We start from the raw sequence: 42,673 nt of genomic DNA on the forward strand, positions 1-42,673 counted from the left end.
AAGTCCTCGTGTGCTCCCTTCTTGTGAACCGCCTAGTGCGGACCCGCATGCTAGGTGGTGTGGGGAGGGCGGGTTAGACACCCGCCCTTACCCGATTAGCCGTTCTTCTACAGCGCAATGACTCGTTCAAGGAATCCTTTAGCCCTCGATTCATCTATCTCGATACTCGGTTTCTCGATAAGCTCATTGATTGCTCTCCCTTCGAATTGTGTCACTCCCCTCGAATTTCGCCCTGCCCAATGGCACAAAATAATCGTTGCTTTGAGCAGGTCCCGTTGAAACATGGACACAAGAACTGTGTTTACAATTTTTCCTGGGTCTACGCCGACGAAGTAGAACATGAATACAGAGCGGTCTTCTGCAAGGAACTGAAGCATCTTGTCGAGGTTGTACGCCTTCGGATTCGAGTTCAGTATCATGATCTTTGTTTTAACATCGGTTTCTGTATCGTACGCCTCAAACTGCCGCTGATAGTCGCCGAGGGTGTTGTCTGTCCTGAATGCAGGAAGGCCATTCGCGCCTGACTTGAGCGCAGCAATCAAGCGTTGTCGCAGTCCCTCGTCGTCACCCGCGATGAGATATTCGATAATGCGACCACGAACGTTCACATTTTCGATCAGTGCTGCCAAAAGTATTTCGTTCTTGAACTTAGCAACTTTGGCGTCCAGTTCGGATTTCAGCGTTGAAGCATCCTGAGACGCAACAAAGCGAATAGCGCGACTCGGTGCTGAAAGAATACTGCCGCAGGCGGCATCGTCTACGCCGAATTTGATCCCAGACGGTGAGATGTTATTCGTTGCCTCGACAAGGCGGGGAAGGTTGTCCTCGAATCCGATGCCCGCATGAACCTCAAAGAGACGTGCGATGTTCTCGCCGCAATTCTCAATTCCCTCGAACTCTCGCATAATGTCGGAGCCGTTAAAACTCCCTCGGATGTTATTTTCCCGGAGTTCTTGGGAGCTGTGACTTATCTTCTTCAGGAACGTCGTGTTTGCGATAAGACAGAAGTTCTCTGCTGGTGTGACAAGACAGACGATAAACGGCCGGTCGTCATACTTGCGCAAGTTGGATAGCGATAGAACCGTATTCCCGAAATTCCTGGAAGACGACGAACTAAACCGGATTGCATATTCAGCGCGATAGTAGACAGATCGATCCCTTGTCAGGCCGAATGTATCCGCTACGATTTTGGCCAGCCGCGTCTTATCGTTGATGCCTTTATTCTCTCGGATCAATGCGATTAGCGCTGTGATGGGTTCACACATCGAAAAGACTCATCGTTTGCCCATTGGCTGATTTCGCCTGCGATGGGTTCTGCTCGCTTAGACTGTTTCTTTCCCAAAACACACCGTCAGAATACCCCTGTATAGTAGAGTCTGATTTGGCGGCCTGAATCCTCTTAAGCGCCCAGCAGCAATATTCTTTGTTCAGTTCGATGCCGCAGAATCGCCGTTCAAGTTTGGACGAGACAACCGCCGTTGTACCGCTTCCGAGAAACGGATCGAATACAAGATCGCCAGCCAAAGAGCTTGCAAGAACCAGTTTCGCTATGAGTTTCTCTGGCTTCTGGGTGGGGTGATCGGTATTTTCTGGCATAGACCAGAAGGGCACTGTTATGTCAGTCCATACATTTGACGGATGAGTAAGTCTGTAATTACCGCTGTTCGACTCCTCCCAATCCTTCGGTTTGCCATCCTCCTGCCGATATGGAGCAATGACCTTTCGCTTGAGCTTCACTGCATCTACATTGAAGATATAATCTTCGCCAACCGTGCAAAACCAGATGTCCTCTGTGTTGTTTTTCCAGTTCGCTTTAGCACCGCGACCTTTCTCGCGCTCCCATGTAATTCTGTTTTGAACATGAAGATACCGGTCAAGAACCGGAAAGATTAGCGTTGATGTTCGCCAATCACTACAAACGTATACAGAAGCTTTTGATGTTAGCAGTGGAAGCATGGCTGACAACATGTCTTCGAACCACACGGCATACTTCTCGGCTTCTTTGGCGCGAAACACATGCCCGTTGAAGTTTTTTGTCAGATTGTAAGGTGGATCAAGGATTAGCAAATCCACAAAGGAGCGGGGCAGCAACGGAACGGCCTCGCGAAAGTCCTGGTGGATAACGCGATCTGTTATGTCCTCCATGGCGGTAGGATTTGACAATTGCAAAAGATCCAAGGAGAAGGCAGTTGTTTCATCTTCTGTGCATGTCAGCGTTCTGTTTCGTGGTGCGCGTGTCTTCATAATCGGTTCTTCAATGCTATTGAGGGCTAATGCTAAGCCTCAGCGGCGCGCGCTTTTTGCGCGTCCGCTGGAGGCGCTTGTTGGGTTAAAAATCCGCATAAATAGAACCAACATTTATTCCACCAATAGTCTTTCCGCGATATTGATTAAGTAAACTGTGGCGACCGTCATCTATTTGTGGGGTTCGTATGCCTGATTCATTGGCCTTGTATGCTTCTATAAATGCTGCAAGATGATCCGATACCTTTGTGAACTCTCCGTCGATTGGGTTAAATTCATCTGTATTATATTTTTCCGTGATTTCTTCTGATGATGAGCTTTGCACGTTATCTTCAACACATATCTTGCTCTTGAACTCATCCGTAGTAAAATACTCTAACTCCTGAACCCAATGCTTCTCAACGAGCGGATATACTTCCTTCTCAACCATTTCTTGCTCAATTTCTCCGATGACATCCGGGAAATCATCAACCGCGCCTTTAACCGGAGAAATTATATCCCTTGTAACGGCCTCTGGTAGATCATGAAAAAGTCCCCCAAAAAAATTATTTCTAAGGCGTCTTTCGCAGCCATCAAGTTCCCTTGTCAGCAAATACGATATAGTTGCAACCATCAATGTGTGGCCTAGTACAGAGGTTGCAGGAATCCTTGGGGTATGACTCCATCGAATTTGAAAACGTAACTGCCCAACAAGATCAATAAAACCTGTAATAGGTTGCTTGCATACGATCTTTTTCATCCCATCAAGGTGCAGATACCTTTCAAGATCGTTCTGCATAAGCCTATCAATTTCATTAATTTGATAGCCATTGGGGTTCGCTTGTTTGATTATCAGGAACTCCCAATAGCTTGCATAAATATGCGATGCTGACAAAATATCTCTAGAGTGTTGGTCGATCACAGTATCATCAGCCAAATACTCACAAAGCTCCTTTTTCATACTTTCACTATCAATGCAGGGCTCAAGCTGTTTACATACCCAATCATTTAGGCGCACGAACACATCGGCATGCTTATCCTTTATTTTTCTGTAAACAGGTGATTTTATGTCGGACAACACAACTCGCCTGAGAAGTTCAAATATACCTCCGCGTATTATGTTGTTCCAATTTACATCTTTTCCAGAATCTTCCTCATAGCGAGCAAGACAATACGCAATCACCATTTTATGAGCATTCTTATCCATCTCAAGAAGATCGACAGGGCGAATCTTGTCGTTCCATCTTTGAATGGTAAATGCATCGAATAGCTTGAGAAGTAGTGCTTTTTTCATATACCGTTATCCATTTTTTATTCAAACCCAACAGTTAACTAGACAGAGTGTCGGTCGGGTGTGCTAGGCAGAATCTGTGCTAGCTGAAATAGGCAGATTCTGCCTAGCACACACGCGCAGGGTTTGAGCTGCGTGCCTCGCAGCGTACAATCCACGCATATGCCAACCGAATTTTGGACGCTAGCACATGGGGGCAGACGTCACAACGACGAAGGATTCAGTCAAGCGGTTCTGGGAGCGGTTTATTGATCGGGCACGTAAAAACGGTATGAAGGAGCCCGTGCTGCGCTGGTATGTGCTTCGTGCAGAGACTTATCTGAAAGCCTTTTCAGGAAGGCGCCTGAGCCAGCATACCCGACAAGATGTCGACGGGTATTTACAGCAGGCGGGGCGACTAGACAGAATGGTGGACTGGCAATTCCTCCAGATCGTCGACGCCGTAGAGAATCTGCTGGTCACGGCCCAGGCGCCTGTCGCTGCGGAGGTGGACTGGGCGTTCTGGCGTGATTCGGCGCGCGGCGAGTTGGGCTAGAATGCATCGTCATCCGCAAACGGACGCCAGCCGGCCAGTCAGCGGCGAGCGCGCGGCGATCCACTAACGAGAACCGAATCCGCATGCAATGGGAACCCGTGATCGGGCTGGAGATCCATACCCAGCTCGCGACCAACTCGAAGATCTTCTCCGGCGCTTCCACAGCCTTTGGCGCCGAGCCGAATACCCAGGCCTGCGCGGTGGACCTCGGCCTGCCCGGCGTGCTGCCGGTACTGAACCAGGGTGCTGTGCAGCGAGCGGTGCAGTTCGGGCGCGCCATCGCCGCCGAGATCGCGCCGCGTTCGGTGTTTGCGCGTAAGAACTACTTCTATCCTGATCTGCCCAAGGGCTACCAGATCAGCCAGTACGAGCTGCCGATCGTCGGCTGCGGTGAGATCGAGATCGTGCTCGATGACGGCGCGGTGAAGACCATCGGTGTCACCCGCGCGCACTTGGAGGAAGACGCCGGTAAGTCGCTGCACGAGACCTTCTCGGGTGCCGGTGGCGGTCTCACCGGGATCGACCTCAACCGTGCCGGCACCCCGCTGTTGGAGATCGTCTCCGAGCCGGATCTGCGCTCGGCCGAGGAGGCCGTGGCCTACGCGCGCAAGATCCATCAGCTGGTGCGGTGGATCGGCATCAGCGACGGCAACATGCAGGAGGGCTCGTTCCGGGTCGATGCCAATGTCTCGGTGCGCCGCCCCGGCGCCCCCTTCGGCACCCGTGCCGAGATCAAGAACATCAACTCCTTCCGCTTTCTGCAGCGGGCGATCCTGTTCGAGATCGAGCGCCAGATCGAGCTGCTCGAGGACGGTGGCAGTGTGGTCCAGGAGACCCGGCTCTATGATGCCGACAAGGATGAGACGCGCTCGATGCGCACCAAGGAGGAGGCTAACGACTACCGCTACTTCCCCGATCCGGACCTGTTGCCGGTCGAACTCGACGAGGCCTTTATCGAGGCCGCGACCGCCGATCTGCCCGAGCTGCCGGATGCGATGCGACAACGCTTCCGTGACGCCTACGGCATCAGCGACGCTGATGCCATTCAGCTCACCAGCAGCCGCGCCACCGCAGCCTACTTCGAGACGCTCGTCGACCTGACCGACGGCGATGCCAAGCTCGCTGCAAACTGGATCAACGGCAGCCTGGCCGCAGCGCTGAACAAGGCCGGGCTGGAGATCAGCGACAGCCCTCTCAGCAGCGAACAGCTTGCCGGGCTCATCAAGCGCATCCAGGACAACACTCTCTCCGGCAAGATCGCCAAACAGGTGTTCGAGGCGATCTGGGCCGGCGAAGGCGACGCCGATCAGGTGATCGAAGCCAAGGGGTTGAAGCAGATCACCGACAGCGGCGCCATCGAGCAGATGATCGACGCGATCATCGCCGCCAACCCGCAGCAGGTGGAACAATACCGGGCCGGCAAGGAGAAGGTGTTTGGCTTCTTCGTCGGTCAGGTGATGAAGCAGAGTCAGGGTAAGGCCAACCCGCAGCAGGTCAACGACCTACTCAAGGCGAAGCTTAAGGGCTGAACTAGACCCTCGGGAGGCGGCACCCATGCGGGGTCGCCTCCCGAGGGAACCAGCCAAGGGTCGGATCAGTGCCCGCCGCCCTTCAGCGACGCGACGATACCCTCGATGGTGTCCTTGGCATCGCCAAAGATCAGCGAGGTATTGTCTTTATAGAACAGCAGATTATCGACGCCTGAATAGCCCGGACGCATGGAGCGCTTAAGGAAGTAGACCTGGTGCGCCTTGCCGGCGTCGAGGATCGGCATGCCGTAGATCGGGCTGGTCTTGTCTTCCTTCGCGGCTGGGTTGACGACATCGTTGGCGCCGACCACCAGCACCACATCGGTGCTCGGGAAGGCCGGGTTGATCTCGTCCATCTCCAACACCTGATCATAGGGGATATCGGCCTCGGCCAGCAGGACGTTCATGTGACCGGGCATGCGGCCCGCGACCGGATGGATCGCGAACTTCACATCGACGCCGCGCGCCTGCAGCAGCTCCATCATCTCTTTCAGCGCGTGCTGGGCCTGGGCCACGGCCATGCCGTAACCCGGCACCACGATGACCTTGCTGGCATCTTCCATCCAATACACCGCGTCCTCGACCGAGGCCGACTTCACGCCCTTCTCGGCCGCCACCGCGCCGGCGCTGCCGCTACTGCTGCTGTCGGTGCCGAAGCCGCCAAACACCACATTGATGATGCTGCGGTTCATCGCCCGACACATGATGAAAGAGAGGATGGCGCCGGAGAAGCCAACCAGCGCCCCGACGATGATCAGCAGATGATTGTGCAGGGTGAAGCCGGTCGCGGCTGCGGCCCAGCCCGAGTAGCTGTTCAGCATCGAGATGATCACCGGCATATCGGCGCCACCGATCGGGATGATCAGGGTGCCGCCGAGGGCGAAGGCCAACAGCGTCATCAGCACCAGCGAGACCCAGCTACCGGTGCTGGCGAAGTGCACCGCCAGCGCAATGGTCGTGATGGCGATCAGCGCGTTCAGCGCGTGCTGCCCGAAGAACTTGATCGGCGCCCCGGACATGATCCCCTGCAGCTTGGCGAAGGCGATCACCGAGCCGGTGAAGGTGATGGCGCCGATGACGATCCCGGCCGAGAGTTCGCCCATGAGCACGGCATTCAGCGTGCCGGCCTGAGCGCGATTGATGAAGGTGCCGATCGCCACCAACACCGCCGCCATGCCGACGAAGCTATGCAGCGCGGCGACCAGCTGCGGCATCGCCGTCATCTGGATGCGCAGCGCGACGACAATGCCGATCACCGCGCCGATGATGCCAGCGAAGCCGATCAACCAATAGCCCTGCACCTCGGCCCCGGCGAGGGTCGCGCCGATCGCGATCGCCATGCCAAGCATCCCGAACAGGTTGCCGCGCCTTGCGGTGGCCGGATGGGTCAGCCCCTTGAGGGCGAAGATGAACAGGATCGCCGAGACCAGATAGGCCAGCGCCTGGGTGGTTGGGGAGAGTGGTAGTTCCATCGCGGATCAGCCCTTTTTCTTCTTCTTGAACATCGACAGCATGCGATGCGTCACCAGAAAACCGCCGAAGACATTGATGCTCGCCAGCAGCACCGCAAGAAAGCCGAAGAAGGAGGCCGCGATGCCGGCCTCCTCGAGCCCGGTGACCAGCAAGGCGCCGACCAGCACGATGCCGGAGATGGCATTGGTCAGGGCCACCAGCGGCGTGTGCAGCGAGGGTGTGACGCCCCAGACCACGTAATAGCCGATGAAGCAGGCGAGCACGAAGACATAGAGCGCGAGGATGGATTCAGGCATCCGGGGGACTCCGTTGATGAGTGAGTGGCAGCAGTTGGGTTGTGAGTGAGAGCCGCGCAGTGCGCCGAGCCGCGCTTCGCGCTCAAGCGCTCAACCTCTGCGTGGGGAGGCAATCGCTCAGCGTTCGACCAGCATGGCCGCAGTGATCTCGTCCTCGGTCAGGTCCTTGAGCACCGGACCCGCATCGGACGGATCGACCATGATCTCGAGTAGATTAGATAGGTTTTTGGCATAGAAGGCGCTGGCATCGGCCGGCACCATCGACGGATAGTTGGTGTGGCCGACGATGATCACCCCCTGGTGCTCGACCACCTCATCGGGCTTGGAGAGCTTGCAGTTGCCACCATTGGCCGCCGCCAGATCGACGATCACCGAGCCGGTGCGCATGCGCTCCACCACCTCGGCAGTGATCAGCTCCGGCGCCGGCCGACAGGGGATCAGCGCCGTGGTGATGATGATGTGGGCCTTGGCCAACTCATCGGCCAGCAGCTGTTGCTGCCGTTCCTTGGCCTCGGCGGAAAGCTCCTTCGCATAGCCGCCCTCGCCGGCGCCGCTCTCGCCAAGATCCAGCTCGATCGGCTTGGCACCGAGCGAGGCGATCTGCTCCTTGGTCTCCGGGCGCACATCGTAGGCGAGCACATCGGCGCCGAGCCGGCGCGCGGTGGCAATGGCCTGCAGGCCAGCAACGCCGGCGCCGAGGACAATGGCCCGCGCCGGCTTCGCCGAGCCCGCCGAGGTCATCATCATCGGCAAGAAGCGGCCGTAGTGCGACGCGGCCTCGATCACCGCGCGATAGCCGGCGATGTTGCTCTGCGATGAGAGCGCATCCATGGACTGCGCGCGTGAGATGCGCGGCATGCGTTCCATTGCCAGCACCCGCACCCCGTTCTCGACCATCCGCGCCAGCAGTGGGTCCTCGCCACAGCCCTCGACCAGGCTGATGTAGACGCTACCGGAGCGCACCGCGCGCGCTTCGTCTTCGGTCGGGCGGCGCACCTTCAGCAGGATATCGGCGGCAAAACAGTCCGCGCGCTCGACCAGTTGCACGCCGACCTCGGCATAGGCCGCATCGGGGTAGTGCGCGGCCACCCCGGCGCCTGATTCGAGCAGCACCTCGAACCCCTTGCCGATGAGCTTCTTGGCAATGTCAGGTGTGGTCGCGACACGCCGTTCGCCGGCGAGCGTCTCTGTTGGTATACCGAGCTTCATGACAGTCGCTTCCGGTCTCTCTCGATTCATGGGTTCAATGCGGAGACTCGCGTCCGCAGGCTCTGCCTCAGCGTTCTGCTTCGGCGCTCTGCATCAGCGCCCGGCGTGACCTGCGGAGCGCGACTCCGATGAAAGCGCGGCATTATCGACGCTTGGCAGCCTGATCACAATGACCCGATCATCAGCTCCCCGAATTGCGCAGACCACGAAGCACCTGAGCCGAGATCTCCTCAATCGACTGACTGGTGGTATCCAGCACCGGCACGCCGAGTCGGCCCAGCATCTCGTGCGCGAGCCGGATATCGTTGCGGCAGCGTGCCAGCGACGCGTACTCGCTCCCCGGCCGGCGCTCCTCGCGGATCAGATGCAGCCGGCGCGCCTCGATGGTGAGGCCAAACACCTTGTCCTTGACCGCGCAGACCTCGGGCGGCAGGGCCTCGCGCTCGAAGTCGTCCTCGGTGAGCGGATGATTGGCCGCGCGCAGCCCATAGTGGATGGCCAGATAGAGGCTGGTTGGAGTCTTGCCCGAGCGCGAGACGCCAACCAAGACTACATCGGCATGGCGGAAGTTATCTGGGCGCATGCCATCGTCATTGGCCATCGCGAAATTGATCGCCTCGATGCGCTTGGTGTACATGCTCGGCTTGGTGATCGCATGACTGCGCCCCGATTGGCGACTGGGCGAGACGCCGAGTTCTTCACTCAGCGGTTCGACGAACTGCTCAAACAGCTCCAGAAAAAAGCAGTCGCCCTGCTTGAGGATCTCCGCAATCCCTGCGTCGAGCATGGTCGAGAACACCAGCGGACGGGCGCCATCGCGCTCGGCGGCCTCGCGCATCCGTTGCGTGAGCGCTCGCGCCCGCGCTTCGGTATTGATATAGGGCATGTAGACCCGCTCGAAATCGACATTGTCAAATTGCGAGAGGAGGCTCTGACCGAGGGTTTCAGCGGTGATGCCGGTACTCTCGGAGACGAAGAAGGCGGTTCGCTTCATAGGCTGTGATGCAAATCAATGCGGCAGGGACGGTCAAAACCAGATAGTAGGCGATGGTGACCCGCGCCGTCGCGGGCCCGTTGCGGGATCAGGCCGTGCGTGCTCGGTCCAGGCGCAAGCCACGACTGACCGCGATCCTCTCGACGGCAGAAGACTATCCGGAGACCTCCCCTCATGGCGACCATCAGTAACGACCGAGACCTCCGTGACCTGCTGGAGAAGCTCCCCGTCGACCAGCAACGGATCATCGGACTGCGTTTCGCCCAGAGCCTCGTCCATCTCAGCCGCGATGAGCGCGTCAAGCGCGCGATCGAGACCGGACTGCGCGAGGACGCCTCGCCACCGGAACTCGAGGACGCCTACCGCGCGGCCAAGGCCTGGTCGACCAAGACCTATACCGACTGCGGCAAGGATACCGACTGGCTCGCCCAAGGCGACCATTTCGTCGCCGCCGCAGTCGCCGCCGCGCTGACCCCGGACAGCCTGCTCGACAACAAGACCAATCGCGCCTGGAAGGCCGCCATGCACGCGCGCATGGCCAACAACTGCGAGCTGGTCGAGGGCGATGGCAATGCCCATCTCGATGAGGTCAAGCGTCAGTACGAGATCGCCGACGAGTTCGTCGACAGCGTCGGCTGAGCCTGATCGGCCGAGTCACCGGCGCGCGGCGGTGGGCGGGACCGAACGTTCGCGCCCGCTGGTCGCTAGGGACGCGCCGCTCTGCTTAGACCTCTCTGGGCAGGCCGCTCACTGGCGAAGCACGGCGCCAGTGCGGGCATCCGCCACGCAGACGCTCGCGCTCAGCGTGGCGCGCTAGCCGGATGCGCCTCGGCGGCCAGGATTTCGTCATAGACCGACCACGCATCAGCCGCGCGCTCGGCCGAAATCTGCTCGATGGCGTGGCCTAGGTGGACGACGACGAAATCCCCGACCGCTAGCTCGGCGGGGTCCAGCATCAACAGACTGACCTCGCGCTCGACCCCCTTGGCCTCGCATCTTGCGCCAAAACCGTTGATCTCGCGTATTTGCATTGGGATGCCCATGCACATGGGGCGCGTCTCCGTCATGATATGGCAAGCCCTTGAGGCTAAGCCGTGGGCGCGACCCATCGCAAGCGGCTGACATCAATCCGCACGCCGATCGGCGCGTTCACCAACGCCATTGCCAACGCGGCGCGCTCAGCAACCGACCGGAGACACCGCCATGCCCGGCACAGGCACCCTGATCCTTGGTCTCGGCAACATCCTGCTCACCGACGAGGCGGTTGGTGCCGCCGTGTTACGTGCCCTGGAGCCGATGGCCGAGTCCGACCCCGACCTCAGGCTCTACGATGGTGGCACCCTGAGCTTCACCCTCGCCGGGCCGATCGGCGACGCGGCCCGTCTGATCGTCGTCGACGCCGCCGCGATGGGCGACCCGCCGGGCACCGTGCGGCTCTTCGAGGGCGAGGCCATGGACCAACAACTGAGCAAGCATGCCAAGAGCGTGCATGAAGTCAGTCTCGCGGACCTCTTCGATATCGCTCGCCTGACCGACACCCTCCCCGTCCAGCGCGCCTTGATCGGCATCGAGCCCCAGCAGGTCGACTGGGGCGACCAGCTCACGCCCCCGGTGGCTGCGGCGGTGCCCGAGGTGATTGACCAGATCCAGGCCTTACTGCGGCGCTGGCGCGGCAAACCGTGCTTTAGGTCAAACACGATCGGATAAGCAATGCCTAACATAAGTAACAACCGATGGAGGTTAGCCTGATGGCGGAGCTCGCCGACATTCCAATTCGCATCGAGCAGCCGGAAGCCGAGCCCCAGCAATTCGGCAATGCGTTGCCGATCCTGAACGAGATTCGCCATGCGCTCGAGCGGCTTGCCGAGCAGGGCGAGCCGACCCGCATCGACCTTGCCGCAATGCCATTCGGCCCGGGCGATGAAGAGCGACTGATGGCGCTTCTGGGGCAAGGCGAGGTCGAGGCCAACGTTGATGCGCTCGGGCCGACCCGCGTCTGGGAGACCCGCTTCCCCGGGGTTTGGGTGCTCGATTACGCCAATGTCGACGGCGAGCGCATCGCGCTGCAGATCGAGATCGACGAAATCCCACAGATGTTGCGCACGCAGCGCGCCGACATCATCGATTCATTGGCCGCCTTGGACGCCGCGCTGGCGTCGGCAACTGCGGCCGATCCGGCGGCTAAGTCCCGCCACTGACCGCTGAATTCCAGCAATGGCAGGAGAAACGATGGCCACATCGAAGACCTTGGGCGAGAGCCTGCGCCAGCACGGGGTGTCACGCCGTGGATTCCTCAAATTCTGCGCCGCGACGGCATCGATGATGGCCTTGCCGCCAAGCATGGCACCGGCCATCGCGAACGCGCTCGAACAGGCGCGCCGGCCTTCGGTGATCTGGCTCTCGTTCCAGGAATGCACCGGCTGCACCGAATCCCTGACCCGCAGCTCCTCGCCGACCCTCGAGAACCTGATTTTCGATGTCATCTCCCTCGACTATCACCATACGCTGCAGGCTGCGGCCGGCGAGGCTGCCGAGCATGCGCGCGAGCAGGCGATGGCGCTGAACGCCGGCGAGTATTTGGTCGTCGTCGATGGCTCGCTACCTGGCCCCAAGGCCAATCCCGGCTACTCGACCATCGCCGGCATCAGCAACTATCAGATGCTGATGGAGACCATCGAGGGTGCCGCCGCCGTGGTCGCGGTCGGCACTTGCGCCACCTTCGGCGGCCTGCCCAAGGCCGATCCGAATCCCACCGGCGCGGTTTCGGTGCAAGACCTGGTCAAGGACAAGCCGGTGATCAACGTTTCCGGCTGTCCGCCGGTGCCGATGGTGATCACCGGCGTGTTGGCGCAGTTCCTCACCTTCGGCACCATCCCCGAACTCGACGAATATGGGCGCCCACGCGCCTTCTTCGGCCAGTCGATCCATGACCGCTGCTATCGTCGGCCGTTCTACGACAAGGGCCTGTTCGCCGAATCCTTCGACGATGAAGGCGCCAAGGCTGGCTGGTGCCTCTATCGGCTCGGCTGCAAGGGGCCGATGACCTACAACGCCTGCGCGACCATGAAATGGAACGGCGGCACGAGCTGGCCGATCGAGGCGGGCTATCCCTGCCTTGGCTGCTCCGAGCCCGAGTTCTGGGATGCCGGCGGCTTCTACAAGCCGTTGTCGGTACCCACCGGGAGCCCGGGCGATGTGCTGGTCACGGCTGGCGCCGTCGGCGCTGCGGTCGGCGTTGGCGCTGGCTTGATGAGCCGGCAACAGGGCAAGCAGGCCGTCAAGCACCATGACAAGGTCACCGCCGATCAATTAGAGGAGAAGCTGTGATGACATCGATGGACTTCCTACTCTTTATCAAGGGCCCGATGTTCAGCATTGCCGTGGCCATCTTCGCGCTCGGCATCCTGGTTCGACTGTTCGAGATCCTCGCGCTCGGTCGCGCCCACAACTACGCGGCCGCCCGCAGCAACGAGATCATTCCGGGGCTGAAGACCATCTACCGCCGCTTCAACCCGGATCCGGGCACCTTCAAGCGCTCCACCTTCGATGTCCTTGTCGGCACCCTCTGGCATGTCGGCTTCGTCGTCGTGCTGCTGCTGTTCATCCCGCATGTCGAGCTGATCAAGAGCACCGTTGGCATCGGCTGGCCGGGGCTGCCGAACCCAGTCATCGACGCGATCACCGCGATCACCCTGCTCGCCCTGGTCGCGGTGCTGATCCACCGGTTCACGCAGCCCGTGAAGCGTTTCCTGAGCACGCCGGAAGACTATTTGATCTGGGCGGTCACCTTCCTGCCGGTCCTGACCGGCTACCTGGCCTATCACCGGCTGATCAACCCCTATCCGATGGCGCTGGGGCTGCATATCCTGAGCGCCGAGGTCTTCCTCATCGTGCTGCCCTTCACCAAGCTCACGCACATCTTCACCGCCTTCGTCGCGCGCTATTACAACGGCGCCATCTTCGGCCGCAAGGGGATTCAGTCATGACCCAGGGTGCCAACCAATTTTCCCTCGAGCGCGGGCTCAATGCCTGGCGCGAGGAGATCGATGCGCCGGTCGCGTCCTTCTTCTCGAGCTGCGTGCACTGTGGCCTCTGCGCCCAAGCCTGCCCATTCTTTGTCGAGACCGGTGATCCGAAGTACACCCCGATCCATAAGCTCGAGCCGATGCGACTGCTCTGGGAGCAGGAATACACCCTCTGGGGCAAGCTGAAGAAGCTCGCCAAGGATCGTATTGACGCCAAGCTCGGGCGTGAGTCCAAGCCGCTCATCACCGACGAGATGCTCGAGGAATGGGAGCCCCTGCTCTACGACTCCTGCACCATGTGCGGACGCTGCTCGATGGTGTGCCCGGTCGGCAACGATATCCATTACATGATCCGCAAGGCGCGCGAGGGCATGGTGGCCTCCGGCCATTCGCCCGAGGGGCTGGTGGCCGCCTCGGTGCGCGCGGTCAATACCGGCAGCCCGATGGGCCTGCAGTGGAAGACACTCGAAGTGCAGATCAAGCATGTCGAGACCGCCACCGGACTCGAGATCCCGATCGACAAGGAGGGCGCCGACTATCTGGTGCTGCTCTCATCGATGGAGATCATCAACTTCCCGGAATACCTCGAGGCCCTGACCAAGATCTTCGACCACGCGGAGGTCAGTTGGACCCTGAGCAAGGACTGTTTCGAGGCCACCAACGCCGGCATCCAGATCGGCTCCAAGGACATCGCCGCGACCCTGGTGCAGCGCGTCGTCGACGCCGCCGAGCAGTTGAAGGTGAAGAACGTGATCAGCCCCGAATGCGGTCATGCCTACACGGCGATCCGCTGGGAGGGGCCGAACGCGATCAAGCGCGCCTATCCGTTCAAGGTCTACCACATCATCGAGGTGCTGGATCAGCTACGCGCCGACGGGCGCATCAAGACCGAGGGCAAGGAGATGGACCGCCTCTCGATGCACGATCCCTGCAACCTGGCGCGCAAGAGCGGCGTGGTCCAGCAACAGCGCAGCCTGATGGATCTGGTCGCCGGCGACTTCGTCGATATGAAGGAGCACGGCGAGTATCAGTGGTGCTGTGGTGCTGGCGGCGGCGTCAGCTCCAACGAGCGTGCCGAACCCCTAAAGATGGCCGCGTTCAAGCGCAAGAAGGCGCAGATCGAGGAGGTCGAGCCCGAGCGCCTGGTGACTATGTGTGCCACCTGCCGCACCCAGCTCGAGGAAGGGCTCGAGGAGTTCAACATGGACATCCCCGTGGTCGGCCTCACCGAGATGATCGCCGACCACCTGGTCGAGAAAGAGAAGGCTGAACAATCATGAGCGAGCGCGTCGTTGTCGACCCCATCACCCGCATCGAGGGTCATCTGCGCATCGAGGCGGAGATGAACGGGCAGGAGATTGCCAAGGCCTACTCGTCCGGCACCATGGTGCGCGGGCTCGAGATCATCCTGCGCGGACGCGACCCGCGCGACGCCTGGGCCTATGCGCAGCGCATCTGTGGCGTCTGCACCCTGGTGCATGGCATCGCCTCGGTGCGCTCGGTCGAGGATGCGCTGAACTATCCGATCCCGCCCAACGCGCAGCTGATCCGCAATCTGATGATCGGTGCACAGTACATCCATGACCATGTGATGCACTTCTATCACCTGCATGCACTGGACTGGGTGGACGTCGTCTCGGCGTTGAGCGCCGACCCGGCCGCGACCTCACAGCTGGCGCAACAGATCAGCGCCAAGACCGCCGCCGATCTAGGCACCAGCAGTTGGGGCAAGTCCTCGCCGGGCTACTTCAGCGACATCCAGAAGCGGGTCAAGAGCTTCGTCGACGGCGGCCAGCTCGGTATCTTCGCCAACGGCTACTGGGGCCATCCAGCCTACAAGCTGCCGCCCGAAGCCAATCTGATGGCGGTCGCGCACTACCTCGAGGCCCTGGCCTGGCAGCGCGATGTAGCGCGGCTGCACGCCATCTTCGGCGGCAAGAACCCGCATCCGAACTTCATCGTCGGCGGCGTCGGCTCGCCGATCGATCTGAACTCGGACTCGGCGATCAACTCGAAGAAGCTGGCCCAGGTGCAGGACATCATCAAGTCCATGCAGGCCTTCGTCGAGCAGGTCTACATCCCGGATACCCTCGCCATCGCTGGTTTCTACAAGGACTGGGCACAGAAGGGCGAGGGTCTTGGCAACTTTCTCTGCTACGGCGATCTGCCCTACAGCGGATCGAGCACCGACAGCCGCGCTCTCTCGGACCTGCTGTTCCCGCGCGGCGCCATTCTCAACCGCGATCTCAGCACCATCCATCCGGTCGACCTGCACGCCGAGAGCGAGATTCAAGAATTCATCTCCCACGCTTGGTACGACTACAAGGACGGCAAGCAGGCCGGTCTGCATCCGTACCAGGGCGAGACCACGCTCGACTACGACAAGCGTGGCGGTCCCAAGCCACCATACCAGCAGCTCAATGTCGATGACGGCTATTCTTGGCTCAAATCACCGCGTTGGAACGGCCACTCGGTCGAGGTCGGACCACTCGCCCGCATGCTGCTGCTCTATGCCGACAGCAGCGCGCCGGCCCACGCCCAGGCCAAGGAGCTGATCGACTATTCGCTGAGCACGCTCGATCTGCCGGTCGAGGGGCTGTTCTCGACGCTCGGGCGCACCGCCGCGCGCACGCTAGAGTCGAAGATCGTCGCCGATGCGATGCAGACCTGGTACGACGCCCTGATCGCGAACATCCGTGCTGGCGATACCCAGACCTTCAACGAGGCGCTGTGGGAGCCCTCGAGCTGGCCCAAGCAGGCCCAGGGCGCCGGCATTATGGAGGCACCACGCGGCGCGCTCGGTCACTGGATCGTGATCGAAGATGAGAAGATCGCCAACTATCAGGCCGTGGTGCCCTCGACCTGGAACGCCGGTCCGCGCGACCCGTCCGGCGTACCGGGGGCCTACGAGGCGGCGCTGGCCGACAACACCCAGCTCCACGACCCCAAGCAGCCGATCGAGATCCTGCGCACTATCCACTCGTTCGATCCCTGCATCGCCTGCGCCGTGCACCTCTCGGACCCGGAGACCGGCGAGCAGATCGAGATTAAGGTTAGCTAGGATGGCCCGCCGTCAACGTCTAGCGGGGCGGGCGTTCTCGCGCCAGTCCTGCAGAGACTGCCGGCAACCAACGCGCACTCGATATCCGGCATGCACGCAAGGGGATGATCCAGTATCCTATCCTTGCCCCGTCGGCAAGCGGTTGCACGAACATCCGATCGTCCCCATTGATCGGCGAGGCAATCTAAAGCCCAAACGGGCGCGAACATTTCATCCTTGAGGCTTCGCAATGGATCTGGCGACCATTATCGGCATGCTCGGTGCGATCATCCTGGTCGCGGTCGCGGTCGGGCTCGGCGCGTCACCGATGATCTTTCTCAACCCGATCGGCCTCATCATCGTCGTCGGCGGCAGCTTGATGATCGTGCTCTCGCAGATGAGCTTCACCGAGGTCCGCCTGGCGATGAAAGCCGTGGTCCGGGCCTTCAAATCGACGCTGCCGGACATGATGAGCACCATCGACGAGATGCTCGAGGTCTCGAAGTTGGCCCGCAAGAGCGGACTCCTAGCCCTGGAGAACCACGAGGCCAGCTCGACCTTCCTCGCGCGCGGCTTGCAGATGCTGGCCGATGGCTATTCGCCGGACATGCTCAAGGAGGTGCTCGACAAGGAGCGCCTGATGACGCTGGACCGCAACCGCGCCGGCGCCCGCGCCTTCAGCCTACTCACCGACGTGGCCCCGGCGATGGGCATGGTCGGCACCCTGATCGGTCTCGTCGACATGCTCGCCAACATGGACGACCCCTCCAAGATTGGCCCCGCCATGGCGGTCGCCCTGCTGACGACCCTGTACGGGGTGTTGATCGCGCAAATCATCGCCAACCCCATCGCCGAAAAGCTGGAGCTGAGGACCCTGCAGCAAGAGCGCTTACAGTCGCTCTGGACCGATGCCCTGATGGCAATTCAACAGGGACGTAACCCCAGGGTCGTCGAGCAGGTGCTGCTCACCTATCTGCCCCAGGAACAGCGCGAGAAACGTCAGGAGGATCTGGCGGCGCAGGAAGCCGGCCAGGAAGCTGGAACCGCGTAAGCGCAAGACGCCAAATCCATGCCCACCGACGGCCAAAAAAAAAGCAAGGTACCACGCTGGATGGTGACCTTTGCCGACCTGATGACGCTCCTGCTGACCTTCTTCATCTTGCTGCTCTCCTTCGCCGAGATCGATGCCCAACGCTTCAAGCGCCTCGCCGGCGAACTCCAGAAAGCCTTCGGCGTGCAGCGAGAGATCCCAGCGAATGTCATCCCCATGGGCACCAGTCCGGTGTTGCAGCAGTTCTCGCCGGGGCGTCCGCAGCCGATCCCGGTCGACGAGATCCGCCAGCGCACGACCCTCGAGCGCCCAACGCTCGCCGCCGGCGATATTGACTCCCGCGTCGAAACCCGCCTCGATGCCATCGAGCAACAGATCATTCAGACCATTCGCGATGCCGCCCCCGAGAGCACTGTCGCCGTCGAACGCGAGGGGCTCGACATCATCATCCGCATCGACGAGCAGGGCAGTTTTCCCTCCGGCTCGGCACAAATCAGCCCATCGTTCAGGCAGCTCCTTGGAGTGCTGTCCGCTGAACTCACGGAGATTCCTGGATACATCGCCGTCGACGGCCACACCGACAATATCCCGATCAGGAGCGCTCGCTTCCAGAGTAACTGGGATCTCTCGGCCATGCGCGCCGCGACCGTGACCAACGTCCTGCTCGAAAACCAGGAACTCGACTCCAAGCGTTTCTTCGTCCTCGGCCATGCCGACACCCGACCGCTGGTGCCCAATGAGACGCTTGAGCAACGCGCGAAAAACCGCCGCGTCGAACTCTCGATCCGCGCCGGTGAAGCGATCGAACGAGAATTAGGCTTGCGAGCCCCGATCGAGGATCCGACCGAGCAAATCGTCCAAGACACCATCGACGCGGATGAGGAACCGATGGATCTTGATGCGCGCTTCGAGCAGGGGCTGGAGGCGATCGAGCCTATCGACCTCGAGGCCTTTTTCTTACCGGAACAAGCGCAGGAAGCGGACACGCGCGAGCCCGGCGAAGAGCCGGTCGATGTTGAGCTGCTGTTCGAGCAGGGGCTGAACGCGATCGAACCCGTTGACCTCGAGGTCTTTTTCCCACCGGCACCGATACCGGCACCAATCGAGCCCGATGAAACACCCATCGAGATCGAGGCGCTCGACGAGGAACAGTGATCGACACAGCCCGATCAGCATAGGCTCGACGCGATCCAACTCAGTCTCTTAAACGGGCCGCGCGGGAACCAGCCGCGCGGGCGTTTAAGCGCTCACCCGAGCCTTGGCTCGACAAGTCGCTGGATGACGATGCCAGCGAGACTGAGGCCGAACAGACCGGGTAGATAGCTGATGGTGCCGTTCACGGCGCGCGGTCGACCGCAGTCGCAGGGCTCGGGCGGCAGTGGCGGACGCGGTGGCTCGTCCGACCAGACGGCGGTGATCCCCCGCTCGTAACCTCGTCGACGCAAGTGTTGACGTACCTTGCGCGCCAGCGGGCAACCGCCGCTGTCCATCAGGTCACCCACGCGCAGACGGGTGGGGTCGAGCCGGCCGCCAGCGCCCATGCTGCTCACGATCGGGATCGCCGCATCCAAGGCCGCGCCGAGCAAGGCCAGTTTGCTGCTGAGACTGTCGATCGCATCGATGATCTGATCGAAGCCGCCCTCCCCGACGCGCATCGGGAGTTCATCGGCCGTCAGGAACGTCGGGATTTCGGTCACTCGGCAGGCCGGATTGATATCCAGGAGGCGCTGACGCATCACCGCGACCTTGGGCTGCCCCAGGGTGCTGTGCAGGGCACAGAGCTGACGATTGAGGTTGGACGCGGCCACGCAATCGCCATCGGCCAGGATCAGCTCGCCAACGCCAGCGCGCGCCAAGGCCTCGGCCGCGAACGCGCCGACGCCGCCAAGCCCAGCAACAAAGACGCGCGCCGCGCGCAGGCGCTCGACGCCCTGGTCGCCGATCAGGATGCGGGTACGGGCCGAGAGGGGATCATCACTCGCCGCCGACGCCATCCGCGCGGCCCTCATCGGGCTCGAGGCACAGCAGTCGACGGGCATTCGCCGTGGTCTGGGCGGCAAGCGCGGCGGGCGCCTCCTGACGCACCTCGGCGAGCGCGGTCAAGACCTCGGGAAGGTAGGCGGGGCTGTTGCGCTGATACTGATGCGAGGCAACGGTCAGGTCCGGCGCATCGGTCTCCAGCACGATAGCCTCGAGTGGTAGCTCGGCGGCCAAGCGCCGCAGCCGGGTCGAGCGCTCGAAGGTCAACATGCCGCCGAAGCCGAGGCAAAAGCCCAGCTCGATGTAGCGGTGCGCCTGCTGCAGGCTGCCGTTGAAGGCATGGGCGCTGCCGCCAACCACCGGCGTCTCGGTGAGCAACCGCAACATTTCCTCATGCGCCTTTCGCACATGCAAGAGCACTGGCAACCGTGCGTCACGGGCGATGGCAAGCTGAGCGCGGCAGAGGTCGATCTGACGCTCACGATCGGCGTCCTTGGCATGGAAATCGAGCCCGATCTCGCCGACCGCGACCGGTGTATCGGTATCGAGTCTGCGCTCGAGCGCGGCCAGATCGCCGTTGCGATGGCGTTCCAGATAGACCGGGTGGAGGCCGAGCGCTGGATAGAGCCCATCATCGCCCGCGCAAAGCCCGAGCAACCTGTCCCAGCCGCCGGCATCGATGCCGGGGACGACGATCGCCTCGACCCCAGCGGCGCGCGCGGCCGTCAGCACTGCGGCGCGATCGGCATCGAAGTCGGCGACATCGAGATGGCAATGGGTGTCGATGAGACGCATTGTTCAATAGGGTCCGGCGCTTCTCAGCGGTTTCCGCCATCAGGTTTCAGCGCCAAGGGTGGCGGACGTGATGGGATCACCACATCAAATCATCCGGCACCTTGTAATCGGCGTATTCATCGTCGCCATCCTCGGCGTCGGCGCGATTATGCACCAACACCAGCGTCGGCTCGGCTGCCTCCAGCCGCTCGGCAATGTCCACCGGCACCAGTTCGTAGAAGTCATCATGGCGCACGATGGCCAAGCGCCCGTCCACCAGGTCTCGATGCTGCGCGGCGGTGACGTAGAGCCGCTTCAGCGCCTGACCATCGGTGAAATTGTAGGCCCTGTCACCATTCGAGCGCGGGATACGGTTGTCGCGCACCAGTTGCCACAAGGCAATCTGCTCGGCCTTGCGCTTGGCCTCCTCATCGCGTTGGCGATTCAGGGCCTGATCACGCGCTCGCTTCTCGGCCGCGACCTGCTGCGCCTGCTTGCGCTGGGCCTCGTCCGGGGGTGCGGTCCCCGATCGTTTTTGCTTACGTTTCTTGGACTTGGTGTTCTTGAGCTGCTGTTCGCTCGCCAGCCCGGCCTTCACCAGTTGGTCCTGTAAGGAGCCTGCCATGCGTTCCACCCTCTCACGCTGCGGTGCCGGATTGTAACCCCTGAGCCCAGCTGACGCGCCATCGCGTCGGCGTTTCGCGTTTCCATGGGCTCCTCCATTGGCTCCCGGATGGGCGACTAGGGGCATGTTTGCACTGAACAGCACTCGGCCGACGGTATACAATCGCGCGCTGCGCCCAAGGCTTCCCGATCACAGGAGGCCCACCCGTTGCTTAGGAGCAAGCCATGAACCGCCCTTTTACCATCCGAGCCCTATTGATCTTGACCGCCTTGGCGGCCGCCACGCCAACGCTGGCCAGTGAGATCGGTTATGTCGACATGCAGCGCGTCTTGGAAGACAGCGATCTCGGCAAGGCCGCGCAGGCCAACCTGCAGGAACGCTTCGGCGACGAGCAGCAGGCCTTTGCGCAAGAGGAGGCCGAGATTCGCCAGCTGCAACAAACGCTCGAGCGCGATCGACCGCTCATGAGCACGGCTCAGGTCGAGAAGACCGAGCAGGAGATCCAGAGCCGGATCAAGCAATTCGAGGAAGATTTCGCCAAGATCCAGCAACAGCTAGCGCGCGCGCAGCAGCAGGAAGGTCAAAAGATCCTTCAGCCGGCGCGCGATGCCGTGATCAGTGTCGCCAAGCAGCGCAAGCTCGATGCGGTCTTCGAGGCCAATCAATCCGGCGTTGTCTATCTCGATGACGGTGGCGACATCACCGACGCTGTCATCAAAGCGATGAATGCCAACGCGAACTAGGTCGCGGCGAGCCGAAGCCAGCCAGGCCACCCGATCGCCATCCGATCGAACCTCGGTCAAGATTCGGGCATTTTGCTAACTCAGATCAGCTTTTTCCGCCCCGACCCAGGGCAGTCAATGACCGCTGGTTTACAATGTTCGCGAGGGCCACTCAGCGCATCGCTCGTCGCTGCGCCACGGTCCGACGAGTCACTGTTCACTACGACATCGGCGCCGCCATCGAGGTGCCGCCGTTCCGGAGGATCGCAAGCCGATGCTTGGAGAAATGCACGACGTGCTCCATGAGTTCCCCGAACTCGAAGGCAAGATCGACGAGATGCGTGCGAGCAACGCCGCCTTTGCCGAACTCATGGACGCCTATGATGAGCTGGACGCGAAGGTCCGCCAACTCGAGGAACTCGGCACCCCGGTTGCCGACGAAACCATCGAGGAGTTCAAGAAGCAGCGTTTGCTGCTCAAGGACAAACTCTACGATCTGCTCCGTACCTAATACCGCAATGCAAGCCATTGGCGTGAAACCTGCCCGTCGTTCGCACGCCGCTAGCCCGCTGATCTAGCCCGCGCTGCGGGCAGTCAATCCAACTGGCACGCCAAGAGCGACCCAACATCTCCCTGGGTCGCGGCGGCCTCGCCCTCCCTATTCGTCACCATCGGGATGCGGCAGCAACCAACCCCGAGCACAAGGCGCGAGCCACCCATGCGATCCTCCCAATCCTCGGCCGATCCGCTGGATCGGCCACGCAGCCGACGGTTACGACCGCTGCTGCGCCTGCTGGGCTTTACCAGACCCTATCTCGGACGGCTCCTGCTCGCCCTCGCCGCGCTGCTATTCGCCGCCGGCACGCTACTGGCCTTTGGCCAGGTGATTCGCAACGTGGTCGACACCGGGATCGCCAGTGGCTCATCGGCCGCGCTGGATCAGGCGCTGCTGTTCTTTTTACTGGTCGTGGTGCTCTTGAGTATCGCGGTCGGGCTGCGCAGCTGGCTGCTGAATTGGCTTGGCGAACGTGTAGTTGCCGATGTACGCCGCGCCGTCTTCAACCGCGCCCTGGCCCTGAACGTCGGCTTCTTCGAGACCACCCGCACCGGCGAGGTCATCTCCCGGCTGACCAGCGACACCGCACTGTTGCAGATCGTAGTCGGCTCCACCTTTGCCATGGGGCTGCGCAGCCTGCTGCTGGCGATCGGCAGTCTGGTGATGCTGGCCATCACCAGCCCAGAGCTGACGCTGCTGGTCGTGCTCGGGGTGCCCGTTGTGCTGGTGCCGGCCTGGTTCCTCGGCCATCGGGTACGCCGCTTCTCCAGGCTGAGCCAGGACAGGATTGGCGATGTCGGCGCCTATGTCGACGAGACCCTGCATGGCATCCGCACGGTCCAGGCCTTCTGCCATGAGCCGGTGGACCGGGCGCGCTATGGCGAGCGCGTCGAAGAGGCCTTCGGCACGGCGATGCGCCGCTCCGTGAACAGCGCGCTGCTGAGCACGGTGGTAACCTTGCTGACCTTCGGCGCCATCGGGCTCGTGCTCTGGTTCGGCGGGCGCGAGGTGCTGGCCGGGCGACTCACCGGGGGCGAACTCTCGGCGTTCTTGTTCTACGCGATCCTAGTCGCGGGCAATGTCGGCTCACTGTCGGACATCGCCGGCCAACTCCTGCGCGGCGCCGGCGCCGCCGAACGCTTGATGGAACTGCTCGAGACCGAGCCCTCGATCACCGCGCCCGCCGCGCCACGCCGCCTGCCCACCCCGGTGCAAGGCCGCGTCGAGGCCCAAGCGGTGACCTTTACCTATCCATCCCGCCCCGAGCATCCGGCCATTGCCGGCATCGATCTCGAGATCGCGCCGGGCGAGCAAATCGCCCTCGTCGGCCCATCCGGCGCGGGCAAGTCGACCCTGTTCCACCTGCTGCTGCGGTTCTACGACCCGGAGCAAGGCGCGCTGCGCCTCGATGGCATCGATCTGCGCGAACTCGAACCCACGGCCTTCCGGCGCCAGATCGTCATCGTGCCGCAGGATCCGGTGATCTTTGGCGCCGATGCACTCGAGAACATCCGTTATGGGCTGGAGGTGGATGACGCGGCGGTCGAGGCTGCGGCCCGCGCGGCGCACGCGCATGAGTTCATCCAGCGGCTGCCGAACGGCTATCGGACCTTCCTCGGCGAGCGCGGGGTGCGTCTCTCTGGCGGCGAGCGTCAACGCATCGCGATCGCGCGCGCCATCCTGCGCGACCCAGCGGTCTTGCTCCTGGATGAGGCCACCAGCGCGCTGGATGCCGAAAGCGAGCGCCTCGTGCAAGACGCGCTGGAACACCTGATGCACGGACGCACCAGCATCGTCATCGCCCATCGCTTGGCCACGGTGCGCAATGCCGACCGGATCCTGGTCCTCGACCAAGGGCGCATCGTCGCCAGTGGCCGCCATGAGACGCTGCTCGTCGAGGACGGCCTCTATGCCCGTCTCGCGGCCCTGCAGTTCCAGGATGGGAGTTAGTTGTCCGAGGTCTGACCCTTGATGTGCTGACGGATCTCCTGTGGTCGCGGCAGCCCGCGAATCCTCAGCTCCGGATCATCGCCGGCGGTATAGACCTTCAGATCGCCGGCCCCCAACAGGCGTTGGAACAGCGACTGCTCGACCCGAACCGTCCGCACCGAACTCATGTTGATCTCGATGTATTGCTTGCTCAGCAGCCCATGCGTCCAAACCAGCTCGTATTCGTTGATCTCGAGATGATCCATCAGGGACGCCAGCCACCAACGCAGCAGCTGGAAAAGACCGATGGCGATCAACCCGTAGCCCAGCCAGCGCGGCTCGAGCCCGTCGGGCAGTTGGAGCGACTGTGTGGGCTCCGGCAAGAGCGGGAGCGTGCCGGTCAGCGCGATCACCGCTCCACCCGCGATCATCAGCCACGCGATCAGGGCACCGAGCGGGTGCGAGCGCCAGACGGAAGGGTTGGCCTTGTACAGGACTTCAGGCATCGCATGACTCCTTGGGCGGACTAGGGAACGACATAACAGCGGACGACAAAGGCGGGCCAGCAGAGCGGCGTCACGAGCAATCGTACCAGTATTGCCCGAAGCCGAGAATGCGTCCGAGAGAGGACGCGGCGCTGGGATTAGCCGACGAGTGCCCTGAACGCATCGAGATCGAGCAGTTGGCCCGGCCCCTCGGGTTGGCCAAGACCCGCAGGGTTGCTCGGCTCCCGATAGTCGGAAAGATTACTGCCGGTGCCGATGCAGGGCCAAGGCGGCGGCGCCTGCAGCCAACCGCCATCGGCGGCGCGCATGTGTTGGCGATCACTGGCAAAGTCCGCGAGATAGCGCGCGGCGGTGACGACCCGAAAGCGCGGCTGCAGCAGTCCCGGCAACGCCGCCGCATGCGGGAAACTGCGCTCGAGCCAGGTGCTCGCCACAACCGGCAGCCGCAAGCGCGAGTCCAGATCCCAGATGCGCTGCTGCTCGTCGAGCGCGATGCAATGATAATCCCACCAGACGAGGCCATCGGCACCGGCAGCGCGTTGCTCGGCAATCGGGCAGGCTCCGGCCTGGCTGGCGACAAAGATCGCCTGCGCGATGACTACACCCGTCGGCGGCTCGGCGCAGAGCCACCAGATGTTCTCCTCGCAGTAGAACGGCTGATAGCGCAGGCCATGACGTACCTGGTCGCCAGATTGAGCACAACGTTGTTCACTCACGGGAAAGGATGCCAGGCCGAGCCGTCAACCGGTGTTGCGCATTCCCGCCGCGATCGCATTGATCGAACGCAGCAGCGGGTCCAGCCATTCCTTGCGCGCTTCCTCGCTCGACTCGTTGCGATAGCGCTCGAGCAGGGTGATCTGGATGTGGTTCAACGGGTCCAGGTAGCTGTTGCGCCGCGCCAGCGAGAGCTGCAGCTCGGGCGTCTCTTCCATCACCGCGTGCAGCCCGGCGACATTGAGCACCTGGGTTAGGGTGCGCTGATACTCATCGGCGATCGCCTGGTAGATCGGTTCGGCGCGCGCCTGGTCGGTGACCAACTGCGAATACTCACGGGCGATGCCCATCTCGGCCTTGAACAGCGACATCTGGGTGTTGCTCAGGATGGCGCGAAAGAACGGCCACTCCTGATACATGCGCTGCAATTTCGCGAGGCGCTCCAGATCGCTCCCGCGCCACTGCTCGATCGCACTGCCGATGCCCAGCCAAGCCGGCAACGTATGGCGCGCCTGCGCCCAGCCGAAGACCCACGGGATCGCGCGGATCGAGCCCAGCGAACGGTCCGCCTTCTTGCGATGCGAAGGCCGCGAGCCGATGTTGAGCAGCGCGATCGCATCGACCGGGGTGGCCTCGTAGAAATAGTCCAACAAGCCCGGCGTGTCGCACACCAACCCACGGTAATGCTGTTCGCCGAGCCGCGCTAGCTCCTCCATGATGCCGAGGAAGTCCTTGCGCGGCTTGGTCGGCGGGTCGATCACGCAACGGCTCGCCTTCATCAGACCGCTGATGCCCATGGTCAGCTCGTAGAGCGCGGTCTCGGGGTTCGCGTAACGGTACGAGAGCACCTCGCCCTGCTCGGTGAACTTGATCTGCCCATGCACGGTGTCCTCCGGCTGCGACAGGATCGCCTCGTGCGTCGGTCCGCCGCCGCGACCGATGGTGCCGCCCCGGCCATGGAACAGGCGGCACTTGACGCCGCGCGCTTGGGCGAGGGCGATGATCGTCTCCTGCGCCTCGTACAGGTTCCAGGCCGAGGCCAGGATGCCGCCGTCCTTGCAGGAGTCGGAGTAGCCGAGCATCACCTCTTGCAGATTCCCCGAGGCCTTGAGCAACGCCGCATAGGTCGGGCTGTCGAACAGCGCCGACATCACCGCCTCGATCTGGGCCAGGTCTTCAATGGTCTCGAACAGCGGCGAGATGCGCAGATGGCAGAACCAACCCTCCGGTGTGCGCCCGGCCAGGCCCGCCAGGCGCGCGAGCAGCATCACCTCCATCACATGACTGGCGCAGTGGGTCATCGAGATCACATAGGCGCCGAACACCTGCTCGCTGATCTCGGCGCGCATCCGCGCCATCGACTCGAACACCTCCAGGGTCTCGCGCGTCTCCGGGGTCAGGGTGCCCTTGTCGATATGGAAGGGATGCGGATGACCGATGGCCTCGGCGAGTGCGACCAGCTTCTGCTCCTCGCTGAAGGCCTCGTAGAGGGGCGCGCCGGCTTGGCGCGCGAACAGCTCGATCACCGCCTCGGTGTGGCGCGTCGATTCCTGGCGCACATCCAGATGCACCAGATGGAAGCCAAAGCTCTCGACCAGTCGGATCAGGTCCTTAAGTTCGCCATCGGCGGCGTTGGCATCGCCGTGGCTGATCAGCGAGTCGCGGATCAGATAGAGATCCTCGAGCAGCTCGCACTCGTGGGCATAGCCTTCCGGCAGGATCTCGGGGTTCTGATCGTCATCGATGCGCGCGCGCACCCGCGCCAGCGTGGTCTCGAGCCGATGCCTGACGATGAACAGCTTGCGTCGATAGGGCTCGTGGAAATAGCGCCGATGGGTCTGGCGCATGGTGTGCAGCCAATAATCCTCGTCATCGTCCAGCGCATCGAGGAACGGCGCCGAGGGCTGCACCAGCAGGCTCGAATGGCTGAGGATGCGCGATAAACGCTGGACCCGCGCGCTGTATTCCTCGAGCACCAGCTCGCAGTGCATGCGCACGGCCAGCTCGGTGGTCTCCGGCTTGACGAACGGATTGCCGTCGCGATCGCCGCCGATCCAGGAGCCGAAGCCGACGAAGCTTGGCACCGTCACCCCGCTCTCGATCCCATACAGGCGCCGCACCGCGCGCTCCAGGTTGCGATAGACCTGCGGCAAGGTCACGAACAACGACTCGCGGAAGAAGTACAGCCCTTGGCGCACCTCATCGGTCACCTGCGGCTTGTGCACCCGCACCTCATCGGTCTTCCAGAGCACCTGAATCTCGCTCAGAATCTGCCCTAGGCGATCCTGCTGCTCCTCCTCGTTGAGCTTGTGGCGGTGCAGATCCAGGGTCAGCAGGAAGATGCGCCGATGCGTCTCGAGCGTGGTGCGGCGCTTGGCCTCGGTGGGATGCGCGGTGAACACCGGCAGATAGGCGAGTTCATTCAACAGTCGCTGCAGCCCCGCCGCATCGATGCCATCGGCATGGAATTGGCGCAGGGTGTGGTCGAACGAGCCGCGCCAGAGCCGCCCGCCAGCGCTGACCAGCGAGCGCCGATGCAGAAAGGCGTGCACATCCTCGACCAGATGCGCCAGGCTGAAGTAGATGGTGTACGCGCGGATCACCTCCGAGAGCGTCTGCGGGTCGAGACCGTTGATGCGCTTCATCAACTTCTCGCGCAGCTCGGGGTCGTCTGCCTCGCGCAGCGTCAGGAAGCCTTCGCGCAGGCGTTCCACCACCACCAATACGCGCTTGCGGCTGTGCTCGCGCAGCACCTCGCCGAGCAGGGTGGCGAAGAGCGCAATATCACGCTCGGAGCCGGACAGGGTCTGGGTGTCGTTCATCACGGTACAGCTAAAAGTCCTTGACGTATCTGCGCGGAGTCTACCCCGGCACCAAGCCAATGAAAACCGACCAAACCATCCGGCGGCGGATGGCGAGCAGAGATCAGCGCCGCGTCAGCCCCGGCGTTCGGTGCTTGTCGAGCGGCCTGGGTTGCGTCTATGGTCGTATCGTGCATCGCGCGTCCTTGGCCATCCGCCGACGCGCGCGTTCGGACCCGAGACGGCCCTACATGGCTTTCGTCATCGCTGTCACACCATCATCCATCAATGGAGAGTCTCAATGCGCCCTAGCAACTCGCTCACCACTGCCCTCGCCGCTGGCCTCACCACCGCCCTCATGCTGGGCAGCGCCCATGCCGAGGTGCAATCCAAGGCCGTCAGCTACGAAGACGAAGGCGTCCCGCTGACCGGCTATCTGTACTGGGACGATGCCCTCGAAGGCGAACGGCCCGGCATCCTGGTGATCCACGAATGGTGGGGCCTCAACGACTACGCGAAGCAGCGCGCGCGGATGCTGGCCGAGCTTGGCTACGTCGCCTTCGCGGCGGATATGTACGGCAACGATCAGGTCACCGATCAGCCCTCGCAAGCGCGGGAATGGATGCAGGAGGTCACGGTCGATCCCGAACTCTGGCGCCAGCGCGCTGCGGCTGGCCTCACTCAACTTAAGGACGTCGATGAGGTGAACACGGAGCAACTCGCCGCCATCGGCTACTGCTTCGGCGGTGGTACCGTGCTACAGATGGCCTACGGCGGCGCCGACCTCGATGGCATCGTCAGCTTCCATGGCTCGATGCCTGCGGCCCCAGAGGAGAGCGCCGGCAAGATCGCGCCCAAGATCCTCATCCTGCACGGCCAGGCTGACAGCTTCGTCGCGCCCGAGGTGGTCACCAACTTCCAGAACAAGCTCGAGGAGGCCGGCGCCAACTGGGAGATGGACATCTACGGCGGCACGCGCCACGGCTTCACCAATCCCGATGTCGGCGACTACGGCATCGACAACCTGCAATACAACGCGCAGGCCGACGCCCGCTCCTGGCAACGCATGCAAGACTTCTTCCGCGAACTCTTTGCCGACTGAGCGATGAAACACTGGTTATGGCTTCCCGTCGTCGTGATCCTCTTGGATCAGGCCAGCAAATGGCTGGTTCTAAGTGCCCTCACGCCCTATCAGGTGCTTGAAATCCTGCCCAATATACATCTCACCCTCATGTTCAACAGCGGCGCCGCGTTCAGCTTCCTGGCCGATGCCGGCGGCTGGCAGCGCTGGCTGTTCGCGGGCTTCGCGGTGGTGGTCACGATCGCGCTCGTGGTCTGGCTGTTGCGGCTCCAGGCAAACGAGCGTTTGCTCGCCGTCGGTCTTGGGCTGATCATCGGTGGCGCGATCGGCAATCTGATCGATCGCGTGGTCTTCGGTCATGTCGTCGACTTCATCCAGGTCTACCTGCCCGTGATCCCGCTGCGGCTCTTCAACCCTTGGCCGGCGTTTAACATTGCCGATAGCGCAATCAGTCTCGGCGTGGTGCTACTGTTGATCGAAACCGTTCGCGGCGAGCGCCATCGACAGCCTGCAGATGGCTGAGATGTACCCGCCGAACCAATCACCCCGGAGATGACATGAAGATCGCCATCCTATCGCGCAACCCGAAACTGTACTCGACACGCCGACTCGCCGAGGCGGCGCGCGAGCGAGGTCATGAGGCGCGCGTCATCGACGCACTGCGCTGCTACATGAACATCACCTCGCACGCGCCATCGATCCACTACAAGGGCGAAAACCTCAGCGGCTTCGACGCGGTGATCCCGCGCATTGGCGCCTCGGTGACCTTTTACGGCACTGCGGTGCTGCGCCAGTTCGAGATGATGAACGTCTACCCATTGAACGAGTCGGTCGCGATCAGCCGCGCGCGCGACAAGCTGCGCTCGCTACAGCTGCTCTCGCGCCGCGGCATTGGCCTGCCGATCACCGGCTTCGCCCATACCCCGGACGATATCGATGACCTGATCAAGATGGTCGGCGGCGCCCCGCTGGTGATCAAGCTGCTGGAGGGCACGCAGGGCATCGGCGTGGTGCTGGCCGAGACACGCCAAGCCGCCGAAAGCGTGATCGAGGCCTTCCTCGGCCTCAAGGCCAACATCCTGGTGCAGGAGTACATTCACGAGGCCAAAGGCGCCGACATCCGCTGCTTCATCATCGGCGAGAAGGTCGTCGCTACTATGCGTCGCCAGGCCAAGCCCGGCGAATTCCGCTCCAACCTGCACCGCGGCGGCAGCGCCGAGCTGATTCGCATTACCCCCGAGGAGCGCTCCACGGCGGTGCGCGCGGCCAAGATCATGGGACTGAACGTCGCCGGCGTCGACATCCTGCGCTCCAACCATGGCCCGGTGGTGATGGAAGTCAACTCCTCGCCTGGGCTCGAAGGCATCGAGACCGCCACCAACAAGGACATCGCCGGTCAGATGATCGACTTCATTGAGAAAGACGCCGTTGCCGGCAAGACCCGTACCCGTGGCAAAGGCTAGCAGCGCGGCCTCCGGACTGCGTATCGGCGGACAACTGGTGCGCGCCGGCGAACGCCGGCGTGTGGACCTGCCGCTGCCGAGTCTGTTCACCCAAAATCCGGTGGTGCTGCCGGTGCATGTATTGCACGGGCGCCGTCCCGGTCCACGGCTCTTCGTCACTGCCGCTGTCCATGGTGACGAGATCAACGGCATTGCGATTATTCGCCGCCTGCTCAGCAGCACTGCCTTGCGCTCGCTGCGCGGCACGCTGCTGGCGGTGCCGGTGGTCAATGTCTACGGCTTCGTGCGCCACTCGCGCTATCTGCCCGACCGACGCGACCTGAATCGCAGCTTCCCCGGCTCCGAGAGCGGCTCGCTGGCCGGCCGGCTCGCGGCGACCTTGATGAGCGAGATCGTCGCCGACAGCGATCTCGGCATCGACCTGCACACCGGCGCCGCCCACCGCGAGAACCTGCCGCAGATCCGCGCCCGTGTCGAGACCATCGGCATTCCGGATCTGGCGCGCTCGTTCGACGCGCCAGTGATCCTCGATGCCGACCTGCGCGACGGTTCCCTGCGCGCGGCGGCCGCCGCGATCGATGTACCGGTCCTGCTCTACGAGGCCGGCGAGGCGCTGCGGTTCGATGAACTCTCGATCCGCGCCGGCGTGCGCGGCATCCTCGCCGTGATGCGTCACCTCGGCATGATTCGCGACCAGACCCGCCGCCAGCGCTCACCGCACCCACCGGTGATTGCCCGATCTAGCGTCTGGGCACGCGCGCACACCAGCGGCATGCTGGGCTTCGCGCGTCCGCTCGGCGCCTGGGTCGAGAAGGGCGAGCGCCTGGCCACCGTGGCCGACCCCTTCGGCAATGGCGAGGAGACCATCACCTCCCCCACCGCCGGCATCGTCATCGGCCGCATGAACCTGCCTCTGATCACCGAGGGTGAGGCGCTGTTCCACATCGCCCGCTTCAAGACCGATGCCGTGGCCGACACCGTGGAGCACTTCCAGACGCTGCTCGAGCCCGATGACCCCCTCTCGGAGCCCATCGACTGATGTGCCTGCTCAGCTGAGTGCCTGCTCAGCCGGACGCCTCGAATGCTGCATGATCACGCCGGACAGCGGCCGGCATAGGCCAGACTGGAAGGCCGGACTGGAGCGCCCGCCCCTTGGCGAGCGAGGCGCTCCAGCGGTGCTTATTTGGACGACTCGCTCGCAGCCGGCGCGGTGGGTGCTGGATACCCATAGCCCGGATAGGTATAGCCGTAGTAGGGCACGGCCCCGTAGGCATAGGGATAGCCGCCATAGTAGCCCGGATAGCCACCCCAATAGCCGGGATAGCCATATCCATAGCCCGGACCATACCAGGGGCCGCCCCAACCATTGCCCCAGCCGGGACCCCAGCCATCGCCCCAATTCCAGGGGTTGAACGGTCCCCAGAAGGCATTCGCGGAGCCAGCGCCGAAGAGAGTGACGCCGGCCAGACCAACAGCAAGCAACAGACGCTTCTTGATGAGCATGTTCTGACCTCCGCTCATTGAGATGGTCGATCAAGTGAACCGGCTCAACGGCGCCGGTCCGTGTTCAGCTTATCCAGGCTGTGACAGGGGTTGTTTGATGAAAGTCAATATTTGCCGGTCATCCTTCCACGAAGGAGCGCAGAAAGGCCTCCGCAGAGAGCGTCCGTGGCAGCCGCCGTCCGCTCGGACCGGGCCGCATGGTGATGACTTGGCGTGAATGCTCCGGACCAGAGCTGACGTGGATCGGGTGGTCCGCGCCATGGTACTGACCGCAAGGATCGTCCAGTGCTGGCGGAGCAGTCCGCACACGCTTCAGTCGGAGCCCATCGATCTCCCAGCGATGCCGCGCCAAGATCGCATCCAGCTCCGTCGCTGTCGGTCCGTAGCCGGAGAGATCGATCAGACCGCGCGCAGCGCAAAGTGCTGGAAGGGTACTGATGGCCAGTGCTCGGGAAGGTGCCGGAGCCTGTCTCGGAGATTGCCGTCACGCAGATGCGTGGGCTGGCACTGCTGCAGCACATAGTTGCGCACGCCGGCATCAGCCAGGTGCTGCATTAGCTTTTGCAGATAGCCATCGTCATCGAGCCCCGGCATCGGCGTGGTGCGAACCTCGAGCGCGACGCCAGCCGCAAGCAGCAGCTCCAGGCTCCGCCAGGCGGCTTCGCCGGAGCCGGGCACGCCGGTAACTGCGGGATAGTCCTCGGGCAGGGCCTTGATATCCAGTCCAACCCAGTCGAGCAGCGGCAGCAGGCTGCGCAAGCGTTGCGGATAAGGACCACCAGTGTGCAGCCCGACCTTGAAGCCGAGCGCACGCACCAGGGTCATCGCATCGGCGAGTGCGGACTGCGCGGTTGGCTCGCCGCCACTGAAGACCACCGCATCGAGCAGGCCACGGCGAGACCTCAGGAACTCGAGCACCTCGGCCCAGGTGATTGCCTCCCGCCCGTTTTCCTCGGGCGCGGCATCCAGCAGATGGCCGTTGTGGCAATACGGGCAGCTCCAAGGACAGCCTTGGCAGTAGACAACAGCCGCTAGCTCGCCCGGATAATCGACGCTGGTCAGCGGCGTCAGTCCGCCGAGCCTTAGCGCATTGGCTGCGGGCCGAATCTGGAGCTGAGGCCGGGTCATGGCCGACCGTCGGCTGGCCGTTGTCTCGACCTCATCTGACAGCTGCTCAAGCAGCCTCACGCCGAGTTTCGCCTGAATGGGCTTCTTCGGAGTGCGTCTCTCCGGAACGCTGATGCGAGCGTTGGCCCAAGCCCTGGCTCGCTTGGTGATGGATTGGGTTCTGGCTCAAATCCGGGCGAGCCGCAGGCCGCTCCTGAAAATAGGTGCGCTCCTGATGTTCGGCCTGCTTGCCGCGATTGAAGGCCGAGACCGGACGGTGGTAGCCCATCACGCGGGTCCAGACCTCGCAGCGGGTGCGCTCTTCGTCGCGCAATTCGATGGTTGGCTCAATCGTGGTCTCTTTCATGTCGTACTCCAGTTGATATCGATGATGCGGCCTGCCCGTCGGCCGCTGCTATTCGGTCAGCCTTGCTCTAGGTGCGTAGTTGTCCCAGCGAGGCAAGCCGTTGTCGGTGCTGGGATCAGCGCCGTCGATGGCCCGCACGGCCGATGGACCGCACGGAAGCGACTCAGGCCGTCGCCGCTTGCACCTCGGCACGCTTCTTTTCGATCAGCTCGGCATCGCACTTGGGACAGAACTCGTGCTCGCCGGCGAGATAACCATGGGTTGGGCAGACCGAGAAGATCGGCGTCACCGTGATATAGGGCAGCCGGAAGTTGGTCAGTGCCCGATGTACCAGGCGCTTACAGGCATCGGTAGAGCCGATACGCTCGCCCATGTACAGATGCAGCACGGTGCCGCCGGTGTACTTGGTCTGCAGCTGATCCTGCGCCGCCAGTGCTTCAAAGGCGTCGTCGGTATAGCCGACTGGCAGCTGCGAGGAGTTAGTGTAATAGGGCGTGTCCTCGGTACCGGCCTGGAGGATGCCGGGGAAGCGCTTCTTGTCCTCACGGGCGAAACGATAGGTCGTACCCTCGGCCGGTGTCGCCTCTAGGTTGTACATGTGGCCGGTCTCCTCTTGGAACTCGACCATCCGTGCGCGCACATGATCGAGCAGACGGCAGGCGAAGGCGTGCCCCCACTCCGTCGTGATGTCGTCGGTATCCGCCGTGAAGTTGCGGATCATCTCGTTGATGCCGTTCACCCCGAGCGTACTGAAATGGTTGCGCAGGGTGCCGAGATAGCGCTTGGTATAGGGAAAGAGTCCGGCGTCCATGTGGCGCTGGATCACCTTGCGCTTCAACTCCAGGCTCTTCTTCGCCAGCTCCATCAGCTCGTCGAGCCGTCGCAGCAGCGCGGCCTCATCACCACGATGGGTGTATCCGAGTCGAGCACAATTGATGGTCACCACCCCGAGCGAACCGGTCTGCTCGGCCGAGCCGAACAGCCCATTGCCGCGCTTGAGCAGTTCGGATACGTCGAGGCGCAACCGGCAGCACATACTGCGAACCATATTCGGCTCCATGTCGGAGCTGACGAAGTTACTATTGTGGGTGAGCAAGTCGTTTGCCAACAGGAAAAGGTGGTCGTCACTCTCAATCTCGATGTCCACCATCGGCGTTAGGTGCGGCGTGCGCTCGATCTTGACAATCGCGTCTTGGACGCAGCCCTTGCGCAGTTCCCCACAGAAGAACCACAGACAATCATTTTCCGCATCCCGGACCCGAAAATAGGCATCCTTGCGGTATCGGTAATGCGCGCCGTAAGTGCCGTCTACGGCTTCGGCACGAGCGATGATCCGGTAGCCGCAGGCGGTCTTGCCTTGGCCCTCGGTATAGCGAATCAGTGCGCGCTTGCGCTCGATCCGGAAGCCGACCCGCTCGACGAACAGCCGCACGTTGCGCTCGCCGGTGATGATGACGGAGCCGGTGCGCTCATTGAGCCGGCCCGCAATGGACAACATGGTCAACAACTCTAAGACCTGCTGCAGCAGGCGCGGGCTCCTGGACGTGAATGAGATAACCGAGGTGGCATTGCGCGTTGCAACAGTACCATCCGTGTCGAACAGGCCACGCAACAGGGCGCCGATCTCCGCATCGCTGCGGTGGTACAGGATCTCCGGCACGCGCTTGTCCCAACAGGTAGTCAAGGCCAGCCCCAAATGCTCCAGCCAGTCCGTAAGCATCACGGAGGCAACAGCGCTCGTCTTGCAACTCAGCGACACGCCGCACTGCGTCACGGAGGGCTGCAGATTGAACTTGCGAACGAGCACGTCGGCGAAGAAATCCAGGATCTCCGTATCTGCATTCGCCAGCGAGACGCGCCCCCGGCGCAGCGACCCGTCGCCCAGGAGCTGCCCCAGCAGCTCGCAGATTTCAACATCCAGATCCTCTGGGAGGCGCACACTATCACTCAAGGTGGTCTGGAAGCGCGTCCGCGCGAAACTGAAGGGTACGAGCGGCTGAACTTGGCGCGGTCTTGGCTCGATGCGGCAGAACGCAGGCGCCGTAGAGAGTTCGGCCAGCGTAAAGAGGCGATCCTGTTCGTCGTAGAGTCGGAACAGGCGCTCGTTGCGACGCTCGAGCCGCAGGCCCGTCTCAAGCGCCAGCACACAGTCGTCCACGAGCAGGGCATCACCCAGGTTCAGTGCCGCCGCCGCCTTGAGACCATTGTTGGTCGGGAATCGATGATTATCAGAGCAACTGACGCTACGCCCCTCGTCCGTCGTGACGGTGACCTGTTCGTCCCGTTGTGTATGCACCACACCTGTGATCCGTTTGTACGCACCATCACTGCCCACCACCTCGTCGGCGGTGCTCAGCGCCTCTACCACCTTAATACCGTCACGGGTATAGACGCGCGTCCCCTCCGCTAGGCAGAAGTACGGGAGGCCATATTTCGCCGTCATCTCGAACAGCAGCTCCGTATTCTCGCTCTCCCACGGGAAGTCCGACGTGATGTTATAGGTCGGGATCGGGAAGGTGAAGATGCGCCCCTTGGCATCGCCCTCAGTCATCACCTCGATGTAGGCCCGATTGATCATATCCATCTCGGCCTGCAGCTCGCCGTAGGTGAACGGCTGCTCAACGCCACCGATCACCGGCACCTGCTCGCGCAGATCCTCCGGGCAGACCCAATCGAAGGTGAGATTTGTGAACGGGGTATTACCAGTGATGAAGGTCTTGCCACAGCGGCGCGCAACGAAGGTGCCGTTCCGTGTGGTCGGACACCAGACCTTGCCGCGATAGGGCTTGCGCTCGATCAGCTGAATATAGGTCTCCCGATTGCGCACGATGTTCAGCACATGCACGCCGGAATCCTTGCGCGTGTGGACCGTGCTCCCCCAGCCCGCCAGGCTGCAGAGTTCTTGCAGGGCGTCGAGGTTTTCCTGGTCGTTGGTGTAGATGCGGGTGCGACCGTTCGGCTCGATGCTGCCGTCGCCCTTAACATAGGTCTCGATAAACAGCCGGATCTGCCGCGCCGACAGGGTGCGGATCAACGGCGGCACACACTTGCGCTGCAAGTGGCCGAGCACCAGTTCGCTGCCCTCGCTGTTCAGCCGATAACGACAGACCGGGTGATTGGCATAGGTGCCGGTCTGGCGTCGCTCGTGCCAGGTCAAGCCCATCTCGGTCAACAGCCATTCGATCTCAGCCGCGTTCTCGCGGTTGCCCGTCGATTGCCAGATGCTGACGCGCCGCCGTCCAGCGTCAAAATCGAGGTTGCCTTCAGCAACCACCCAGGCCAGCAGCATCACCAGATTGTCGTCCACCTCGACCGTCGAGGTAGTCTCCCAGGCATTCGGCACGATCACCGGCGATTTCAGCTTGGCAACGTCTCCGATCTCTTCGAGAATCCAACGGTTATCCGAGTTGAAGACCTTTCGCACGACCTTGTGCTGCGGCGTGACCCATTGCTCTTGGGTGCGGTTGCGCAGCACGTACATGTCGCCGTCGAAGTCGTACGCCGTGATCGCCAGCGGCTCCAGATACTCCAGGCGATTGTTGCGCCAGTCGAAGGTGGCGATCCGCTCGCCCTCGCTGATCTGGTCGTAGCGCTTCCAGCCCTGTTCGGTCAGGCATTCGGTCTCGGCATCGACGCACTGGCACCCCCAACGCGAGGGCACATTCAGGTTATAGATCAGCTCCTGGATATACTGCTTGACGCGCGGGTAGTCGAGCCCATCGACGCGCACATAGGGCGCCATATAGGTATCGAAGCTGGAGAAGGCCTGAGCGCCGGCCCATTCGTTCTGCAAGGTGCCGAGAAAATTGACGATCTGCCCGATCGCGCTCGACATGTGCTTCGGCGGGCCGGCCTCGACCTTGCCCGGCACTCCATTCAGTCCCTCGGCCAGCAGCGTGCGCAGCGACCAACCGGCGCAGTAGCCGGCGAGCATGTCGAGATCGTGGATGTGCATATCGCCCTCGCGGTGCGCCTCGCCAACCTGCGGCGGATAGACGTGCGAGAGCCAGTAGTTGGCGATCATCTTGCCCGAGGTATTCAGGATCAACCCGCCGAGCGAATAGCCTTGATTGGCATTGGCCGCGACGCGCCAGTCCGAGCGGTCCAGATACTCGTTGATCGAGCTGGTGACATCGACCAGCGTGCGCTGATCGGCGCGTAGCTTGGCGCGCTGCTCGCGGTAGACGATATAGGAGCGCGCGGTCTCGAAGTGATTGGCACTGATCAGGGTCTGCTCGACGACATCCTGAATGCCCTCGATGTCCGGACTGCGTCCCTCCCCGTACCGATGCGCGAGCACCTTGACCACCTGCGCGGTCAGTAGCTGCGCCTCCATCTCGCCGAACTCACCGGTCGCCTGCCCGGCGCGCGCGATCGCCGATTCGATCTTCGAGGCGTCGAAGACGACCTGCTCGCCATCGCGCTTGGTGACGCAGGTTGGCAGGGTCGCAAGCGAGGAGGCGGAGGTCGACATATGGAGGTTCCCGAGCGAAAGACACAAGATATTGTGTTTGAGAGTATAACCAGACCTAGATATAGATGACTAGCCAGATTCCATCACATTGACTCACATCAGCCCGGACGCTGATCGTCGTGCCGCGCTTCATCGGCGCTATTTGGCGTCGCGACGCGCCACTCGCGTCGCGAAAACCGATTGATTCGGCTCGGCTTGACACCATGATCCCCTTTCCCGAGGATGACGCACTCGAGCCTCGCCCCCGCTCCTGCCCTGGCCCGCTGCCAATGCCCAACACAAAGTCCATGCCACGCAAAGTCTTCATCCAAACCTACGGCTGCCAGATGAACGAGTACGACTCGTCACGGATGGCCGACCTGCTGCGTGAATCGCATGGGCTTGAGCGTACCGACCGTCCCGAGGAGGCCGATGTGCTGCTGCTGAACACCTGCTCGATCCGCGAGAAGGCGCAAGAGAAGGTCTTCTCCCAGCTCGGGCGCTGGCGGCCCTGGAAACAGGCTCGGCCCGATCTGGTGATCGGCGTCGGTGGTTGTGTCGCCAGCCAAGAAGGCGACGCCATCCGCGATCGCGCACCCTATGTCGACCTGGTGTTCGGTCCACAGACCCTGCATCGGCTGCCGGCCATGCTCGACGCGGTCGCGCGGCAACAGCAGCCGCAGATCGATATCAGCTTCCCGGAGATCGAGAAGTTCGACCGCCTGCCCGAGCCGCGCGCCGATGGCCCGAGCGCCTTCGTCTCGGTGATGGAAGGCTGCTCCAAGTATTGCACCTACTGCGTGGTCCCCTACACCCGCGGCGAGGAGGTCAGCCGACCCTTCGATGACGTGATTGCCGAGGTGGCCGGCCTCGCCGAGCAGGGCGTGCGCGAGGTCAATCTGCTCGGGCAGAACGTCAATGCCTACTGCGGTCCAATGCACGACGCTGAGATCGCCGACCTCGCACTGCTGATCCGCTACTGCGCGGCCATCGACGGCATCGACCGCATCCGCTTCACCACCTCCCATCCAGTCGAGTTCTCTGACAGCCTGATCGAGGCCTATGCCGAGGTTCCGGAACTCGTCAGCTTCCTGCATCTGCCGGTGCAAAGCGGCTCGGACCGCATCCTCGGACTGATGAAGCGCGGCCACACCGCGCTCGAGTACAAGGACAAGATCCGTCGTCTGCGGCGCGCGCGCCCTGGGATCAGCCTCTCATCGGACTTCATCGTCGGCTTCCCCGGCGAGACCGAGGCCGATTTCGAAGCCACCCTGCGTTTGATCGATGAGATCGGCTTCGACCAATCCTTCAGCTTCCTCTATAGTGCGCGACCGGGAACCCCAGCCGCCGACTACCCAGACGTGGAGCTGGATGTGGTCAAGCAAGCAAGATTGGCGCGGCTGCAGCAGCTGATCAACCAGCAGGCGCAGCAGATCAGCCGGCGGATGGTGGGCCAGGTGCAGCGGGTGCTGGTCGCCGGCCCCTCGCGCAAGGATCCGAGCCAACTCGCCGGGCGTACCGAGAACAATCGGGTGGTCAACTTTAGCGGCCCAAAGGCGCTGATCGGCGACTTCGCCGACCTGCTCATCACCGAAGCGCTGCCGAACTCGTTGCGCGGCGCGCTTCAACAGACCCCGCCGGTTGCGCCGGCTGGACCGGTCGACATCGCACCCGAGGCCCGGCTCGGTAGCGGCGCCAGGCTGTAGCTCGCCGCCGTGCCGCGTCAGCGACCGACCCCCGCTTTACCACCCCAATAGCGCCCAGCGCGCGTCACCATTGATCCAACAACCTATCACGATCGACCTCAGCCTCGCACCCGAAGACAACGTGCGGTTGGCCAACCTGTGCGGCCAGTTCGATTCACATCTGCGCCTGATCGAGCGCCGTCTCGGCATCGAGATCGCCAATCGCGGCATGAGCTTCCGCGTCATCGGTGAGCGCCAGGCCGCCGAGGCAGGCGCCCAGGTGCTCGAGCGACTCTATGCGGCGACCGCCGACGAGCCGCTAACCGCAGAGCGCATTCATCTGGAACTCGTCGAGTCTGGCGCCGACGCGGTTGCCGCAGCCAGCGCCGACGCGCTTCCCGAGTTGATCATCAAGACCAAGCGCGGGCTGATCAAGCCGCGCGGTGCGATGCAACTCAGCTATATGCACGCGATCTTCCGCAACGATCTCAATTTCGGTGTCGGTCCCGCCGGCACCGGCAAGACCTATCTCGCCGTCGCCTGCGCCATCGAGGCGCTCGAGACCGAGCGCGTGCGCCGGCTGCTGTTGGTACGTCCGGCGGTCGAGGCCGGCGAGCGACTTGGCTTCTTGCCTGGCGATCTGGCGCAGAAGATCGACCCCTATCTGCGCCCGCTCTACGATGCCCTGTTCGAGATGCTCGGCTTCGAGAAGGTCAATAAGCTCATCGAACGCAACGTGATCGAGGTCGCGCCGCTCGCCTACATGCGCGGGCGCACGTTGAACGATGCCTTCATCATCCTCGACGAGGCGCAGAACACCACGCCCGAGCAAATGAAGATGTTCCTGACCCGGATCGGTTTCGGCTCCACCGCTGTGGTCACCGGCGACGTCACCCAGGTCGACCTGCCGCGCGGTCAGCCCTCGGGGCTGCGGCAGGTGGTCGAGATTCTGCGCGCGGTGGAAGGCATCAGCTTCACGTTCTTCAGTGCTCATGATGTGGTGCGCCATGCGCTGGTGCAACGCATCGTCAATGCCTACGACGCCCATGACCGAACCCAAGGCACCTGAGCCGCCAGCGCCGACGAGCGCAACAGAGATGGATCCACAAGAAGAGCCGGACCCGGCGCTCCTCCTCGATCTCCAGTATGGGCCCCTCGAGCCACGGCAACGCGCCGCGCTGCCGGACGGCGCCAATCTCGAGCGCTGGGCCTTAGCCGCGCTTGCCCCGGAACGCTCGCCCCGCCATGTGGCCGTGCATTGGCCAGCGGAGCTGACCATCCGCATCACCGACGAGGCCGAGAGCGCCGAACTCAATCAGCGTTATCGCGGGCGCTCGGGACCCACCAATATCCTCTCGTTTCCGTTCGAGCCTCCTCCTGGACTCGATCCCGATCAGTCGGCGGCCGCCGGAATCAATGCCCTGCTCGGGGATCTCGTGATCTGCGCACCACTCGTCCGTCGCGAGGCTGCCGAACAGGGCAAGACCGAGACCTCCCATTGGGCGCATCTAGTGGTCCACGGTGTGCTGCATCTGCTCGGCTTCGATCATCTCACCACCGCCGAGGCCACGCCGATGGAGGCGCTGGAAATCACCATCCTAGCCGCGCTAGGATTCTCAACACCCTACGAGGTCAACGACGACGCCAATGACGAGCGACGACGGATCTAGCAACGGCGCCCAAGCCAGCCAGGGCTGGCTTGGGCGTCTCAGTCTTGCGGGGCTCCTGCAGCGCTTCGGCCGCCGCGAGCCTAAGAACAAAGAACAGCTCGCCGAACTCCTGCAGCAGGCCGAAGGTCGGGGGCTCCTCGATCGGGACGCACTCGGCATGATGGAAGCCGTGCTGCAAGTCGCCGACCTGCGCGTTGGCGACATCATGATCCCGCGCGCCGAGATGGTGCGCATCCGCCGCGATGACCCGCTCGAGCGCATCCTAGCCATCGCCGTCGACTCCGCGCATTCACGCTTCCCGGTGACCGGTGACGACAAGGGCGAGGTGGTCGGCATCCTGCTCGCAAAAGACCTGCTGAGCTATTGCGCCGAGGCCAATCGGCGCTCCTTCAACATCCGCGACCATGTGCGCCCCGCGATCTTCGTACCGGAGAGCAAGCGGCTCAACGTGCTCCTCAAGGAATTCCGGGCGAGCCGCAATCACATGGCGATCGTCGTCGACGAGTACGGCTCCGCCGCCGGCTTGGTCACGATTGAGGATGTGCTGGAGCAGATCGTCGGCGATATCGAGGACGAGCACGATTTCGATGAGGGCGCCTTCATCTACAAACGCGGCCAAGGCGAGTACACGGTCAAGGCGCGCACCTCGGTCGAGGAATTCAACGACTACTTCGGCTGCGCGCTCGACGGCGGGGATCTGGATACGATGGGGGGGCTCGTCGTGCATGCGCTCGCGCATCTACCAGCACGAGGGGAGCGCGTCGAGATCGACGGCTTCCGCTTCACGATCCTGCGTGCCGACAGCCGCCGGGTCCATCTGTTGACGGTACGCCCGCCGGCCCATCCCGAAGCGCCGCCGCCGGATGATAGCGCGTGCAGCACGGCAACAGCGTCATCCTGAGCCAGGAGAGGGCCGCCGAGCGCAAGCAACCCGCAAACCCTGGCTCTGGGGGGGCTCCCCTGGGGGCCCCGGGGGGGCACCAGAAGCGGGCGCCGGCGCGCGCCAGCCCCCCCCCCCCCTAGAGCCGGGGAAAAATTTCGCCCCGCCCAAAAAAGCGCGAAGAATGGCGG

The 42,673-nt window shown here is 62.6% G+C and carries 39 protein-coding genes and 1 pseudogene; 22 read left to right on the top strand and 18 right to left on the bottom strand.

Annotated features, from left to right (window positions below; all coding sequences use genetic code 11):
* Nucleotides 1-107: 107 nt before the first annotated feature.
* From AC54T3_RS12650 to AC54T3_RS12660, 3 genes are all read right to left on the bottom strand, one after another.
* Nucleotides 108-1,265 carry a hypothetical protein gene (locus AC54T3_RS12650; RefSeq protein WP_496625231.1) on the bottom strand — a complete coding sequence of 386 codons (1,158 nt, stop codon included), beginning with the start codon at nt 1,263-1,265 and terminating at the stop codon, nt 108-110.
* Nucleotides 1,258-2,244, bottom strand: coding sequence for a DNA-methyltransferase (locus tag AC54T3_RS12655; RefSeq protein ID WP_496625232.1), 987 nt, complete (start codon nt 2,242-2,244; stop codon nt 1,258-1,260). The genes AC54T3_RS12650 and AC54T3_RS12655 overlap by 8 nt, the downstream gene beginning before the upstream one ends.
* Before the next feature lie 85 nt (nt 2,245-2,329).
* Complete coding sequence (locus AC54T3_RS12660; protein ID WP_496625234.1) at nt 2,330-3,517, bottom strand: HD domain-containing protein; 1,188 nt, start codon at nt 3,515-3,517, stop codon at nt 2,330-2,332.
* A 187-nt stretch (nt 3,518-3,704) separates the two neighbouring features.
* Between AC54T3_RS12660 and AC54T3_RS12665 the strand changes: the two genes are divergently transcribed.
* Together AC54T3_RS12665 and gatB are read left to right on the top strand one after the other, a co-directional pair.
* On the top strand, nt 3,705-4,049 hold the full coding sequence (locus AC54T3_RS12665; RefSeq protein ID WP_496625235.1) for a hypothetical protein: 345 nt from the start codon (nt 3,705-3,707) through the stop codon (nt 4,047-4,049).
* A gap of 83 nt (nt 4,050-4,132) precedes the next feature.
* The gene (gene gatB / locus AC54T3_RS12670; protein WP_496625236.1) at nt 4,133-5,578 is read left to right on the top strand and encodes an Asp-tRNA(Asn)/Glu-tRNA(Gln) amidotransferase subunit GatB; all 1,446 of its coding nucleotides are present in this window, start codon (nt 4,133-4,135) and stop codon (nt 5,576-5,578) included.
* 65 nt (nt 5,579-5,643) lie between these two features.
* Here gatB and AC54T3_RS12675 read toward each other — a convergent pair whose 3' ends face one another.
* The 4 genes from AC54T3_RS12675 to ppsR all read right to left on the bottom strand — a co-directional run bounded on the left by AC54T3_RS12675 (nt 5,644) and on the right by ppsR (nt 9,550).
* A complete protein-coding gene (locus tag AC54T3_RS12675; protein ID WP_496625238.1) occupies nt 5,644-7,050 on the bottom strand; it encodes an NAD(P)(+) transhydrogenase (Re/Si-specific) subunit beta in 1,407 nt (468 codons plus the stop codon).
* Nucleotides 7,051-7,056: 6 nt separating this feature from the next.
* Nucleotides 7,057-7,347, bottom strand: coding sequence for a proton-translocating transhydrogenase family protein (locus tag AC54T3_RS12680; protein ID WP_201246767.1), 291 nt, complete (start codon nt 7,345-7,347; stop codon nt 7,057-7,059).
* A gap of 117 nt (nt 7,348-7,464) precedes the next feature.
* On the bottom strand, nt 7,465-8,556 hold the full coding sequence (locus tag AC54T3_RS12685; RefSeq protein ID WP_496625241.1) for a Re/Si-specific NAD(P)(+) transhydrogenase subunit alpha: 1,092 nt from the start codon (nt 8,554-8,556) through the stop codon (nt 7,465-7,467).
* A gap of 181 nt (nt 8,557-8,737) precedes the next feature.
* Complete coding sequence (gene ppsR, locus AC54T3_RS12690) at nt 8,738-9,550, bottom strand: posphoenolpyruvate synthetase regulatory kinase/phosphorylase PpsR (RefSeq protein WP_496625242.1); 813 nt, start codon at nt 9,548-9,550, stop codon at nt 8,738-8,740.
* Between the two features lie 174 nt (nt 9,551-9,724).
* Here ppsR and AC54T3_RS12695 point away from each other — a divergent pair, with 174 nt between their 5' ends.
* On the top strand, nt 9,725-10,189 hold the full coding sequence (locus AC54T3_RS12695; protein WP_496625244.1) for a hypothetical protein: 465 nt from the start codon (nt 9,725-9,727) through the stop codon (nt 10,187-10,189).
* A gap of 161 nt (nt 10,190-10,350) precedes the next feature.
* On the opposite strand, the gene AC54T3_RS12700 is transcribed toward AC54T3_RS12695, so the two are convergent.
* Entirely contained in the window at nt 10,351-10,593 is a 243-nt protein-coding gene (locus tag AC54T3_RS12700; RefSeq protein ID WP_496625246.1) for a HypC/HybG/HupF family hydrogenase formation chaperone, read from the bottom strand.
* Between the two features lie 160 nt (nt 10,594-10,753).
* On the opposite strand from AC54T3_RS12700, the gene AC54T3_RS12705 reads away from it, so the two are divergent.
* The 8 genes from AC54T3_RS12705 (at nt 10,754) to AC54T3_RS12740 (ending at nt 18,821) form a co-directional block, all read left to right on the top strand.
* A complete protein-coding gene (locus AC54T3_RS12705; protein ID WP_496625248.1) occupies nt 10,754-11,257 on the top strand; it encodes a HyaD/HybD family hydrogenase maturation endopeptidase in 504 nt (167 codons plus the stop codon).
* Nucleotides 11,258-11,298: 41 nt separating this feature from the next.
* Complete coding sequence (locus tag AC54T3_RS12710; protein WP_496625249.1) at nt 11,299-11,748, top strand: hydrogenase expression/formation C-terminal domain-containing protein; 450 nt, start codon at nt 11,299-11,301, stop codon at nt 11,746-11,748.
* Nucleotides 11,749-11,779: 31 nt separating this feature from the next.
* Nucleotides 11,780-12,877 (top strand): hydrogenase small subunit, encoded by a 1,098-nt coding sequence (locus tag AC54T3_RS12715; RefSeq protein ID WP_496625251.1) that lies wholly within the window; start codon nt 11,780-11,782, stop codon nt 12,875-12,877.
* The gene (locus AC54T3_RS12720; RefSeq protein WP_496625253.1) at nt 12,874-13,536 is read left to right on the top strand and encodes a hypothetical protein; all 663 of its coding nucleotides are present in this window, start codon (nt 12,874-12,876) and stop codon (nt 13,534-13,536) included. The genes AC54T3_RS12715 and AC54T3_RS12720 overlap by 4 nt, the downstream gene beginning before the upstream one ends.
* The gene (locus AC54T3_RS12725; RefSeq protein ID WP_496625254.1) at nt 13,533-14,855 is read left to right on the top strand and encodes a (Fe-S)-binding protein; all 1,323 of its coding nucleotides are present in this window, start codon (nt 13,533-13,535) and stop codon (nt 14,853-14,855) included. Before AC54T3_RS12720 ends, AC54T3_RS12725 begins: the two co-directional genes overlap by 4 nt.
* The gene (locus AC54T3_RS12730; RefSeq protein ID WP_496625256.1) at nt 14,852-16,636 is read left to right on the top strand and encodes a nickel-dependent hydrogenase large subunit; all 1,785 of its coding nucleotides are present in this window, start codon (nt 14,852-14,854) and stop codon (nt 16,634-16,636) included. The genes AC54T3_RS12725 and AC54T3_RS12730 overlap by 4 nt, the downstream gene beginning before the upstream one ends.
* 229 nt (nt 16,637-16,865) lie before the next feature.
* Nucleotides 16,866-17,666 carry a MotA/TolQ/ExbB proton channel family protein gene (locus AC54T3_RS12735; protein WP_496625258.1) on the top strand — a complete coding sequence of 267 codons (801 nt, stop codon included), beginning with the start codon at nt 16,866-16,868 and terminating at the stop codon, nt 17,664-17,666.
* 18 nt (nt 17,667-17,684) lie between these two features.
* Nucleotides 17,685-18,821 carry a flagellar motor protein MotB gene (locus AC54T3_RS12740; protein WP_496625260.1) on the top strand — a complete coding sequence of 379 codons (1,137 nt, stop codon included), beginning with the start codon at nt 17,685-17,687 and terminating at the stop codon, nt 18,819-18,821.
* A 92-nt stretch (nt 18,822-18,913) separates the two neighbouring features.
* On the opposite strand, the gene AC54T3_RS12745 is transcribed toward AC54T3_RS12740, so the two are convergent.
* The 3 genes from AC54T3_RS12745 to AC54T3_RS12755 all read right to left on the bottom strand — a co-directional run bounded on the left by AC54T3_RS12745 (nt 18,914) and on the right by AC54T3_RS12755 (nt 21,045).
* Nucleotides 18,914-19,660 (bottom strand): tRNA threonylcarbamoyladenosine dehydratase, encoded by a 747-nt coding sequence (locus AC54T3_RS12745; RefSeq protein WP_496625261.1) that lies wholly within the window; start codon nt 19,658-19,660, stop codon nt 18,914-18,916.
* A complete protein-coding gene (locus AC54T3_RS12750; protein WP_496625263.1) occupies nt 19,641-20,441 on the bottom strand; it encodes a TatD family hydrolase in 801 nt (266 codons plus the stop codon). The genes AC54T3_RS12745 and AC54T3_RS12750 overlap by 20 nt, the downstream gene beginning before the upstream one ends.
* 76 nt (nt 20,442-20,517) lie before the next feature.
* A complete protein-coding gene (locus AC54T3_RS12755; RefSeq protein ID WP_496625264.1) occupies nt 20,518-21,045 on the bottom strand; it encodes a DUF2058 domain-containing protein in 528 nt (175 codons plus the stop codon).
* 224 nt (nt 21,046-21,269) lie between these two features.
* On the opposite strand from AC54T3_RS12755, the gene AC54T3_RS12760 reads away from it, so the two are divergent.
* The 3 genes from AC54T3_RS12760 to AC54T3_RS12770 all read left to right on the top strand — a co-directional run bounded on the left by AC54T3_RS12760 (nt 21,270) and on the right by AC54T3_RS12770 (nt 24,273).
* Complete coding sequence (locus tag AC54T3_RS12760; protein WP_496625266.1) at nt 21,270-21,788, top strand: OmpH/Skp family outer membrane protein; 519 nt, start codon at nt 21,270-21,272, stop codon at nt 21,786-21,788.
* Between the two features lie 253 nt (nt 21,789-22,041).
* Entirely contained in the window at nt 22,042-22,278 is a 237-nt protein-coding gene (locus AC54T3_RS12765; protein ID WP_496625268.1) for an HP1242/YdcH family protein, read from the top strand.
* Between the two features lie 207 nt (nt 22,279-22,485).
* Nucleotides 22,486-24,273, top strand: a complete 1,788-nt coding sequence (locus AC54T3_RS12770) for an ABC transporter transmembrane domain-containing protein (protein WP_496625270.1) — start codon at nt 22,486-22,488, stop codon at nt 24,271-24,273.
* Here AC54T3_RS12770 and AC54T3_RS12775 read toward each other — a convergent pair.
* From AC54T3_RS12775 to ppc, 3 genes are all read right to left on the bottom strand, one after another.
* Nucleotides 24,270-24,758: a PH domain-containing protein gene (locus tag AC54T3_RS12775; RefSeq protein ID WP_496625272.1), complete on the bottom strand. Its 489-nt coding sequence runs from the start codon at nt 24,756-24,758 to the stop codon at nt 24,270-24,272. The genes AC54T3_RS12770 and AC54T3_RS12775 overlap by 4 nt on opposite strands.
* 137 nt (nt 24,759-24,895) lie before the next feature.
* On the bottom strand, nt 24,896-25,474 hold the full coding sequence (locus AC54T3_RS12780) for a protein N-terminal glutamine amidohydrolase (RefSeq protein ID WP_496625273.1): 579 nt from the start codon (nt 25,472-25,474) through the stop codon (nt 24,896-24,898).
* A gap of 24 nt (nt 25,475-25,498) precedes the next feature.
* Nucleotides 25,499-28,294 carry a phosphoenolpyruvate carboxylase gene (gene ppc, locus AC54T3_RS12785; protein ID WP_496625275.1) on the bottom strand — a complete coding sequence of 932 codons (2,796 nt, stop codon included), beginning with the start codon at nt 28,292-28,294 and terminating at the stop codon, nt 25,499-25,501.
* A gap of 280 nt (nt 28,295-28,574) precedes the next feature.
* Here ppc and AC54T3_RS12790 point away from each other — a divergent pair, with 280 nt between their 5' ends.
* From AC54T3_RS12790 to AC54T3_RS12805, 4 genes are read left to right on the top strand one after another with little or no spacing between them, the layout of a single operon-like run.
* The gene (locus AC54T3_RS12790) at nt 28,575-29,375 is read left to right on the top strand and encodes a dienelactone hydrolase family protein (protein WP_496625277.1); all 801 of its coding nucleotides are present in this window, start codon (nt 28,575-28,577) and stop codon (nt 29,373-29,375) included.
* Nucleotides 29,376-29,378: 3 nt separating this feature from the next.
* Nucleotides 29,379-29,876: a signal peptidase II gene (gene lspA / locus AC54T3_RS12795; protein WP_496625278.1), complete on the top strand. Its 498-nt coding sequence runs from the start codon at nt 29,379-29,381 to the stop codon at nt 29,874-29,876.
* Nucleotides 29,877-29,911: 35 nt separating this feature from the next.
* The gene (gene rimK / locus AC54T3_RS12800) at nt 29,912-30,817 is read left to right on the top strand and encodes a 30S ribosomal protein S6--L-glutamate ligase (protein ID WP_496625280.1); all 906 of its coding nucleotides are present in this window, start codon (nt 29,912-29,914) and stop codon (nt 30,815-30,817) included.
* Nucleotides 30,804-31,856, top strand: coding sequence for a succinylglutamate desuccinylase/aspartoacylase family protein (locus tag AC54T3_RS12805; protein ID WP_496625282.1), 1,053 nt, complete (start codon nt 30,804-30,806; stop codon nt 31,854-31,856). Before rimK ends, AC54T3_RS12805 begins: the two co-directional genes overlap by 14 nt.
* Nucleotides 31,857-31,996: 140 nt before the next feature.
* Here AC54T3_RS12805 and AC54T3_RS12810 read toward each other — a convergent pair whose 3' ends face one another.
* From AC54T3_RS12810 to nrdD (AC54T3_RS12825), 4 genes and pseudogenes are all read right to left on the bottom strand, one after another.
* Nucleotides 31,997-32,320 (bottom strand): sulfur globule protein CV3, encoded by a 324-nt coding sequence (locus tag AC54T3_RS12810; protein ID WP_496625284.1) that lies wholly within the window; start codon nt 32,318-32,320, stop codon nt 31,997-31,999.
* A gap of 399 nt (nt 32,321-32,719) precedes the next feature.
* Nucleotides 32,720-33,448, bottom strand: a complete 729-nt coding sequence (locus tag AC54T3_RS12815) for an anaerobic ribonucleoside-triphosphate reductase activating protein (protein ID WP_496625286.1) — start codon at nt 33,446-33,448, stop codon at nt 32,720-32,722.
* Nucleotides 33,449-33,632: 184 nt separating this feature from the next.
* Nucleotides 33,633-33,794: pseudogene (gene nrdD / locus AC54T3_RS12820) on the bottom strand (anaerobic ribonucleoside-triphosphate reductase); the annotation flags it as partial.
* 163 nt (nt 33,795-33,957) lie between these two features.
* Nucleotides 33,958-38,268, bottom strand: a complete 4,311-nt coding sequence (nrdD, locus tag AC54T3_RS12825; RefSeq protein WP_496625288.1) for an anaerobic ribonucleoside-triphosphate reductase — start codon at nt 38,266-38,268, stop codon at nt 33,958-33,960.
* Nucleotides 38,269-38,555: 287 nt separating this feature from the next.
* Between nrdD (AC54T3_RS12825) and miaB the strand changes: the two genes are divergently transcribed.
* From miaB to AC54T3_RS12845, 4 genes are all read left to right on the top strand, one after another.
* A complete protein-coding gene (gene miaB, locus AC54T3_RS12830) occupies nt 38,556-39,953 on the top strand; it encodes a tRNA (N6-isopentenyl adenosine(37)-C2)-methylthiotransferase MiaB (protein ID WP_496625289.1) in 1,398 nt (465 codons plus the stop codon).
* A 70-nt stretch (nt 39,954-40,023) separates the two neighbouring features.
* Complete coding sequence (locus AC54T3_RS12835) at nt 40,024-41,001, top strand: PhoH family protein (RefSeq protein ID WP_496625291.1); 978 nt, start codon at nt 40,024-40,026, stop codon at nt 40,999-41,001.
* 28 nt (nt 41,002-41,029) lie between these two features.
* Nucleotides 41,030-41,602, top strand: a complete 573-nt coding sequence (gene ybeY / locus AC54T3_RS12840; protein ID WP_496625293.1) for an rRNA maturation RNase YbeY — start codon at nt 41,030-41,032, stop codon at nt 41,600-41,602.
* Nucleotides 41,580-42,503 carry a CorC family transporter gene (locus AC54T3_RS12845; protein ID WP_496625295.1) on the top strand — a complete coding sequence of 308 codons (924 nt, stop codon included), beginning with the start codon at nt 41,580-41,582 and terminating at the stop codon, nt 42,501-42,503. The genes ybeY and AC54T3_RS12845 overlap by 23 nt, the downstream gene beginning before the upstream one ends.
* Nucleotides 42,504-42,673: the final 170 nt, after the last annotated feature.

The organism is Halochromatium sp. NSM3 (assembly GCF_059621085.1).

What these genes read in the sequence shown, in the direction of transcription:
- AC54T3_RS12650 (WP_496625231.1), bottom strand. Translation starts at nt 1,265, where the DNA reads ATGTGTGAACCCATCACAGCGCTAATCGCATTGATCCGAGAGAATAAA.
- AC54T3_RS12655 (WP_496625232.1), bottom strand. Translation starts at nt 2,244, where the DNA reads ATGAAGACACGCGCACCACGAAACAGAACGCTGACATGCACAGAAGAT.
- AC54T3_RS12660 (WP_496625234.1), bottom strand. Translation starts at nt 3,517, where the DNA reads ATGAAAAAAGCACTACTTCTCAAGCTATTCGATGCATTTACCATTCAA.
- AC54T3_RS12665 (WP_496625235.1), top strand. Translation starts at nt 3,705, where the DNA reads ATGGGGGCAGACGTCACAACGACGAAGGATTCAGTCAAGCGGTTCTGG.
- gatB (WP_496625236.1), top strand. Translation starts at nt 4,133, where the DNA reads ATGCAATGGGAACCCGTGATCGGGCTGGAGATCCATACCCAGCTCGCG.
- AC54T3_RS12675 (WP_496625238.1), bottom strand. Translation starts at nt 7,050, where the DNA reads ATGGAACTACCACTCTCCCCAACCACCCAGGCGCTGGCCTATCTGGTC.
- AC54T3_RS12680 (WP_201246767.1), bottom strand. Translation starts at nt 7,347, where the DNA reads ATGCCTGAATCCATCCTCGCGCTCTATGTCTTCGTGCTCGCCTGCTTC.
- AC54T3_RS12685 (WP_496625241.1), bottom strand. Translation starts at nt 8,556, where the DNA reads ATGAAGCTCGGTATACCAACAGAGACGCTCGCCGGCGAACGGCGTGTC.
- ppsR (WP_496625242.1), bottom strand. Translation starts at nt 9,550, where the DNA reads ATGAAGCGAACCGCCTTCTTCGTCTCCGAGAGTACCGGCATCACCGCT.
- AC54T3_RS12695 (WP_496625244.1), top strand. Translation starts at nt 9,725, where the DNA reads ATGGCGACCATCAGTAACGACCGAGACCTCCGTGACCTGCTGGAGAAG.
- AC54T3_RS12700 (WP_496625246.1), bottom strand. Translation starts at nt 10,593, where the DNA reads ATGGGCATCCCAATGCAAATACGCGAGATCAACGGTTTTGGCGCAAGA.
- AC54T3_RS12705 (WP_496625248.1), top strand. Translation starts at nt 10,754, where the DNA reads ATGCCCGGCACAGGCACCCTGATCCTTGGTCTCGGCAACATCCTGCTC.
- AC54T3_RS12710 (WP_496625249.1), top strand. Translation starts at nt 11,299, where the DNA reads ATGGCGGAGCTCGCCGACATTCCAATTCGCATCGAGCAGCCGGAAGCC.
- AC54T3_RS12715 (WP_496625251.1), top strand. Translation starts at nt 11,780, where the DNA reads ATGGCCACATCGAAGACCTTGGGCGAGAGCCTGCGCCAGCACGGGGTG.
- AC54T3_RS12725 (WP_496625254.1), top strand. Translation starts at nt 13,533, where the DNA reads ATGACCCAGGGTGCCAACCAATTTTCCCTCGAGCGCGGGCTCAATGCC.
- AC54T3_RS12730 (WP_496625256.1), top strand. Translation starts at nt 14,852, where the DNA reads ATGAGCGAGCGCGTCGTTGTCGACCCCATCACCCGCATCGAGGGTCAT.
- AC54T3_RS12735 (WP_496625258.1), top strand. Translation starts at nt 16,866, where the DNA reads ATGGATCTGGCGACCATTATCGGCATGCTCGGTGCGATCATCCTGGTC.
- AC54T3_RS12740 (WP_496625260.1), top strand. Translation starts at nt 17,685, where the DNA reads ATGCCCACCGACGGCCAAAAAAAAAGCAAGGTACCACGCTGGATGGTG.
- AC54T3_RS12745 (WP_496625261.1), bottom strand. Translation starts at nt 19,660, where the DNA reads ATGGCGTCGGCGGCGAGTGATGATCCCCTCTCGGCCCGTACCCGCATC.
- AC54T3_RS12750 (WP_496625263.1), bottom strand. Translation starts at nt 20,441, where the DNA reads ATGCGTCTCATCGACACCCATTGCCATCTCGATGTCGCCGACTTCGAT.
- AC54T3_RS12755 (WP_496625264.1), bottom strand. Translation starts at nt 21,045, where the DNA reads ATGGCAGGCTCCTTACAGGACCAACTGGTGAAGGCCGGGCTGGCGAGC.
- AC54T3_RS12760 (WP_496625266.1), top strand. Translation starts at nt 21,270, where the DNA reads ATGAACCGCCCTTTTACCATCCGAGCCCTATTGATCTTGACCGCCTTG.
- AC54T3_RS12765 (WP_496625268.1), top strand. Translation starts at nt 22,042, where the DNA reads ATGCTTGGAGAAATGCACGACGTGCTCCATGAGTTCCCCGAACTCGAA.
- AC54T3_RS12770 (WP_496625270.1), top strand. Translation starts at nt 22,486, where the DNA reads ATGCGATCCTCCCAATCCTCGGCCGATCCGCTGGATCGGCCACGCAGC.
- AC54T3_RS12775 (WP_496625272.1), bottom strand. Translation starts at nt 24,758, where the DNA reads ATGCCTGAAGTCCTGTACAAGGCCAACCCTTCCGTCTGGCGCTCGCAC.
- ppc (WP_496625275.1), bottom strand. Translation starts at nt 28,294, where the DNA reads ATGAACGACACCCAGACCCTGTCCGGCTCCGAGCGTGATATTGCGCTC.
- AC54T3_RS12790 (WP_496625277.1), top strand. Translation starts at nt 28,575, where the DNA reads ATGCGCCCTAGCAACTCGCTCACCACTGCCCTCGCCGCTGGCCTCACC.
- lspA (WP_496625278.1), top strand. Translation starts at nt 29,379, where the DNA reads ATGAAACACTGGTTATGGCTTCCCGTCGTCGTGATCCTCTTGGATCAG.
- rimK (WP_496625280.1), top strand. Translation starts at nt 29,912, where the DNA reads ATGAAGATCGCCATCCTATCGCGCAACCCGAAACTGTACTCGACACGC.
- AC54T3_RS12810 (WP_496625284.1), bottom strand. Translation starts at nt 32,320, where the DNA reads ATGCTCATCAAGAAGCGTCTGTTGCTTGCTGTTGGTCTGGCCGGCGTC.
- AC54T3_RS12815 (WP_496625286.1), bottom strand. Translation starts at nt 33,448, where the DNA reads ATGACCCGGCCTCAGCTCCAGATTCGGCCCGCAGCCAATGCGCTAAGG.
- nrdD (WP_496625288.1), bottom strand. Translation starts at nt 38,268, where the DNA reads ATGTCGACCTCCGCCTCCTCGCTTGCGACCCTGCCAACCTGCGTCACC.
- miaB (WP_496625289.1), top strand. Translation starts at nt 38,556, where the DNA reads ATGCCACGCAAAGTCTTCATCCAAACCTACGGCTGCCAGATGAACGAG.
- ybeY (WP_496625293.1), top strand. Translation starts at nt 41,030, where the DNA reads ATGGATCCACAAGAAGAGCCGGACCCGGCGCTCCTCCTCGATCTCCAG.
- AC54T3_RS12845 (WP_496625295.1), top strand. Translation starts at nt 41,580, where the DNA reads ATGACGAGCGACGACGGATCTAGCAACGGCGCCCAAGCCAGCCAGGGC.